The 57,671-nt window shown below is 63.3% G+C and carries 52 protein-coding genes; 36 read left to right on the plus strand and 16 right to left on the minus strand.

What is annotated here, in order from left to right; translation table 11 throughout:
* Positions 1-76: 76 nt before the first annotated feature.
* Positions 77-883 (minus strand): DNA-binding domain-containing protein, encoded by an 807-nt coding sequence (locus tag BTH42_RS32790; RefSeq protein ID WP_075305335.1) that lies wholly within the window; start codon positions 881-883, stop codon positions 77-79.
* Positions 873-1,697, minus strand: coding sequence for a DUF692 domain-containing protein (locus BTH42_RS32795; protein WP_075305336.1), 825 nt, complete (start codon positions 1,695-1,697; stop codon positions 873-875). Before BTH42_RS32795 ends, BTH42_RS32790 begins: the two co-directional genes overlap by 11 nt.
* A 536-nt stretch (positions 1,698-2,233) precedes the next feature.
* Between BTH42_RS32795 and BTH42_RS32800 the strand changes: the two genes are divergently transcribed.
* The 3 genes from BTH42_RS32800 (at position 2,234) to BTH42_RS32810 (ending at position 5,383) form a co-directional block, all read left to right on the plus strand.
* Positions 2,234-3,301, plus strand: coding sequence for a glycosyltransferase family 2 protein (locus tag BTH42_RS32800; protein ID WP_083655023.1), 1,068 nt, complete (start codon positions 2,234-2,236; stop codon positions 3,299-3,301).
* Entirely contained in the window at positions 3,294-3,701 is a 408-nt protein-coding gene (locus BTH42_RS32805) for a GtrA family protein (RefSeq protein WP_075305338.1), read from the plus strand. The genes BTH42_RS32800 and BTH42_RS32805 overlap by 8 nt, the downstream gene beginning before the upstream one ends.
* 236 nt (positions 3,702-3,937) lie before the next feature.
* Complete coding sequence (locus tag BTH42_RS32810; RefSeq protein WP_143752306.1) at positions 3,938-5,383, plus strand: glycosyltransferase family 39 protein; 1,446 nt, start codon at positions 3,938-3,940, stop codon at positions 5,381-5,383.
* A 37-nt stretch (positions 5,384-5,420) separates the two neighbouring features.
* On the opposite strand, the gene BTH42_RS32815 is transcribed toward BTH42_RS32810, so the two are convergent.
* The 6 genes from BTH42_RS32815 to BTH42_RS32840 all read right to left on the minus strand — a co-directional run bounded on the left by BTH42_RS32815 (position 5,421) and on the right by BTH42_RS32840 (position 11,848).
* Complete coding sequence (locus tag BTH42_RS32815; protein ID WP_075305340.1) at positions 5,421-6,833, minus strand: cytosine permease; 1,413 nt, start codon at positions 6,831-6,833, stop codon at positions 5,421-5,423.
* Positions 6,834-6,981: 148 nt separating this feature from the next.
* Positions 6,982-8,451, minus strand: a complete 1,470-nt coding sequence (locus BTH42_RS32820; protein ID WP_075305341.1) for an aldehyde dehydrogenase — start codon at positions 8,449-8,451, stop codon at positions 6,982-6,984.
* Positions 8,452-8,463: 12 nt separating this feature from the next.
* Complete coding sequence (locus BTH42_RS32825; protein ID WP_075305342.1) at positions 8,464-9,501, minus strand: LLM class flavin-dependent oxidoreductase; 1,038 nt, start codon at positions 9,499-9,501, stop codon at positions 8,464-8,466.
* 11 nt (positions 9,502-9,512) lie between these two features.
* Positions 9,513-10,457: a flavin reductase gene (locus tag BTH42_RS32830; protein WP_075305343.1), complete on the minus strand. Its 945-nt coding sequence runs from the start codon at positions 10,455-10,457 to the stop codon at positions 9,513-9,515.
* Between the two features lies 1 nt (position 10,458).
* Positions 10,459-11,277, minus strand: a complete 819-nt coding sequence (locus BTH42_RS32835) for an alpha/beta fold hydrolase (protein WP_075305344.1) — start codon at positions 11,275-11,277, stop codon at positions 10,459-10,461.
* On the minus strand, positions 11,246-11,848 hold the full coding sequence (locus tag BTH42_RS32840) for an amino acid synthesis family protein (protein ID WP_075305345.1): 603 nt from the start codon (positions 11,846-11,848) through the stop codon (positions 11,246-11,248). Before BTH42_RS32840 ends, BTH42_RS32835 begins: the two co-directional genes overlap by 32 nt.
* Before the next feature lie 119 nt (positions 11,849-11,967).
* Between BTH42_RS32840 and BTH42_RS32845 the strand changes: the two genes are divergently transcribed.
* Both BTH42_RS32845 and BTH42_RS32850 read left to right on the plus strand, forming a co-directional pair.
* On the plus strand, positions 11,968-12,258 hold the full coding sequence (locus BTH42_RS32845; RefSeq protein ID WP_075305346.1) for a DUF1330 domain-containing protein: 291 nt from the start codon (positions 11,968-11,970) through the stop codon (positions 12,256-12,258).
* Between the two features lie 226 nt (positions 12,259-12,484).
* On the plus strand, positions 12,485-13,588 hold the full coding sequence (locus BTH42_RS32850; protein ID WP_075305389.1) for a branched-chain amino acid ABC transporter substrate-binding protein: 1,104 nt from the start codon (positions 12,485-12,487) through the stop codon (positions 13,586-13,588).
* A gap of 64 nt (positions 13,589-13,652) precedes the next feature.
* On the opposite strand, the gene BTH42_RS32855 is transcribed toward BTH42_RS32850, so the two are convergent.
* Positions 13,653-14,549, minus strand: coding sequence for a LysR substrate-binding domain-containing protein (locus BTH42_RS32855; RefSeq protein ID WP_075305347.1), 897 nt, complete (start codon positions 14,547-14,549; stop codon positions 13,653-13,655).
* A 147-nt stretch (positions 14,550-14,696) separates the two neighbouring features.
* Between BTH42_RS32855 and BTH42_RS32860 the strand changes: the two genes are divergently transcribed.
* The 6 genes from BTH42_RS32860 to BTH42_RS32885 all read left to right on the plus strand — a co-directional run bounded on the left by BTH42_RS32860 (position 14,697) and on the right by BTH42_RS32885 (position 23,270).
* Entirely contained in the window at positions 14,697-17,747 is a 3,051-nt protein-coding gene (locus BTH42_RS32860) for an FAD-binding and (Fe-S)-binding domain-containing protein (RefSeq protein ID WP_075305348.1), read from the plus strand.
* Between the two features lie 135 nt (positions 17,748-17,882).
* A complete protein-coding gene (locus BTH42_RS32865) occupies positions 17,883-19,202 on the plus strand; it encodes an FAD-binding oxidoreductase (RefSeq protein WP_075305349.1) in 1,320 nt (439 codons plus the stop codon).
* 24 nt (positions 19,203-19,226) lie between these two features.
* A complete protein-coding gene (locus tag BTH42_RS32870; RefSeq protein ID WP_075305350.1) occupies positions 19,227-19,997 on the plus strand; it encodes an NAD(P)-binding domain-containing protein in 771 nt (256 codons plus the stop codon).
* A 338-nt stretch (positions 19,998-20,335) separates the two neighbouring features.
* Positions 20,336-21,670 carry an MFS transporter gene (locus tag BTH42_RS32875; protein ID WP_075305351.1) on the plus strand — a complete coding sequence of 445 codons (1,335 nt, stop codon included), beginning with the start codon at positions 20,336-20,338 and terminating at the stop codon, positions 21,668-21,670.
* Between the two features lie 62 nt (positions 21,671-21,732).
* A complete protein-coding gene (locus BTH42_RS32880) occupies positions 21,733-22,785 on the plus strand; it encodes a proline racemase family protein (protein WP_075305352.1) in 1,053 nt (350 codons plus the stop codon).
* Between the two features lie 134 nt (positions 22,786-22,919).
* Entirely contained in the window at positions 22,920-23,270 is a 351-nt protein-coding gene (locus BTH42_RS32885; RefSeq protein ID WP_075305353.1) for a cupin domain-containing protein, read from the plus strand.
* Between the two features lie 46 nt (positions 23,271-23,316).
* On the opposite strand, the gene BTH42_RS32890 is transcribed toward BTH42_RS32885, so the two are convergent.
* Positions 23,317-24,363: a GlxA family transcriptional regulator gene (locus BTH42_RS32890; RefSeq protein WP_075305354.1), complete on the minus strand. Its 1,047-nt coding sequence runs from the start codon at positions 24,361-24,363 to the stop codon at positions 23,317-23,319.
* 266 nt (positions 24,364-24,629) lie between these two features.
* Here BTH42_RS32890 and BTH42_RS32895 point away from each other — a divergent pair, with 266 nt between their 5' ends.
* Genes BTH42_RS32895 through BTH42_RS32905 form a run of 3 tightly spaced genes read left to right on the plus strand, consistent with a single transcriptional unit; the run spans position 24,630 to position 28,452 of the window.
* Positions 24,630-26,027 carry an FAD-binding oxidoreductase gene (locus tag BTH42_RS32895; RefSeq protein WP_075305390.1) on the plus strand — a complete coding sequence of 466 codons (1,398 nt, stop codon included), beginning with the start codon at positions 24,630-24,632 and terminating at the stop codon, positions 26,025-26,027.
* Between the two features lie 2 nt (positions 26,028-26,029).
* Complete coding sequence (locus BTH42_RS32900) at positions 26,030-27,004, plus strand: NAD(P)-dependent oxidoreductase (RefSeq protein ID WP_075305391.1); 975 nt, start codon at positions 26,030-26,032, stop codon at positions 27,002-27,004.
* Between the two features lie 8 nt (positions 27,005-27,012).
* Complete coding sequence (locus BTH42_RS32905) at positions 27,013-28,452, plus strand: aldehyde dehydrogenase family protein (RefSeq protein WP_218642034.1); 1,440 nt, start codon at positions 27,013-27,015, stop codon at positions 28,450-28,452.
* A gap of 32 nt (positions 28,453-28,484) precedes the next feature.
* Here BTH42_RS32905 and BTH42_RS32910 read toward each other — a convergent pair whose 3' ends face one another.
* Positions 28,485-29,417, minus strand: a complete 933-nt coding sequence (locus BTH42_RS32910; protein WP_075305356.1) for an ornithine cyclodeaminase family protein — start codon at positions 29,415-29,417, stop codon at positions 28,485-28,487.
* A gap of 260 nt (positions 29,418-29,677) precedes the next feature.
* On the opposite strand from BTH42_RS32910, the gene BTH42_RS32915 reads away from it, so the two are divergent.
* From BTH42_RS32915 to BTH42_RS32960, 10 genes are all read left to right on the plus strand, one after another.
* The gene (locus tag BTH42_RS32915) at positions 29,678-30,364 is read left to right on the plus strand and encodes a GntR family transcriptional regulator (protein WP_075305357.1); all 687 of its coding nucleotides are present in this window, start codon (positions 29,678-29,680) and stop codon (positions 30,362-30,364) included.
* A gap of 258 nt (positions 30,365-30,622) precedes the next feature.
* Positions 30,623-31,513: an alpha/beta fold hydrolase gene (locus BTH42_RS32920; RefSeq protein ID WP_372237304.1), complete on the plus strand. Its 891-nt coding sequence runs from the start codon at positions 30,623-30,625 to the stop codon at positions 31,511-31,513.
* Positions 31,506-32,474, plus strand: a complete 969-nt coding sequence (locus BTH42_RS32925; RefSeq protein WP_075305359.1) for a flavin reductase — start codon at positions 31,506-31,508, stop codon at positions 32,472-32,474. Before BTH42_RS32920 ends, BTH42_RS32925 begins: the two co-directional genes overlap by 8 nt.
* Positions 32,475-32,528: 54 nt before the next feature.
* Positions 32,529-33,560 (plus strand): ABC transporter substrate-binding protein, encoded by a 1,032-nt coding sequence (locus tag BTH42_RS32930; RefSeq protein ID WP_075305360.1) that lies wholly within the window; start codon positions 32,529-32,531, stop codon positions 33,558-33,560.
* 75 nt (positions 33,561-33,635) lie between these two features.
* The gene (locus BTH42_RS32935) at positions 33,636-34,520 is read left to right on the plus strand and encodes an ABC transporter permease (RefSeq protein ID WP_075305361.1); all 885 of its coding nucleotides are present in this window, start codon (positions 33,636-33,638) and stop codon (positions 34,518-34,520) included.
* A 1-nt stretch (position 34,521) separates the two neighbouring features.
* Positions 34,522-35,325, plus strand: coding sequence for an ABC transporter permease (locus BTH42_RS32940; protein ID WP_075305362.1), 804 nt, complete (start codon positions 34,522-34,524; stop codon positions 35,323-35,325).
* Between the two features lie 16 nt (positions 35,326-35,341).
* The gene (locus tag BTH42_RS32945) at positions 35,342-36,439 is read left to right on the plus strand and encodes an ABC transporter ATP-binding protein (protein WP_075305363.1); all 1,098 of its coding nucleotides are present in this window, start codon (positions 35,342-35,344) and stop codon (positions 36,437-36,439) included.
* Positions 36,440-36,450: 11 nt separating this feature from the next.
* On the plus strand, positions 36,451-37,158 hold the full coding sequence (locus BTH42_RS32950) for a GntR family transcriptional regulator (protein ID WP_075305364.1): 708 nt from the start codon (positions 36,451-36,453) through the stop codon (positions 37,156-37,158).
* 56 nt (positions 37,159-37,214) lie between these two features.
* Positions 37,215-38,675: an NAD-dependent succinate-semialdehyde dehydrogenase gene (locus tag BTH42_RS32955; protein ID WP_075305365.1), complete on the plus strand. Its 1,461-nt coding sequence runs from the start codon at positions 37,215-37,217 to the stop codon at positions 38,673-38,675.
* A 65-nt stretch (positions 38,676-38,740) separates the two neighbouring features.
* Positions 38,741-40,153, plus strand: coding sequence for an MFS transporter (locus BTH42_RS32960; RefSeq protein WP_083655025.1), 1,413 nt, complete (start codon positions 38,741-38,743; stop codon positions 40,151-40,153).
* A gap of 72 nt (positions 40,154-40,225) precedes the next feature.
* On the opposite strand, the gene BTH42_RS32965 is transcribed toward BTH42_RS32960, so the two are convergent.
* Complete coding sequence (locus tag BTH42_RS32965; RefSeq protein WP_075305366.1) at positions 40,226-41,326, minus strand: NAD(P)-dependent alcohol dehydrogenase; 1,101 nt, start codon at positions 41,324-41,326, stop codon at positions 40,226-40,228.
* Between the two features lie 173 nt (positions 41,327-41,499).
* On the opposite strand from BTH42_RS32965, the gene BTH42_RS32970 reads away from it, so the two are divergent.
* Complete coding sequence (locus BTH42_RS32970; protein WP_143752308.1) at positions 41,500-41,961, plus strand: hypothetical protein; 462 nt, start codon at positions 41,500-41,502, stop codon at positions 41,959-41,961.
* Here the strand turns inward: BTH42_RS32970 and BTH42_RS32975 are convergent.
* Both BTH42_RS32975 and BTH42_RS35235 read right to left on the minus strand, forming a co-directional pair.
* Complete coding sequence (locus BTH42_RS32975; protein WP_075305368.1) at positions 41,953-42,768, minus strand: DNA alkylation repair protein; 816 nt, start codon at positions 42,766-42,768, stop codon at positions 41,953-41,955. The genes BTH42_RS32970 and BTH42_RS32975 overlap by 9 nt on opposite strands.
* 65 nt (positions 42,769-42,833) lie before the next feature.
* On the minus strand, positions 42,834-43,112 hold the full coding sequence (locus BTH42_RS35235; RefSeq protein WP_143752309.1) for a hypothetical protein: 279 nt from the start codon (positions 43,110-43,112) through the stop codon (positions 42,834-42,836).
* A gap of 556 nt (positions 43,113-43,668) precedes the next feature.
* On the opposite strand from BTH42_RS35235, the gene BTH42_RS32980 reads away from it, so the two are divergent.
* The 10 genes from BTH42_RS32980 to BTH42_RS33025 all read left to right on the plus strand — a co-directional run bounded on the left by BTH42_RS32980 (position 43,669) and on the right by BTH42_RS33025 (position 53,860).
* Complete coding sequence (locus BTH42_RS32980; protein ID WP_075305369.1) at positions 43,669-44,190, plus strand: MarR family winged helix-turn-helix transcriptional regulator; 522 nt, start codon at positions 43,669-43,671, stop codon at positions 44,188-44,190.
* 327 nt (positions 44,191-44,517) lie between these two features.
* Positions 44,518-45,027: a MaoC family dehydratase gene (locus BTH42_RS32985; protein WP_075305370.1), complete on the plus strand. Its 510-nt coding sequence runs from the start codon at positions 44,518-44,520 to the stop codon at positions 45,025-45,027.
* 103 nt (positions 45,028-45,130) lie between these two features.
* Positions 45,131-45,349, plus strand: coding sequence for a hypothetical protein (locus BTH42_RS35740; protein ID WP_075305371.1), 219 nt, complete (start codon positions 45,131-45,133; stop codon positions 45,347-45,349).
* Entirely contained in the window at positions 45,339-46,739 is a 1,401-nt protein-coding gene (locus BTH42_RS32995; RefSeq protein ID WP_075305372.1) for an amidase, read from the plus strand. The genes BTH42_RS35740 and BTH42_RS32995 overlap by 11 nt, the downstream gene beginning before the upstream one ends.
* A 146-nt stretch (positions 46,740-46,885) precedes the next feature.
* A complete protein-coding gene (locus BTH42_RS33000; RefSeq protein WP_075305373.1) occupies positions 46,886-48,274 on the plus strand; it encodes an MFS transporter in 1,389 nt (462 codons plus the stop codon).
* A 58-nt stretch (positions 48,275-48,332) separates the two neighbouring features.
* Entirely contained in the window at positions 48,333-49,781 is a 1,449-nt protein-coding gene (locus BTH42_RS33005; RefSeq protein WP_075305374.1) for an MmgE/PrpD family protein, read from the plus strand.
* 63 nt (positions 49,782-49,844) lie between these two features.
* Positions 49,845-51,017: an acyl-CoA dehydrogenase family protein gene (locus tag BTH42_RS33010; RefSeq protein WP_075305375.1), complete on the plus strand. Its 1,173-nt coding sequence runs from the start codon at positions 49,845-49,847 to the stop codon at positions 51,015-51,017.
* On the plus strand, positions 51,014-52,204 hold the full coding sequence (locus BTH42_RS33015; protein ID WP_075305376.1) for a CaiB/BaiF CoA-transferase family protein: 1,191 nt from the start codon (positions 51,014-51,016) through the stop codon (positions 52,202-52,204). Before BTH42_RS33010 ends, BTH42_RS33015 begins: the two co-directional genes overlap by 4 nt.
* A 38-nt stretch (positions 52,205-52,242) precedes the next feature.
* A complete protein-coding gene (locus BTH42_RS33020) occupies positions 52,243-52,989 on the plus strand; it encodes a GntR family transcriptional regulator (protein WP_075305377.1) in 747 nt (248 codons plus the stop codon).
* Between the two features lie 61 nt (positions 52,990-53,050).
* Complete coding sequence (locus BTH42_RS33025) at positions 53,051-53,860, plus strand: CoA ester lyase (RefSeq protein ID WP_075305378.1); 810 nt, start codon at positions 53,051-53,053, stop codon at positions 53,858-53,860.
* An 18-nt stretch (positions 53,861-53,878) separates the two neighbouring features.
* Here the strand turns inward: BTH42_RS33025 and BTH42_RS33030 are convergent, their stop codons facing one another.
* Together BTH42_RS33030 and BTH42_RS33035 are read right to left on the minus strand one after the other, a co-directional pair.
* Positions 53,879-55,087 carry a cytochrome P450 gene (locus BTH42_RS33030; RefSeq protein ID WP_075305379.1) on the minus strand — a complete coding sequence of 403 codons (1,209 nt, stop codon included), beginning with the start codon at positions 55,085-55,087 and terminating at the stop codon, positions 53,879-53,881.
* 145 nt (positions 55,088-55,232) lie between these two features.
* Positions 55,233-56,033, minus strand: a complete 801-nt coding sequence (locus BTH42_RS33035) for a response regulator (protein WP_083655027.1) — start codon at positions 56,031-56,033, stop codon at positions 55,233-55,235.
* A 338-nt stretch (positions 56,034-56,371) separates the two neighbouring features.
* Here BTH42_RS33035 and BTH42_RS33040 point away from each other — a divergent pair, with 338 nt between their 5' ends.
* Complete coding sequence (locus BTH42_RS33040; protein WP_075305380.1) at positions 56,372-57,652, plus strand: epoxide hydrolase family protein; 1,281 nt, start codon at positions 56,372-56,374, stop codon at positions 57,650-57,652.
* The last annotated feature ends 19 nt before the right edge of the window (positions 57,653-57,671 follow it).

Consider the following 57,671-nt stretch of genomic DNA (forward strand, 5'->3'; position numbering starts at 1 on the left):
GAGTTGACTGTTCGCTTTGTGTGTTTGGCGCTGGGGGGGGTTGGTGGTTTGGCTTTTTCGCGGCGTTCCGGAGCGTTCAGGGACGTTGCGGGCGGACCAGCAGGCCGTCGGCGAGCCAGCCCTGTAATGCCGTGAGTGGGTCGAACGGTGGCGCTCCGTTTGGGGCGTCGTCGCTCGCTGGTTGCGCGATGGCGGTGGATAGCGCATCGCCGAGCGTCGCGCCGCTGGCGAGCGCGGTCAACGCAGCCCATTCCGACGCATCGAGTTCGCGCAGCGTCGGCGTCCAGCCGGCGCGATAGACGAGCGTGCGGCTCGGTGCATCGATCGATGCGGGCAGCGCGTGAGAATCCGGTTGACGATGCGCGAGCCAGATCGCGCCGATCCGCCAGGCAGACGCATGCAACGTCGCGGCGGGATGCAGGTCGAGCCGCCACGTTTCCACTTCTTCCACACGGGCCACGGCGAGATCGCCGGCGCTGAGCGGCGTCGCGTCGGCAGCCTGGTTAGCTTCGTGCAGCGACCACTCCACCCGCGCGATATCCGCGAAATACGGGTAAGCGGCGGCCGAGGGCAAGCGCGCGACGAATGACGCAAGCTGCTCGCCGAAGCGGCTGAGGTCGCCGTCGCGCGACGGATGAGCGTCGCCATATGCATGCGCGAGCGTCCGGAAGAACGCGTCGCCCACCAACTCCTGCAGAACCGGATAGACCAGCGTCAGCGAGCGCGCGTGGCTGTGGCGCAGCGACGCCTGGTAGCGCGTGAAGCGGCGCGCGGTGGCGTCGTCGTCGGCAAGCCACGGCGCGAACGTGTGCAGCGCGACAGTGTCGCGTGCGAGTTGTTCGCCGAATAGCGCCTGCAATTGCGCGAGCTGTTCAGTGGTCAACCAGAATCTCCCTGCTCAACTCGCGCGCATGGCGCGCTTCATCGACGAGCGTGTCGAGCGGCGGCAATTGCGTGTCCCATTCGATCAGCGTCGGCACCGCGCCGAAGCGGCGCAGCGCTTGCGCATACAGATCCCAAACCGGCGCGGCGACCGGCGCGCCGTGATGATCGACGACGAGTTCGCCATCGACTTCATGACCCGCGAGATGAAGCTCGCGCACCATCTCGGGCGTGAACGCATCCAGCGCGCGCCACGCGTCCTCGCCGTGGTTGCATTGGTTCACGTACAGATTGTTGATATCGAGCAGCACGCCGCAACCGGTGCGCCGGGTCAGTTCGGCCAGAAACTGCGTTTCGCCAAACGTGTCGCCGGCAAAGCGCAGGTAAGTGGAGACGTTTTCGAGCAGGATCGGGCGAGCGAGCCGCTCCTGTAGACGCTCGACGCGTTCGCACACGAGGGCGAGCGTTGTCGTGTTCAAAGGCAGTGGCAGAAGTTCGTTCAGCACCGCTTCGGCGGTGGCGCCCCAGCACAGGTGCTCGGAGATGAACAGCGGTTCGATGCGCTCGGCGAGCTTCGCGATACGTTCGACGTGAGCCATCGAAAAGCCGTGCACGGAACCGATGCCGAGCCCCACGCCGTGCAGCGCGACTGGATAGTCGGCGCGCAGCGTCTGCAACACGTGCAGGTCCCAGCCGCCGTCGGCCAGATAGTTCTCGGTGTGGACTTCGAGCCAGTCGACTGACGGGCGGGTGTCGAGCATCGCGCGATAGTGCGCGCCGCGCAGACCGATGCCGATTGGGGGAGAAGCGTTCATCGACGTTTCCCGTTGACGTTGCCGTTGATTTTTTCGTGGACGCTTGTGCGATAGCGTTGGCGCGTATTGATTAGCAATGCGGCCTGGCTCGATGCCGTGCAATCCGATGCGTTGCCGGAGTCTAGCAGTTTGCGGTGGTGATGATGCGAGTGTTGTGGATCATGTTTATGCGCCGTCGATTTGTTCGAAAGTGTGCAGGAGACGGTTTAGTGTTTTTGCGGTTACCGGTCGTTATGAATTCAGAGATATTCGAATAACAAAATCTAACAAATGCCGGCTTGAACAAGGTTCGGTAGCGAACAAACACGTATTCCACCCGCCGCATAACCTCACTACGTTCTCAAGCGCGACCACAACGCCGGCCGCGTTTCATGAGTCGTGGTGAGTGACTGTAATTGTCAAGTTCGAAGTGGTTCAAAGCCGGTTGAATTGTCGGGCCTCAATGTCATATGGACGCGGAGATAAAAGTTGCGTCAGTTATCGCAAGTGAGAATGCCCGAGCCGGATGGCGAAACGCGCATGCGGAGAGCGGGATAATGTCTGTGGTACCTGAATTAAAGCTCGACAGGTTATCTGGCGAAACCTGGCATCCGGTGTCCCACGAAACTGCGCAAGACACTCGCGAGTCCGGTGCATCGCGATCCCGGTTTACCCAATCCGGCACCGTGCTCCTTTCTCTGGTCGTTCCGTTCTACAACGAAGAAGAAACGATCGGGCATTTCTTCGCCGCGGTTACGCCCATTCTGGAAAGCATCGAGACAATCGAATTCGAAATTGTCTGTGTCAATGACGGCAGCCGTGACCAGACACTCGCGTCGCTGTTGTTCGAAGCAAGCCGGGACCGGCGGATACGGGTCATCGACCTGTCGAGAAACTTTGGCAAGGAAGCCGCGCTGACCGCGGGTCTCGATGAAGCGAGCGGCGGCATCATCATCCCGTTCGATGCGGACTTGCAGGATCCGCCCGCGGTGATCCCCGAACTGGTGAAGAAATGGCGCGAAGGCTATGACGTCGTGCTGGCGCGCCGCGCGAATCGATCGACCGATTCGTATCTGAAGCGCCAGAGCGCGAAGCTGTTCTACCGCGCGCATAACGCGGTCAGCGACATAGCGATTCCCGAAGACGTCGGCGACTTCAGGCTGTTTACCCGGGAGGTCGCAAACGCACTCAGGCAGTTGCCGGAGTCGCGCCGCTTCATGAAAGGGCTGTTCGCCTGGGTCGGGTATCGGACCGCGACGATCGATTACGTGCGCGAACCCCGCGTGGCGGGAACCTCCAAGTTCTCCGGATGGAAATTGTGGAACTTCGCGCTGGAAGGCATTACGAGCTTCAGCACGATACCGCTGCGCGTATGGACCTATATCGGCGGACTGGTTGCTGCGTCGGCCTTCTGCTATGCGCTTTTCCTGATTATCCGCACGTTGATTCGGGGTATCGACGTGCCCGGTTACGCGTCGATATTGACCGTGATGCTGATGCTCGGCGGCATGCAATTGATCGGCATCGGGATACTCGGCGAGTACATCGGGCGCATCTATTCCGAAAGCAAGAAGCGGCCGGTCTACCTGGTGCGGGCGCGTTATCAGAGAGCGTCGGATGAGTAGACGTGACACGCTGATGCGTTTCATCACGTACGCCGCGGTCGGGGCCACCGGCACGCTGGTCCAGTACTGTGTGCTGTTCGTCGCGGTGACGTCGCGCGCCGCATCGCCGGCGACCGCTTCGTCGATAGGCGCGGTGCTCGGCGCGCTGGTCAATTACTGGCTGAACTGCAAGCTGACGTTTCGCAACAGCAGCCGCCATACCGCGCAACTGCCGAGGTTCGCCGCCACCGCGTGTGCGGGCGTCGGATTGACGTGGGCGATGATGTCGCTGCTGACGGAGAGGGCTCATATCCATTTCGTGATCGCGCAACTCATCGCAACCGGCGCGTCGCTGTTGCTGACCTACGTCGTCAACGCGTGGTGGACTTTTAAGCCGATCCCGCAGCGCGACCGCACCTGACCGGACAGCACCGCCGCCCGCGATCGAAGCGATTCGGGCAATACCGGGCAATAACCGCCATTCAACGAAGCATAGGTGCGACCGTGGAAACGCCATCCGAGCATTACCCGAAAACGAACCAACCACCATTTCGTCACGGTTCGACCGGCGACTTCTCCGCGAGTCGCGAACGTCTATCCCATTCCGTTTTCTGGAGCCTGCTGCTCACAATCCTGGTGCTCGCATTTGGCGCGCGCATGATCACACTGTCCAGCCGCTCGTTCTGGACCGACGAAGGCTACAGCTTCTGGTTCGCGTCGCAAACACTGCATACGCTGTGGACCGAAGTCCCGCTATACGAAACTCATCCGCCGTTCTATTACACGCTGCTCAAAGGCTGGATGGCGCTGGCGGGCAGTAGTGAAGTCGCATTGCGGATGCCGTCGGTAATTGCCAGTCTCGCCACCGTCGTGCTGCTCGCGTGCAGCGGAAAGATCCTGCGCGCGGGACGGCTCGGCGACCAGGCCGGTGTACTCGCCGCGTTTCTGTACGCGCTCAATAAAGGCAGCATCGAGTATGCGCAACAGGCACGGCCTTACGCGCTCGAAACATTCGCCGCAGCCGCAATGACGTTGTCGTCGGTCGCGCTGGTGCTGGCACTGCAACGCTGCCGCAAGACATCTTTCTGGCGCGATCGCAGCGTGCGGACTAGCGCGTGCTTTCTCGCACTGACTGGCGCATTGACGCTCTGGCTGCACAACACGGCGATGTTCGTCGTGTTCGGCGTCTGGTCCGGACTCTTGATGACCGTCGTGCTGGATAGCGAAAAACGCGCGAAGAGGGCGGCGGTGATCGCCGTCTGCGGCTGCGCGGCGTTTCTGCTGTGGACGCCTTACCTGCCTTTCCTGCTGTACCAGAGCCGCAACGTCGCGTCGCACTTCTGGTTGCAGTTGCACTGGCAGGAATTGCCGGGCGCATGGTCGCTCGCGACCGGCGGCAAATGGGCATTCGCTCCGATGTTCTTGCTGGCCTTGCTGGGACTCGGAAAAATCGCAAGACACCGCTTTTCGCTCGCCGTCCACCTGATGTGCGTGCTGCTCGTTCCGTTCACGGTGGTGGTCACGATTAGCTATCTGCTGCGGCCGATTTTCATGGACCGGCTCTTCGCATGGATGGGGCCGCAGGTCGTCGCGCTGACCGCGGTGGGCGTATTCGTGGTGCTGAAGCGGCCCGCGTCGCGAATCGCCGCGGTCGTGCTTATCGTCGTGCTAAGCGTCGCCCAGGTCGTGAAGTTTTACCGGCATCCGAGCGAAGACTGGCGAGCGCTCGTCAGCACGATCGCGGCCGGCGCGATGCCGGGCGACATCGTGATCGTCGATCCGAATGAAGCGCAACCGGCGCTCGACTATTACGCGCGCAACCAGGCGTGGTTTCCGCCGACGCTGATCGTACCCGCGCCGTTTCCGGCGCTGCGAATGGACCGGCCTTATCCGGCCGGCAATCTCGGTGTGCCGGGTCCGACCGACGCGGACCGTCCGCTGATCGGCGACGCCTGCGCCGCGCACCGGCGGGTCTGGCTCGTGCGCCGTGGCCCGGAACTCTATGATCCGGACGGGGTGGTGAGAAGCGAAATACTGCGCTACAAACGCCCGGTGCGAAGTTTTTCCGCGGATAAGGGCACGACGGTCGAACTATTCGAATAGCACGCACTGGCGCGACCGTCGCGACCCACACCCACACTCATTCCGAAGCCCGCGCCCCCGCCGGCACCGCGCGCAGCGAGCGCGACCCATCGTTCGATCCGAACAGATAGTAGGTGACCGCGGTCGCGATCAACCCGACCATCCACGACACATCCGCGCCGCCCATGATCGATGCCCACGGACCGTGGAAGAAGCTCTCTTCCATGAACGGCACCTGAATCGCAATGCCCAGCAGATAGATCGCAATCGCTTTCACATTGAACGCGCCATACGCGCCGTTGTGAGTCCCGATGATCTCCGACACCCGGTAGCGCCGGTTGCTGATCAGATAGAAGTCGACCAGATTGATCGCGACCCACGGCGCGAGCACGATCCGCATCGCGAAGATCGCGGTCAGGAAGATCGACAGGAAATTGCTCGACGCCCACAACGCGGTGACGGTGGACGACACCAGCAGCACGCCCGACACGACGATCCGCACGTTGCGCCCCGGCACCCAGTGCGGACGAAATGTCTGCGCGGCGGTAATCAACGACAACACGCCGCCATACAGATTCATGCCGTTGTGGCCGATGATATTGACCAGAAACAGGAAGATCAGCACATAGCCGAACACGCCGGTTTGCGTGCGGATCGCTTCCATCGCATCGGTCGCGTGACCGGTGCTAACCGCCAGTACACCGAACAGAAACGCGAAGATCGTACCGAGCGACGTGCCGAAATAGGTGAACGCGAAGGTCTTCGCGAAACCGGTCGACACCGGCAGATAACGCGAGTAATCGGACGTGTAGGGCGCGAAACTGATCTGCCACACCGCGCACAGCCCGAACATCGCGAACCAGTTCGCCACGTCGAAATGACCTTGCCGGAAAATCTGCGCGTCGAGTCCGGGCGCCATCATGATCATTCCGATCAGCAGCGCGCCGCCCATGAACCACGCGCCGATCTTGTTGAAGCGGTGAATGAAGTGATAACCGATCACGCCGACCAGCGTCGCGAGAATCGCGCCGAGCACGGTGCCGACTGGAATCGGCACCGCGGGCACAGCGGTATGCAGCGTCTTGCCGGCAAGGATGATGTTCGAGACGAAGAAGCCGAGATAAATCAATGTGGTGAAGCCGACCACCAGCAGCGAACCATAGCGGCCGAATTGCGCGCGGCTCTGGATCATCTGCGGTACGCCGACGAGCGGGCCCTGCGCTGAAGTCAGCGCGTGAAAGATGGCACCGAAGAACTGGCCGGCGCAGATCGCGAGAATCGCGCTGACCACGTCGAGATGAAACACCAGCACCGAAGTCGCGCCGGAAATCACCGCCAGCGGCGCGACGTTCGTGCAGAACCACAAGGTGAACAGATCGACCGGTTTGCCGTGCCGGTCCGCGGGCGCGACGTAATCGATCGAGTTGCTTTCAATCGTCAGAACGCTGTTGTCGTTCGACTGGCTTTTCATAATGTCTCCATCTTTATTGCCTGGGCGCGGCGACGCCACGTTCGCCGAACGTGACGCGGTGCAGCCGTCCATGGCTTTGCAACGGTGCAACAGGGGAGAGCGCGCGACCCGCCGGCGACTGATCAACCAGCCAGAGCGCGCGCCCGGTTCAGCGCATCACGAACGGATCGCTGATCGGCTCATCCGAAGTACGCAGCCACACGGACTTGGTGGTCGTGTATTCGAGCGCGGCGGCCATGCCGCCTTCGCGGCCGTGGCCGGACAGGCCGAAGCCGCCGAACGGCACGAGCGGCGACACCGCGCGATACGTATTGATCCACACGATCCCCGAGCGCACCCGGCGCGATACGCGATGCGCGCGCGTCAGGTTGGTCGTGAAGATGCCGGCCGCGAGACCGTAAGCGGTGCTGTTCGCTTTCTCGATCGCTTCCTGCTCGGTCGTGAACGTATCCACCGACAACACCGGCCCGAACAGTTCCGTGGTGATGCTGTCCGCGTTGCTCACGCCGCTGCAATCGAGAATCGTCGGCGCGTAGTAGTAGCCATCGCGCTCCAACGCTTTACCGCCGGTGAGTACTTTCGCGCCCTGGCTCACCGAATTGGCGACGACCTTCTCGATGTTGCGCAATTGCCGCTCGGTGCACAGCGGCCCGTATTCGGTCGTCATTTCATTGGGCGAGCCGACCCGGATGCGCGACACGCGCTCCACCAGCAGCGCGAGAAACTGCTCTTTCACCGATGCCTCGATCAGCAGCCGCGAACCCGCCACGCAGCTCTGGCCGCTCGCCGCGAAAATCGCCGCGACCTGCGCATTCACCGCGCTCTGGATATCGGTGTCCGCGAATACGATGAATGGCGACTTGCCGCCCAGTTCCAGCGACACCTTCGCGAGATTGTTCGCGGTATTCGACACGATGTGCCGCGCGGTTTCGGGGCCGCCGGTGAACGCGACCTTATCGACGTGCGGATGGCCGCTCAGCACCGCGCCGCATTCCGGCCCGAAGCCGGTGATCACATTGACGACGCCCGGCGGAAAGCCGGCCTCGTGCACCAGCTTCGCGAATTCGAGCAGCGGGCCGGGCGCTTCCTCGGAAGCCTTCAGCACCACCGTGCAACCGGCCGCGAGCGCCGGCCCGAGCTTGACCGCCGACAGAAACAGCTGGCTGTTCCACGGCACGATCGCGGCGACCACGCCGGCCGGCTGCCGTTCGAGCCACACCTGCATGTCGGGTTTGTCGACCGGAATATGGCTGCCTTCGATCTTGTCGGCGATGCCGGCGTAATAGCGGTAGTACTCGGCGACGTACGCAATCTGGCTGGACGTCTCGCGAATGATCTTGCCGGTATCGTTCGTTTCAATTTCAGCCAGTCGCGGCGCCGCCTGTTCGACCAGCGCGGCCAGTTTGTACAGCAGCTTGCCGCGCGCGGACGCGGTGAGGCCGGCCCACGCGGCATCGGTCAGCGCGCGACTGGCCGCTTCCACCGCGCGATTGACCTGCCCGGTGCGCGCCTCGGGCATCTGCGCCCACACTTTGCCGGTGGCCGGATTGACGCTGCCGAAGCTGGCCGCGCCGGACTCGAACTGGCCGTCGATATACAGCTGAAAATGAAAGTCCATGAATACAGCCCCTTACTTGAACGCCGGCATCACGTCGTTGATCATCCGCTCGAGCGACGCCTTCTTGCGCTCGAAACTCATGCCCGTATCGATCCAGAACGAGTACTCGTCGAAGCCGAGTTGCTCGTACGCTTTCAGGCGGCCGATCACTTCTTCCGGCGTGCCGATCACGTTGTTCTTGCGCATCGCGGCCGGCGAATAGAACGGGTGAGCGGCGATTTCTTCCGGGCTCAGCGTCTTGATCATCCCGCGGCTGATCGGCCGTTCGTTCTTGAACCACGCGCCGAAGTAGTTATAGAAGACGTTCACTTCGTCGGCCGCGACCTGCGCGTCTTCCTCGTTGCTCGCCACATAGGTGTGACGCAGCAGCATGATCTGCGGACGCGGCAGGTTGCTGAACTTCTCGCACGCGGCGTTGAAATGGCCGACCAGCTTCTCGACTTCTTCGTCGCCGAAATGCAGCGGCGTGACCTGTACGTTGCAGCCGTTCGCGACCGCGAACTCGTGACTGTTCGGATCGCGCGCGGCGACCCAGATCGGCGGATGCGGGTTTTGCAGCGGCCGCGGCGAAGAAGTGGTGGACGGGAATTTCCAGAACTCGCCTTCGTGCGCGTAATCGCCTTCCCACAGTTTCTTCACGGCCGGAATCAGTTCGCGCATCCGCTGACCCGCGCCCCATGCGTCGAGTCCCGGCATCAAACGCTCGTATTCGAACGAGTACGCGCCGCGTGCAATGCCCAACTCCAGCCGGCCGTTCGAAATGATGTCGGTCATCGCCGCTTCACCGGCGAGCTTGATCGGATGCCAGAACGGCGCGACCACGGTGCCGGTGCCGAGTCGCACGTTTTTCGTTTTGTTCGCGAGGTCCGCGAGATTGATGAACGGATTCGGCGCGATCGTGAAGTCCATGCCGTGGTGCTCGCCGGTCCAGACGGCATGCATGCCGCCGCGATCGGCGATCTGGCACAGTTCGACCATTTCGTCATACAGCTGCTTCTGACTGGTCTGCTCGGAGACGCGCTCCATGTGAACGAATAGCGAAAATCGCATGATGTAACCTTTCAGGAATGAAGCGGGCGGACGGTGCCGGTGCTGTGGTCGCCGAAGTACATCCCGTAGCTCTTCAGCTCGCTTTCCTTGCGATAGCGCTGCAGCATGCTGGCCAACGCGCTGTCCGCGAATGCTTGCGGATCGAGTGCGTCGAGGCTGACGAATTCGCCGGCGCTCGCGAGTTCGTCCGGCGCGCTGCACAGGAACGAGATGTACTGGTAATGGGTTTCGGTGTTGTTGTAGACCGAATAAATGAAATTCGCCGAGGCGTCCGGCTGGTACTTCGCGAAGATCTCGGCGAGCGCTTTATCGGCGCCTTCCTTGCCGATCTGCTGCGACGGCAGCGCCCATTTGTTCTCCGCTGTTTTCACGAGCAGTACTTTGTCGTCGCGCGCAATGATCGCGCTGACGATCACTTTCGGCCCCGCGATTACTTCGGCCGATACTCTGGCCGGCGTGAAATAGCCGCCGCGGTAATAGCCGAGTCCCGCGTAGCCGGCCGAATGAAACGCCTCGACCTTGCCGACGATCAGCGCATGGTCGCCCGCGTCGATCACCGCGTGGGTGGTGCAGTCGAACCACGCGCTGACCTCTTCGATCAACGGATTGCGCTGCTCGCTCAGACGCCAGTTGACATTCGCGAAGCGATCGTCGCTCGGCCGCGCGAACGTGTTGGACAGATCTTTCTGGCCTTCCGCGAGGATGTTGATCGCGAAGTGGCCGGTGTTCGCAAAGCTCTGGTAATTGCTCGACGTCTTCGCGATGCTGACCAGCAGCAACGCGGGGTCGAGCGACACCGACGAAAACGAATTGGCGGTGAAGCCGAGCGGCTTGCCGTCGTCGCTGGCGGTGGTCACGATCGTCACGCCGGTCATGAACGCGCCGAACGCGTCGCGCAATTCGCGGGTGTTGAGCTTCGCGATTTGCTCGTTTTGCTCGCTGGTCTGTTGGCTCATTTCACACTTCCACTTCACGGTTTTCGGCCTGCGGCTCCGTTTGCAACCAGGCACGCAGCGCGCGATTGACTTCGTTGGGCGCGGTCAGGTTCACCATATGCCGCTCGTCTTCGATCACGACCGCGTGTCCTCGCTGAGCGGCTTGCGCCATCTGGCGGGCCATCTGCGGCGTCGAGTTCGGATCGTCGGAGCCGGTCAGCACGAGGGCGGGGCAGCCAATGCCGGGCCAGCCGTCCGCGTACACGTCGTCGCCGTTCGCGAAGGCCGTATAGGCGGTCGCGTAGCCGGCGAGATTCACCGACTTCAGCCACGACTCGACCCGTTGCGCGGCGACCTGCTGCGACTCTTCGGCGTTGAACCAGCGCTGCAGCGGCGTCGCCACGTCGATGTTGCCGGAGCGCAGTTCGGCCGCGCGCTGCAGTACCGCATTGCGCGCTTGCATGGTGCGCCGGTACACGCCGTTCAACACCGCGACGCGCTTGACCAGATCGGGGCGCGTGACCGCGACGCCGGCGGCGATCAGCGAACCCATCGAATGGCCGGCCAGATTCACCGGGCCGACGTCCAACGCTTCGATGAAACTCGCGGCCCACTCGACGAATTGCGGCAAGCCGGCGCCCGTTTCGAGCGGCTCGCTTTGACCGTGGCCCGGCATATCGACCGAGATCACGCGGAATTCGCCGGCGAGCGCTTCGATCTGCGGATACCACGCTTGCGCCTGCATGCCGACGCCGTGGATCAGCACCAGCGGCTCGCCGCGGCCCTGTTCCAGATAGTGCGCGACGCGCTTACTTGACAGCTGCAGGGTTCTTGACGTCATTTCCGAGCTCTGCGAGGTCTTGGTAGCGATCGCCAATGCGGTGATGCGGACGGCCACCGGTGGCGGCGCCGATCGCGATCACGATTTCGTCGGCGGCGGGCGCGTCCGGAATCGCGAACTGCAGCGTCAGGTAGTGCGAACGACGGCCTTCGTCGTTCTTGTCCATCATCGGAATCAGCAGCGGCGCGTTGGCCGGGCCGCGCGTGTTGTTGAACGCCAGATACGACTTCGCGCCGACCGCCGAGCGATAGATGTTGCCGAAGTGCAGCGTGTGGATCAGCGCGGACGCATGTTCCATTTCACCGCCGACACCGACGATCGCGCTCTTGCCGAACGCCTCGACCGCGTCACCCGAACCGGCTTCGTCGAGGATCAGCTTGGTCAGATGCTCGCTCAGTTGCGGCGCGATCTCGCGAATCTCCGGCGACAGGTCTTCCACATAGCCGCGGCCCGCCCACGGGTTCTTGATGACGGCAGCCGCGCCGATCATTTTCAGCGGCTTCGCGGCTGCCTTGTCGCCGTCGACGAAGACGTTCTCGACATGCAGGATGGATTTGCGAATCAGGCTCATGGCAACTTCCTAAGTGCGTTGAATGTGGAAATCATTGTGGTATACCATGTTACGGCATGCCATGAGTGTTAACCCGAGGCTTCGCTGGAAGCCCCGCCAGGCCTACGAAAGGAGCAAAGATGAGTGCGTATTGGATTGCCCATGTGACCGTGCTGGACCCGCAGAAGTACAAGGGCTACACGGATCTCGCGCCGCAGGCGTTCAGCAAATACGGCGCGGTGTTTCTCGCGCGCGGCGGCGCGTTCGAGGCGCTCGAAGGGGAGCGGTTCGAGCGGCACGTCGTGATTCAGTTCAAGGATTTGCAGACGGCGCTCGACTGCTACAACTCGCCGGAATACAGGGCGGCCCGCGAGAAGCGCGACGGGCATTGCCGCGCGCAGATCACGATCGTCGAGGGATTGGAGGGCTGACGGCCGGTTAGCGTAGGGAGATACCCTCGATAGCAACAAAATCACAGCAATCGTCCAGATTCTTATATGCGCGTGCGCGGTCGCGCTTCGATACTCGGCCTACCCAAGCAAGCGCAAATCACGAACGCGCAGCGAATCTGTTTCGATTGCCGGCGCGCTGGTCCGGCGGAGGGTCCAACCGATGTTCAAGCATTTCTCCACGCGGGCACTCGTGAGTGCCGCGCTCATGTCCTGTGCCGCGTTCAGCTTCGACGCCGCCGCGCAACAGGTGGTCAAAATCGGCGTGTCCGCTCCACTGACAGGGATCAACGCGCCGAACGGGAAAGACCTTGAAAACGGCGTGCGCCTCGCGGTCGAGGAGGCCAACGCGCAGCACATCAAGCTCGCCGGCCAGGAGGTCCGTTTCGAACTGGACTCGGTCGACGATCAGTCCGACCCGCGCATTGGCGTTCAGGTCGCGCAGAAGCTCGTCGACGACGGCGTGGTGGCGGTGGTCGGTTATTACAACTCCGGCGTCGCGCTGCCCGCGGTGCCGATTTACGCGCGTGCCGGCATTCCCCTGATCGATCCCGCCGCGACGAATCCCGCGATCACCCAGCAGGGCGGCAACAACGTTTTCAGAATCATTGCGACGGATACGCAAAATTCCGGCAGTGCCGGCAAATACGCGGTCAACGTGTCGAAGGCCCAGCGCATCGCGGTGATGGACGACCGCACCGCGTTCGGTCAGGGCGCGGTCGAAGAGTTCAAGAAGGCGGTGCAGGCCGCGGGCGGCAAGATCGTCGCCGCCGAATACACGAACGACAAAGCGGTCGACTTCAGCCCGCAACTGACGAACATCAAAGGCGCGAATGCCGATCTGCTTTTCTACGGCGGCGGCGATAACCAGGCAGGCCTGATCGTGAAGCGGATGAAGCAGCTCGGACTGCACACCCAGTTCGTCGGCAGCGGCGGGATCGCGGACAGTATTTTCATTTCGATCGGCGGTCCGGCGGCGGAAGGCGCGATGGCGTGGGAGTACGGTCGTCCGGTCGACTCGTTGCCGGAAGGGGTCGCGTTCGCGAAGAAATTCAAGCAGCGCTTCGGCGCGGCGCCGCTCACGTATGCACCGTTCTCTTATGACTGCGCGTGGGTCGCGATCGACGCGATGAAGCGGGCCAATTCCGCGCGTCCGGCCGACTTTATGAGCGCATTGCGCAAGGCCCAATACAAGGGTATTACCGGCGAGATCTCGTTCAATCAACACGGCGATCTGCTGAATCCGACTTCGACGCTGTATCAGGTCAAAGGCGCGAAGTGGGTGCCCGTGACCACCGTGTCCGCGCCGTGACGCATCACGGCATGGCGGCCGGCACCGGCCGCCGCGAAACTGCTTCGTTCTGCTGCGTTCTTCTTCAGGTCGATTGGCTCGCCTGCAATAGCCAGTCGCGAAATGCGATCAGCGACGGCAGGCTTTCGTTGCCGGTGGGATAGACGAAGTAGTAACTGCGCTGGCTGGTCATCGCGGTGCCGATCGAAACCAGTTCTGCGCGCTGCAACTCGTCTTCGACCAATACCTTCGGCACCAGACCGATGCCCATGCCGGCCCGCACCGCCTGAATCAGATGCGAGGTCAGTTCGAAGCTCGGGCCGATGCGCATGCGCCGATGATCGAGCGCGCAGTGCGAGAACCAGTCGGCCCACGCGTGCTGGTTGCTCGTCACGCCCAACAGCGTCTGCTTCGCGGCCCAGTCGGGTGTGAACGGCGCGCCGGATTCACGGTTCGCGTCAGGACTGGCAATTGCGATCAGAAACTCGTTATGGAGCCGGTGCGCGGTCAACCCGGGCCAATCGCCGATGCCCACGGTAATCGCCGCATCGATGTCTTCGCCGCGAAAGTCGACCGTGCCGATCCGCGAATGAATGTGGACGTTGACCCCCGGGTTCGCCGCATAGAACTCGTGCAGATGAGGCAGCAGCCATTTCGAGCCGAACGTCGGCAAGGTCGCTAGCCGCAGTGTGCCGGCGCCCGCGTGATACGACATCGCTTGCAAAGTCGCGCCGCGAATCCGGCCGAGCGCGCCGCTCAGTTCGACGAAGTAGCGGCGTCCCACTTCGGTCAGTCGCACCGAGCGCCCTTCGCGCCGGAACAGCGCTACGCCGAGCTGATCTTCGAGCGTCTGGATCTGCCGGCTGATCGCGCTCTGACTCAGCGACAGTTCTTCGGCCGCGCGGGCGTAGTTTTCGTGACGCGCGGCCGCTTCGAACACGAGCAGCAGCGACATGGACGGAGTGAGCCGACGGTAATTCATGAATATTTTGCAACGTTGGCGGCAGCAGAATTCGTTTGTTCAGGCTGGATTTTACAAAGATACTGGATTTATAGAAGCACGGAAACATGCTCAAAACTCATGTTTCCGGCACACGCGTTCCGGGTCCATTCCTTTACGGTTCATCCCATGTCAATCGCTCCATTGCTCCATCCGGCCGAGCCGCCGGCAAGCTCGTACCGGGATTTTCTGTCCGCGCTGAAGGCGGACGGATTCGCCGGTGACATCAACGTGGATTACGCGAACCGGACTGTCCAGGCCACCGACAACTCGATCTACCAGCGTCTGCCGCAAGCGGTGATCGCACCGGCGCATGCGGGGGATCTGCAGTTGCTCGCGAAGCTGCTGGCCCAGCCGCAGCACCGGGACGTGGCCGTGGCGCCGCGTGGTGGCGGCACCGGCACCAATGGGCAGTCGCTGACCAATGGCGTCGTGGTCGATCTGTCGAAGCACATGAACCGGATTCTGGAAATCAACGTCGGCGAACGCTGGGTACGCGTGCAGGCGGGGGTGGTCAAGGACCAGTTGAACGCCGCGTTGCAGCAGCATGGGCTGTTCTTCGCTCCCGAACTGTCGACGTCGAACCGCGCGACGATTGGCGGCATGATCAACACCGATGCGAGCGGCCAGGGCAGTTGCACGTACGGCAAGACCCGCGATCATGTGCTGGCGCTCGACTTCGTGTTGCCCGGCGGCGAGCCGTTGCACAGCGAGGCGCTGTCGTCCGCGGAGCTGGACGAGCGCTGTCAGCGCAAGGATCGCGTCGGCAAGGTGTACCGCACCGCGCGGCGCATCATCGATGAGCAGGCCGAGTTGATCCGCGCGAAGTTTCCGAAACTCAATCGCTGTCTGACCGGCTACGACCTCGCGCATCTGCGCGAGCCGGATGGCCGCTTCAATCTGAATAGCGTGCTGTGCGGCGCCGAGGGCTCGCTCGGCTTCGTCGTCGAAGCGAAGCTGAACGTACTGCCGATTCCTCGCTATGCGGTGCTGGTCAACGTGCGCTACGCGAGCTTCATGGACGCGCTGCGGGATGCGCGCGCGCTGACCGTGCACCGGCCGCTGTCGATCGAAACCGTCGACTCGAAAGTGCTGCTGCTGGCGATGAAGGACATCGTCTGGAGCAGCGTCGGCGAATACTTTCCGCAAGACCAGCAGCGACCGACGCTCGGCATCAACCTGGTCGAATTCAGCGGCGACGACGTGGCCGAGGTCGACGCGCAGGTACACGCGTTCATCGGGCATCTGGCGAGCGACCGCAGTGTCGAGCGGCTCGGTCACACGCTGGCCATCGGCGAGGATGCGGTCAAGCGCGTGTACGCGATGCGCAAGCGCGCGGTGGGCTTGCTCGGCAACGTGCAGGGCGAAGCGCGTCCTCAGCCGTTCGTCGAAGACACGGCGGTGCCGCCGGAAAATCTCGCGGCTTATATCGAGGAGTTTCGCGCGTTGCTCGATGGGCATGGCCTGCAATACGGGATGTTCGGCCATGTCGATGCGGGCGTGCTGCATGTGCGTCCGGCGCTGGATATGAAAGATCCGCGGCAAGCCGCGCTGGTGCGGCCGATTTCCGACGCGGTCGCCGAACTGACGCAGCGTCATGGCGGCCTGTTGTGGGGCGAGCACGGCAAGGGCGTGCGCTCGGAATACGCGCCCGCTTTTTTCGGCGAGCTGTATGCGTCGCTGCAGCAATTGAAGGCGGCCTTCGATCCGTACAACCAGTTCAATCCGGGCAAGATCGCGACGCCCGCCGATAGCCCGTTGCGGCTGCTGAAGATCGACGAAGTGCCGACCCGTGGCGAACACGACCGGCAAATCGACGAACGGGTGTGGCAGAGCTTCGGCACCGCGATGCATTGCAATGGCAATGGCGCGTGCTACAACTTCGATCCCGACGACGCGATGTGTCCGTCGTGGAAGGCGACGCGCGAGCGTGTGCAGTCGCCGAAAGGGCGCGCGTCGCTGATGCGCGAATGGTTGCGTCTGCAGGGGCAGGCGGGCGTCGATGTGGTCGCGCTGGGGCGTACGCGGCAGCCGTTTCTGCGCAATCTCGCCGAACGTTGGCGCAATAGCCGCGCGGCGCGCGACGGTGCGGCCGACTTCTCGCACGAGGTCTACGACGCAATGGCCGGCTGTCTCGCGTGCAAGTCGTGCGCGGGGCAATGCCCGGTCAAGGTCAATGTGCCGGAATTCCGCGCGCGCTTTCTGGAGTTGTATCACCGTCGCTACCTGCGGCCGTTGCGCGACTACCTGATCGGCTCGCTCGAATTCACGATGCCGTGGATGGCGCGACTGCCGGGCGTGTACAACGCTCTGATGCGCGCGACCTGGATGCGCGCGATGCTGGAGCAGCGGGTCGGCATGGTCGATAGTCCGCTGCTGAGCCGTTACGATCTCGCCGCCGTGCTGCGCCAGTGGCAGGTGCGGCCAGCGGACCCACGCTCGTTGGCGGCTCTCACGCAGCAGCAGCGCGAGCGCAGTGTCGTGATCGTTCAGGATACCTTCACGCGCTATTTCGATACCGAGCAGTTGGCCACGCTGATCGAACTGGCGGCGCGGCTGGGTTTTCAGGTCTGGTTGGCGCCGCTCGTGCCGAACGGCAAACCGCTGCAAGTGCAGGGCTTTCTCGACGCGTTCGCGAAGGTCGCCATTCGCAATGCCACACAACTGATGGAATTGGGTCAGTTTGGCATTCCGCTCGTCGGCCTCGACCCGGCAATCACACTCACGTACCGGCAGGAGTACCGGAAGGTACCGGAGCTAGCGGACGTGCCGCAAGTGTCGTTGCCGCAGGAGTGGTTGCTGAAGGTCCTGCCTGAAGGAAACACTGATAGTTCGTCGAACGTCTTCAGACTGCTGCCGCACTGTACCGAGAAGACCAACGCGCCCGAGAGCGGCAAGCAATGGGTGCAGGTGTTCGCGCGGCGCGGCCTGAGTCTCGTGATCGAAGACACCGGCTGCTGCGGGATGTCCGGCACCTACGGGCACGAAGCGCGCAATGTCGGGATGTCGCGCAAGATTTACTCGCAATCGTGGGCCGCGCATATCGACCGGCCCGTGGAACCGGGCGGCGAGGCGCTCGCGACCGGTTACTCGTGCCGCTCGCAGGTCAAACGCCTGTCCGCGAAACAGCTGCGTCATCCGCTTCAGGCTTTGCTCGATCAGTTGCGGTGTGCTCAATGACGAAGCGGGCGTCGCGCTGAGCGGCGCCGCCTGGTGGTTACCCGAAGTGGCCGCGATCTTATAACAATCGCCTCATTTCTTATATGCGCTCGTTGTGCCCGGACTCGATACTCGGAGCACGAACGGATACCGAACATGAGACGAATAGATCATTTACCCGCCGACGACCGGTCCTGTGGCTGGTTTCATCTGAGCTCGCCGCGACAGCCGAACGCACCACACATCGGAACGACGTCGGCGCGCTGGGTCGTGGTCGGTGCGGGACTCACCGGCCTCGCGGCGGCGCGACAGATTGCGCTGCACTATCCGGACGATCCGGTTGTCCTCGTGGACGCGCAGGAAGTCGGCTATGGCGCGTCCGGACGGAACTCCGGATTCGCGATCGACTTGCCGCACGATATCGGCGCGCCCGATTACATCGGCGACCCCGCGACCGCGAGGATGAACCTGAAGCTGAACCAGGCAGCGCAGCAGATCATCCGCAGACTCGTGAGCGAGCACCGCATCGACTGCGATCTGATGGCGGTCGGCAAGTACCAGGCTGCCGTCGAGCCGCGCGGAATCGCTGTGCTCGATGCGTACCGCCGCGGACTCGAGAATCTCGGCGAGGCTTGCGAAGTGATTGCCGAAGACGATCTGCCGGAGCGGATCGGCACGCGCTTCTACAAGAAGGGCTTATTCACACCGGGCACCATGCTCCTGCAACCGGCCGCGCTGGTGAAGGGACTCGCGCGAAGTCTGCCGGAGAACGTCACGCTGCATGAGTACACGCCGATCTCAAGCGTCGACTACGGCAGCAAAATTACGCTCGGGCATCAGCGCGGAAAGATCGTCGCCGACAAGCTGCTGCTGACCAACAATGCTTTCGCGTCGAGTTTCGGTTTCCTGACGGGACGGCTGCTGCCGGTCTTCACCTACGCGAGCATCACGCGGGCTCTGACCGGCGAAGAGCAGGCGCGACTCGGCGGCCTGCCGGTCTGGGGCATCATTCCGGCCGACCCGTTCGGCAGTACGTTGCGACGCACTCCGGACAATCGTCTGCTGGTGCGCAACAGCTTCAGCTTCAACGCGGACGGCCGCAGCCGGCAGCGCTGTCTGGAGCGGGCCGCGCAACGCCATCGCGCTTCGTTCGAACGGCGCTTCCCGATGTTGCCGAACGTCGGATTCGATTACACGTGGGGCGGCGCGATGTGCCTGTCGCGCAATCACATGGCGCACTTCGGTCAACTGGCGCCGAATGTCTATGGGGCACTGTGCTGCAATGGCCTGGGTATCACGCGCGGCACGATTACCGGCACGCTGCTCGCGGACTGGCTGGCCGGACAGCGCAATGAACTGATCGACTTCCTGCTGGCGTCGCCGGGACCGAACCGCAATCCACCCGACCCGTTTCTCTCCGCTGGCGTGAATCTGAACCTGATGGTCGGGCAGAGTCGCGCCGGTAAGGAAAGCTGAAACCTCGTTACGGAAAACTTCGCCATGATCAAGCTGGGAATTCTCGGTGTGGGAGATCTCACCGAAAAAATAGTGCGTGGCTTGCTGCGCGCAGCGCACGCGCCGGAAATATTGTTGTCGCCGCGCAGTCACGACAAGGCACAGGCGCTGGCGCGGAAGTGCTCGTGCCGCTTGATGCCGGATAACCAGACAGTCGTCGATCACGCGGATATCGTGCTGGTGGGCGTGCGTCCGGCCCAATTGGCCGAGCTCGCGCAAGAGCTCGTGCTCAAGCCGAAGCAGAAGCTGATATCCGTCGTCGGCGGGGTGTCGGTCGATGAATTGAAGCGTCTGTTCGGGACCACCGAATGTGTGCGCGCGATGCTCTCCTACGCGGCCGAAATCAACCGCTCGACCGTAGCGATCTATCCCGACGAAGCCGATGCGCGCGCGCTGCTCGGTCCGCTCGGCAATCTGATTGCGCTCGCCAGCGAAACCCAGTTCGAACTGGCTACCGTGGGCGCATGCATGAATGGCTGGTTCTACTTTCTACTGCACGACCTGCAGCACTGGCTGGTCGAAAAAGGCTTGCCAGCGGACAGCGCTAGAGCGCTCGTACTGAGCAGCGTAGAAGATTGTGCCGCCTATTCCAGACATCGCGGTGCGTCGTCGATGCAGGATCTCGGCCGCTCGATTGCGACGCAGGGCACCTTTACCGCACAGGGTCTCGAAATGCTGGGACTGCATCAGACCAATGCGGCATGGAACGCCGCGTGCGAGGTCGTTTTCGATGCATTGATTGCCGGCGTCGAGTAACACCTGAACGACCTGAACGGTCGTCGTCTACTTCCAGAAATAAACGCCGGGCAGGCAGGCTGACCGGCGTTCTCCATTTCCCCGCACTCGCGCACATTCCGTAAATACCCTGAGTTGCCGCAACGTCACAGCAATTGCCTCATCCGTTATATGCAGGCTCCCCGACGGGATTCGATACTCGCTACACCATGACGGTACTCGACTCTTTAACCGCGCGAATTACGGCTAAAGAGCAGGCGCTTATTGCTATGGACCCGCGCCAAGTAAAACAAAGTACCCGATTGCTTTCAAGACGTCGGATCCGTAAGTCAAATCAGGTTTGTATGAAAGGAGACATCATGTCCCAAGGCTACAAAATGTCGCTAGAGGATGCACCGCTAAATGGTTTCCATAAACGATTGACGCTGTATTCATCGGCGGCGCCGTTTCTGGATGGTTATGTGCTCAGCATTATCGGCGTCGTAATGCTGCAACTGACCGAGGCACTCAAACTGACCGCACTACAGCAAGGTCTGATTGCCGCTTCGCCGCTGATCGGTATGTTCCTCGGCGGATTCGTCGGCGGACTGTTCACCGACAAACTCGGACGGAAAGTGCTGTATCTGCTGGTGCTGGTTGCGCTCGGCCTGTTCTCGGCCACGCAGTTCTGGGTGAAGTCCGCGTGGGAGCTGGCTTTTCTGCGACTGCTGCTCGGCGTCGCGATCGGCGCCGATCATCCGTTGGCCACCTCGCTACTCGCGGAGTTTCTACCCAAACGCCAGCGCGGCTCGCTGCTGGCCAGTCTCGTGATGATGTGGTTCGTCGGCGCGGGCGCGGCGTATGTGATCGGCGAGATCGTGCTGCGGGTAGGCGGTGCGGATGCATGGCGCTGGGCGCTCGCGAGCGCTGTGGTGCCCGCGGTTCTGTTCCTCGTGATGCGCGCAGGCACGCCGGAGTCGCCGCGCTGGCTGCTCAGCAAGGGCAGAGCGGCCGAGGCCGATCACGTGATCAAGCGCGTGTACGGCGAACACTATTCGATTCAGAACCTGCCGGAAAAGCAGCCGGAAAAGACCGCGTCGGTGTGGTCGCTGTTTCACAGCGCATACGGCAAGCGCATCCTGTTCGTCAGCGTGTTCTGGACCTGCTCGATCGTGCCGCAATTCGCTGTCTATGCGTTCGCGCCGACCATTCTGCGAACCATGGGGTTGACCGGATCGTGGGCGTCGTACGGCGCAGTGGCGATCACGCTGATGTTCGTATTCGGCTGTCTGCTCGCGGTGAAACTCGTGAATTCGCTCGGTCGCCGCAAGCTGCTGATTCACAGCTTTCTATGGTCGGGTCTCGCATTGTTACTGCTCGGCGTGTTTCCAGAAGGGCCGGCCTTGCTGACTTTGCTGCTGTTCGGTGCGTATGCGCTTTTTATCGGCGGCGCGCAGGTTCTTCAGTACGTCTATCCGAACGAGTTGTTCCCGACCGAGATTCGCGGCTCGGCGGTCGGTCTCGTTACGTCGCTGTCGAGAATCGGCGCGGCGGTAGGCACCTACCTGGTGCCGATGTCGCTGACTTCGATCGGCATTGCGAATACGATGTACGTAGCGTTCGCGATTTCCGTGCTGGGTCTGTGGGTCACGCTGGCGATGGCGCCCGAGACGCGTTCGATGGATCTTCATCACGCCGGCTCGCTGAGTCATTGAGCGTAACCGTCCCGACCGCTCCATGCTGTTTTACGCAATTGCACGATATTCGAGGTGAAGAGATGGGATTCAAACGAACGATCCATGCTGTCGATACGCATGCCGGTACGCCGATGCGCGTGATTACCGGTGGCGTGCCGCACATCCCCGGCAACAGCGTGTACGAGAAGATGAAATGGCTGGAGGAGAACGACGATCAGTTGCGCAAGCTGATGCTGCGCGAGCCGCGCGGCTATCCGGCGCACTGCTGCAACATCATCGTGCCGCCGACGCATCCGGAGGCGCACGCCGGCTACATCATCATGGAGCAGATCGAATACCCGGTGATGTCGGGCGGCAACACGATTTCCGTCGTTACGGTGCTGCTCGAAATGGGCATGCTGCCGATGCACGAACCGGTCACCGAACTCGTTCTCGAAGCGCCCGCCGGTTTGATCCGTGTTAAAGCCGAATGCAAGGACGGCAAGGTCAAGAGCGTGACGTTCCGCAATGTCCCCGCGTTCGCCGCGCATCTCGATGCGGTCATCGACGTCCCGCATCTGGGCAAGGTGACGGTCGACGTGGGCTGGGGCGGGATGTTCTACGTGATTGCCGACGTTCGGCAGTTCAAGGGTCTGCAACTGATTCCGCAGCACGGCGCGGAGATCGCGCGCGTTTCCGCGATGATCCGGCAGGCCGCGATCGAACAGCTGCCGGTCGCGCATCCCGACTACCCGGGCGTCGGCATTACGATTACGCAGCTGTCCGGTCCGACCGACGACCCGAACGCGGATTGGCGCAACGTGGTGACGATGGCCTCGGGCGAATTCTCCTGGGACGATCCGACCACGTGGACCGGTGCGCTCGACCGCTGCCCGTGCGGGACCGGTACCTGCGCGAAGATGGCCGTGTTGCATGCGAAGGGCGAATTGCCGCTGAACCGGGATTTTCGTCACCAGGGAATCGTCGGCAACGTGTACACCGGCCGGCTCGTCGAAGAGACCACGATCGGCGAGAAGCGCGCGGTGGTGCCGACCGTGTCGGGAACCAGCTGGATTTATGGCCTGAATACCTACGTTCTCGACCACGACGACCCGTTCACCGAAGGCTTTACGGTCGGCGATATCTGGGCTTGATGGCGGCCAGGCATCGATCAATCCAGTTCTACGCGAGACCGGCGCTCACCATTTAACCGGTCTCGAATCCCGATTACCCATTACATGGCGCTGCCGACTTTTGGTCCAGCGCCTTTCCTTGTGAGGTTCATCTCTTGACTCAAGTCCTTACCGTTATCCGCGCGGCCGAACGCGCGGTCGTGGATACGCTGCAACCCGCCAAATTGCCGATGGGCGAACCGGTCGCGAAACAGGGCACCGCGCAGCATCAGGAAGCCGCCGATATCGGCGCGAGCGTCGGTGTGTGGGAGAGCTCACCCGGTCGATTCCGCCGCCATCTGAAGAACCGCGAATTCAGTCACATCGTCAGCGGTAGGTGCGTTTTTACGCCGGACGGCGGCGAGCCGGTCGAACTGCGTGCGGGCGATGCGGTGCTGTTTCCCGCTAACTGTGAAGGCGTTTGGGATATTCGTGAGACGCTGCGCAAGACCTACGTGCTGTTCTGATTCGCGCGTCCCGACGCGTGGCCCCGAGAAGGGATGGGCCCACGCGTCAGGTCGCCACCAACAGCCGCTCCACCTCGTGCCGGCGCTTGCGATAAACCGACGGCGTTTCTCCGTACTGCTTGCGAAACCACAGAATGAAGTGCGATGCGTCCGAGAAGCCCGCTTCCAATGCAATGGTCGTCACGTTGCGGCTGGTGTCCGCCAGTTGTTTGCGCGCGTATTCGAGGCGCAGTTTGCGCCAGTAGTTCGCGGGTGCGTCGTTGGTATTGCTCAGGAACGCGCGATGCAACTGCCGCGGGCTGGTGCCCGCATGCTCGGCGACCTCCGACAGCGTCGCGGCCGAGCCGAGATTCGCGCGCATGAACGCAATCGCTTTACGCACGATCTCGTCGTGATACACGTGCGGCTCATGATCGGCGTCGCGTTCGGCCGATTTGTCGAGCGTCGCATCGGCGAGCAGGTATTTGAGGCCCTTTTGCGCGCGGACTTCGCCGCAGTGGCGCCGGATCATGCCGGCGGCCAGATCGATCGCGGTGCCGCCCGGGCAGGTAATGATCCCTTCGTCGTCCACGAAGCTCCTGTCGATCAAGGCGGTGGCCTTCGGAAACCGCTGGGTGAACTCGTCGCGAATCGTGAAGTGGACCGCGCAGCGCCGGCCGTCGAGCAAGCCTGCTTTACCCAGCACGAAAGAGCCGGAGCACAGCGCAATGATCGGGATACCGGCCGCGTGGACCTTGCGCAACGCGTCGAGCAGCCACGCCGGTGGGTCGCGCGTTTCGCCGAGCAGGCCGCCGGCGATCACGATGTAATCGTAGAGTTCGAGTTGCGCGAGCGGTTTGGTGGGCAGGATCGGCATCCCGCAACTCGCGGTGATCGGCTGATCGTTGCAGGTCATCCAGTCCCACTGACAGTAGATTTGCCGGCTCCGGAACGACTTGTCCGCGGCAAACCTCAGCGAATCGACCAGGCCGGCGACAGGCACCAGCGTGAACTGATTCATCAGGATGAAGCCGACTCGAAGATCGGGCCGCGCGGGCGGCGTTTCTTCGGAATCGTCGGTCGTGTCTCCAGCGTATTCGTCTTGTGTATTCATCGCTCATCCTTGGAAAGATGAGAAACCGGCATGCCGTATTGACCCAGTATAGGAGTTCGCCGCTGTCTTGTATGTTGCAAAAAGACCGGAAAATATAACATCCGTGCCACGCGTGTCGACGCTGCCGATTCACCTCCAACGCTCAGGGAAAGCCCTGGTGCGTCGCTGACGGCGCATCCTGGGAATTGTCCGCGTCGTCATAGCGAGCTTTGGACGGCAACCGGAAAATCGGCCCCTATGTTGGATATTTAATGGGGCAAAACGACATGTATAGAGGTTTCTGGTACGCACAGGCGCTCGATCTCGACTGTGCGCTGGCACCGCCCCTCGAAGAGACGACGCAGGCCGACGTCTGCATCATCGGCGGCGGTTTCCTGGGGCTGTGGTCCGCGATCCGGATGAAGAAAGCCAATCCGCGTCTGGATGTGGTGATCATCGAAAAGGATCGCTGCGGCTCGGGAGCCAGTGGGCGCAACGGTGGGCTCGCCAATAACTGGTGGGCAAAATATCTGTCGCTGATGAGTATCTGCGGCGAAGCCGAAGCGCGGCGCATTTGCGAGGCGGCGCAATCCGCGATCGACGAAATCGGCAACTTCTGCCGTGAACACGGGATCGACGCGCAGTACCGCAAAGACGGCTGGCTGTGGACCGCCAGCAATCGGCGCCAACACAATTCGTGGCGGGTGCTGACCGAGAGTCTGGAGAAGTACAACGCGAACCCGTTCCGCGAGCTGTCCGCCGACGACGCGCGCCAGAAGTCCGGCTCACCGCGCACGCTATCTGGCATCTTCGATCCGAATGCGGCGACCGTGCAGCCCGCGATGCTCTCGCGCGGACTGCGCCGGGTCGCGCTCGAATTGGGCGTGCGGATCTATGAAAAGACCCCGCTCACGCGACTCGAGCGCAGCAAGCCGCCGATCGTGCACACGCCGCGCGGGCAGATCCGCGCGAAAAAAGTCGTGATTGCGATGAACGCTTGGGGCGCGCAGTTCCCCGAACTGAAGCGAATGATCGTCGTGATGTCGAGCGACATGATTGCCACCGCGCCGGTCAAGGCGCGTCTGGACGCGGCCGGCCTGAAGGACGGCGTGTGCGTGACCGATTCGCGCACCGTGCTCAACTACTGGCGCAATACGCCGGACGGCCGCATCGTGTTCGGCAAGCCGCTCGGTCAGTTCGCGTTCGCGTCGAAGATCGGCACGCTATACGACCGGCCGTGTCCGGCCGCGGACGGTATCACCAGGGAACTGCGTTCGTTCTACCCGCAACTGGCGGACGTGCCGGTCGTCAGCAGTTGGACCGGGCCACTCGACCGCGCGATGAAAGGACTACCGAACTTCGGTTATCTCGGCGGCCATCGCGACATCGTGTTCGGCATCGGCTTTTCCGGCAATGGCGTCGCCACCACCGTGTTCGCGAGCCGGATCATCAAGTCGCTGGTGCTGGAGGCCAACGACGAATGGTCGAACTGCGGGCTCGTCGAACAGAAGATGAAGCTGTTGCCGCCGGAGCCGTTCCGCTTCGTCGGCGCGCGCATGGTGCGCAATGCGCTGGTGAAAAAAGAGTCGCTGGAAGACCTCGACCGCGATGCGAATGCGCTGACCAACTTCCTCACGTCGCTCGCGCCGGCCGGTTATGTACCGAAGAAAGTCGTCAAGGGATGATCATGCCGCATCACGTTGTTTTTCTCGACAATGAGGGCATCGCGCCTTCGGTGAAAGTACCGCAACTACCGTTCGACCACACGTGGGCAAGCCACCGCTATACGACGCCGCAAGACGTCGTGGCGCGGCTGCGCGATGCGACCGTCGCGCTAACCTGTAGCGTGCCGTTGCGCGCCGCGGACTTGTGCCAGTTGCCGAAGCTGCGAATGATCTCGCTGGCGCTGACCGGCACCGACATCGTCGATCTCGATTACTGCCGCGAGCACGATATCGTCGTGACCAATGTCCCCGGCTATGCGGCGAACACCGTTGCCGAACATACGATTGCGATGATGTTCGAATTGCTGCGCAAGCCGTCCAGCTACCATCGGCTGCTGCAGAAAATCCATCGGCGCGAACAGCCGCCGCGCAACATCTATTTCGATTTCCGCATCCGCGATGTCGGCGGCAAGTCGCTCGGGATCATCGGCAACGGCGTGATCGCGCGGCGTCTCGCCGAACTGGCACGCGGTCTCGGCATGAAGGTCTGGTTCTCCGACAAGGGCGGCGAGTTCAGCGGCCCCGAGTTCTTGCCGCTGCCGCAACTGCTGGCTCGCAGCGACGTGCTGTCGCTGAACGTGCCGCTCACCGACGAAACCCGCGACATGCTAGGCGCGAAAGAACTCGGCCAGATGAAACGCGACGCGATTCTGATCAACACCGCGCGAGGCGGTGTCGTGAACGAAGCGGCGCTGATCGATGCGGTGCTGAACGGCACGATCGGCGGCGCGGCGCTCGATGTTCTCGTCAACGAACCGGTGGACCCCGACGACCCGATCTTCCGGCTCATCGATCACGACAACTTCATTCTCAATCCGCACGTTGCGTGGAGCAGTGAAGACGCGATGCAAGGTCTGATCGACAAGGCACTCGACAATATCGTCCAGTTCGCGAACGGTAAGACTCCTGAGTATTCTGTCCAGAAGGTATCCGCATGAATTCACCGATCAAGACCAGCTTTGTAGCCGGCGCGTTTGTCGACCCGGAAACCCACGCCGATCTGCTGGAAAATCGCAACCCGTCGCGCCCGTCGGAAATCGTCGACCGTTTTGCTCGCGCCGATGCTGCGCTGACCGGGCAGGCAATCGATGCGGCAAAGGCCGCGAGCCGCGAGTGGCGCAAAAGCAATCCGCAACTTCGTGCGGATATCCTCGACAGGATCGGCAGTGAAATTCTCGCGCGCCGCGAGGAGTTGGCCGGATTGCTGTCGCGCGAGGAAGGCAAAATCGTGCGCGAGGCGCTCGGCGAAGTGGATCGGGCCGGCCATTCGTTCAAGTTCTATGCGCAGGAGGCGCTGCGCGCGAATGGCGAGAAATACGATTCGGTGCGCGAAGGGGTGGGCATCGACGTCTTCACGCAGCCGGTGGGGGTGATCGGGATCATCAGTCCGTGGAACTTCCCGCTTGCGATCCCGGCGTGGAAGATCGCCCCGGCACTGGCTTACGGCAATTGCGTGGTGTTCAAGCCCGCGGAGCTGGTGCCGTCTTCCGCCTGGGCACTCGCGGAAATCATTTCCCGCTCTGGCTTGCCCTCGGGCGTGTTCAACATGCTGATCGGTCCGGGCCGGGTGGTCGGCGATGCGATTTTGCGTTCGCCGCAAGTCGATGCGATCACGTTCACCGGCTCCGAGTCCACCGGTCGCCGGGTCGCACAGATCGCGGCCGAGCGTCTGATTCGCGTGCAACTGGAAATGGGCGGCAAGAATCCGCTTGTGGTGCTGGACGACGCCGATCTGGAGGTGGCCGTCGAGGCCGCGCTGAACGGCTCGTTCTATTCGACCGGACAGCGCTGCACGGCCAGTTCCCGGCTGATCGTGACGGCGGGGATTCACGATGCGTTCGTCGCTCGGCTCGCCGAACGCACGCGGCGGCTTCGCGTCGGCGATGCGCTGAGTCCGGACACCCAGATTGGACCGGTCGTCGATTCGAGCCAGCTGGAGCAGAACCTTTCCTATGTCGAAGCCGGTGTAAAAGAAGGGGCGACGCTCGTTTGCGGCGGAGAACATTTGAATAACGATCAACGCGCGTTCCATTTTTCGCCCGCATTGTTCACGGATGTGCGGTCGCATATGCGCATCTACCGTGAGGAAATCTTCGGGCCGGTGCTGGCGGTGCTCAAGGTGGCGGACTACGAAGCGGCGCTCGCCGCGGCGGAGGACACGCCGTTCGGGCTGTCCGCCGGCATCGTCACGACGTCGTTGAAGCACGCGGAGGACTTCAAGCGCCGCTCGTCCGCCGGCATGGTGATGGTGAATTTGCCGACTGCCGGCGTGGACTATCACGTGCCGTTCGGCGGCAACCGCGGCTCGAGCCTGGGGCCGCGCGAGCAGGGGACTTACGCGCGGCAGTTCTTCACGCGGGTCAAAACCACTTACCAGCTGTCCTGACTTGCCCGGCGGCGCGCGGCCGCCGGCAAGACTCAAAGCCCCAGTTTCTTCAGCAAACGATCCGCGATCATCAGATCAAAGTGCGCGCCGCCGCCATTCTTGAATGCGGTGATCGTCTCGGGCGTGCGCGAGAGCGGCACTTGCCCGCCCACGAGGTCATACAGATCGCCGATCACGTGGTCGGACGGTATCGCGCCGGAAGCAATCGGCGCCGCGATCTCGCCGATATGGCGAGTGGTCTCGTGGCTGTCCACGTAAAGCTGCGCGGACGCGATCAACGCGTCGTCCGCCTCGCGCATCTGCGCGGTGAACGCGCCGATCAGATCGACGTGCGTACCGGGACGGATCCAGCCGCCGCGCAGCACCGGCTGTTGCGCGGGCGTCGCGCTCGACACGATATCCGCGCTCGCGAGTGCCGCCGGCAGGTCGGTCACCGGGCGGACCGCGACCGGCAGCGTGGCCAGCTTCGCGCAGAGCGCCTGTGCCTGGTCGGGCCGGCGCGCCCAGATCGAGATTCTTTCCAGCGCCGGAAAGAGTGCGCTATAGGCGTGGGCGAGGTTGGCCGCGACCGCCCCGGCGCCGACGATCACCAGTTCGCGACTGTCCGGCCGCGCCAGTAATGTCGCGCCCAGCACGGAATCGGCGGCGGTTTTGAGGTCGGTGATACAGCGGGCTTCGATGACCGCGCGCAGCACGCCCGTGTCGGCGGCGTACAGCAGCACCGCGCCATGCGTGTTCGGCAAGCCGATCGCCGCATTCGACTCGAACACAGACTCCGCCTTGACGCCGTAGCCGATCCCCTCGATCCGCGCGGCCCGCGACAGCATCACCGCGCCGGGCGGCCCGAACAGCAGATCGCGCATCTCCGCTTTCGGCAGCCGATGGCCGTCGCGCAGCGCATCCACCGCCTCGGGCCAACTTAGAACCTCGTGGGCGTCATCGTGACTGATCAGGCTGGGGCGCATCGCAAGCACTTCCTCGTTCGGTTCGGCAACGGTTTCGAAGCGGACAGTATCGAGGCGAGGCGGGCGGTTTGATAGAAGGGAAACGTCAATGATTGGGACGTGCCGGCCAGGCGGTTCGCCGGGCAAGTGGCTGGTCCGGGAAACAGGCCACGCTGATTGCGCCCCAATGTATGTAAACCGGTCCGTAAGTTAAGTCATAATATGGCATTCCACGCCCGCGCCCCGCGCACGGGCCTTCGTCCCTCTCCGAACCGCCGCTTATGCAAGACCTCAAAATCGACCGCAACGTCAAAACGCTGCGTGAGCTCACGCTCGACAAACTGCGCGCCGCGATAGTCCAGGGGTATTTCCGGCCGGGCACCCGGCTGGTCGAACGCACGTTGTGCGACGAGTTGGGCGTGAGCCGCACCGTCGTGCGCGAGGTGCTGCGGCATCTGGAAACCGAAGGGCTGGTCGAGATCGTCGCGCGGCAGGGGCCGATCGTCGCGCGTCTCGATCCGGCGCAGGTCAGCGAGATTTACGAGCTGCGCGGACTGCTCGAAGCGAACGCCGCGCGCGCGTGCGCGGAAGGCGCGACGCCCGAAGTCGTGCAGAAGCTGCGCGAGATTCGCAAGAGCATCGAAGACGCGTTCGAGAAAAACGAACTGACGCGCGTGCTCGAGCAAACCGAGCGCTTCTATGAAACGCTGTTCGAGGCCGCGAACAAGCAGGTGTCGCTGTCGGTCGTGACGACGCTCAACGCGCGCATCAACCGCTTGCGGGCGATGACCATCGGCATGCCGGGACGCGGCGGCGACTCGAACCGCGAAATGAATCTGCTGCTCGATGCGATCGAGCGACGCGACGGCGAAGCGGCGTCCAATGCGTCGTTTGCTCATATCAAACGGGTCTCCGAACTGGCGCTCGCGGTACTCGCCGAGCAGAACGAGGCAGTCGGCGACGCCTGAGCGAACGCCGACACCCCCACGCCATCAAGGCCGCCGGCACTCGCCGGCGGCCTTTTTTATCGTCTGAGCAAAGCGAACAAGGGGCGCGCTTAGCCCATAACGTGCCAGCGAAGCGCCCGCCGGCATCATGGTATTCCATAATACGAAGTGCATTGTTGCGGGCCATAAGATGGCATACCATAATCTCACCGAATGCGATCCGCGGTTTTTCTGCCGGTCCGCATCGTTTTATGGAGCCTGAAGCCGATGAAGCCCGATTTGCCGCCCGAGTCCGCCGTCCCGCACGGTCAGCGTGCCCGCACCGCGGGCACCTGCTACACGGTGTACGCGCCGCAATCGACCCGCGCGGCGAGAGGGCGCGACACAGTCGTGCTGATCCACGGCGTCGGCATGAACCAGAGCGTGTGGGCGCCGCAGATCGCTGCGCTCACCGCGTCGTTCCGGGTAGTCGTCTACGACATGCTGGGTCACGGCGACAGCGCGCTGCCGAGCGCCGAGCCCACGCTCGACGAATACGCGGCGCAGCTCGCGGCACTGCTCGACACGCTGCAGATCGAACATGCGCACGTAGTAGGGCATTCGATGGGCGCGCTGGTCGCGCTCGAATTCGCACTCGCTTACCCGCAACGCACACTGAGCGTCGTCGCGATGAACGCGGTCTACGACCGCACGCCGGCGCAGCGCGAAGCGGTGATGACGCGCGCCAACACGCTCGGCGACGTGCGCGCCGACGCCGGCGTCGACCTCACGCTGTCGCGCTGGTTCGGCGATCCGGTGCCGGCGCACCTGAGCGAAGCCGCGCGGGCCGTGCGCGCGCTGCTGCTGGCAGTCGATCCGGTCGGCTACGCACGCACCTATCGTCTTTTCGCCAGCTCCGACGACGCGCACGTGGGCCGCCTCGCGAGCCTCACGGTGCCCGCGCTGTTTCTCACCGGCGCGGGCGATCCGAATTCGAGCGCGCGGATGTCGGAGGCGATGGCGGCGGCCACGCCACGCGGCCGCGCCGAAATCCTGCCCGACGCGCGCCACATGATGAACGTCACCGACCCGCAGCGCGTCAACGCGAGCCTGCTCGCGTTCCTCGCCGAAGCATCGGCCGGCGCGACGGCAACCCACGCAGCACCCACCACCGGAGAACGTCATGGCTGAGTCGATCACCGCGCCGAGCGCCGCAAGCGCGTTCGATGCCGCCGAATTTCGTCGCGCGCTCGGCGCGTTCGTCACGGGTGTGACCGTCGTCACGACGATCCAGCCGGACGGCACGCCGCGCGGCTTCACCGCGAATTCGTTCACGTCGGTGTCGCTCGATCCGCCGCTGATTCTGGTGTGCATCGCGAAGACCGCGTCGAGCTACGCGGTGTTCTCCGACACCCAGCGCTTCGCGGTCAGCGTGCTCGCCGAAGACCAGAAGCAGGTGTCGGGTGTGTTCGCGTCGAAGGCCGCCGACAAGTTCGCGCAAGTGCCGTGGAGCGTCCGCAAAACCGGCGCGCCGGTAATGGACGGCGCGGCCGCGAGCTTCGACTGCACGACGCACGAAGTGGTGGACGCGGGCGATCACATCATCCTGATCGGCCGGGTGGTCGACTTCGTGCAGACCAGTTCGTCGCCGCTCGGCTACTGCCGCGGCGCGTACGTGAACTTCAGCCTGTCGCAGAACGCACTGGCCGCGGCCGGCGCGCGCGCGAAAGTCGGCGCGATCCTCGAACATCGCGACGGCCTCGTGCTGGTCGACACCGGCAAAGGCGTCGGCCTGCCGACCGGCATCAAGCTCGATCCGGCCAGCGACCCCGCGAGCCTGCACGGCGTGCTCAACAAACTCGGCCTGCGCGTGCATCTCGACTTCCTGTTCGCGGTGTTCGAGGACGGCAGCGACAACGAGCCCGGCGTGCATATCTACTATCGCGGCCGCGTGATTCCGAACGCGTCGCCGTGGCTCGACAGCAGCGTGCGGATCGTGCCGCTGTCGCGCATTCCGTGGGACGAAATCAGCGACCCCGCGGTGCGCTCGATGCTCGAACGCTACGAGCGCGAACGCCGCCAGGACGCATTCGGCATTTATGTCGGCGACAGCGCGGCCGGCACCGTGCAGCCGCTCGCGCTCGCGCATTGAACCCGGCGCATTGAACCCGACCAGACGAGAACCAACCCTATCCCGGAGACAGACATGAGCAGCAGAAGCATTCCCTTTATCGCGCCGCTGGCCGTTGCTTGTGCGATGACGCTCGCGGCGGCGCCGGCGTATGCCGCGGACCCGATCGTCTTCACCAGCTGGGGCGGCACCACCCAGTCCGCGCAGCAGAAGAACTGGGCGCAGCCGTTCACGCAGGCGAGCGGCATCACCGTGCTGATGGATGGCCCGACCGACTACGGCAAGCTCAAGGCGATGGTCGACAGCGGCAACGTGAGCTGGGACGTCGTCGATGTGGAGGGCGACTTCGCGTACGCCGCGCAGAAGGCCGGCCTGATCGAGCCGATCGACTACGCGGTCGTGAAGAAGGACGAACTGGACCCGCGCTTCGCGACGCCGAACGCGGTGGGCAGCTTCTATTACTCGTTCGTGCTCGGCTACAACAAGTCGAAGTACACCGGCGCGCAGCCGCAAAACTGGGCCGACCTGTTCGACACCAAGCGCTTCCCCGGCAAGCGTACGTTCTATAAATGGTCGGCACCGGGCGTGCTGGAAATCGCGCTGCTCGCCGACGGCGTGCCGCCGAACAAGCTCTATCCGCTCGATCTCGACCGCGCGTTCAAGAAGCTCGACACGATCAAGGGCGACATCGTCTGGTGGAGCGGCGGCGCGCAGTCGCAACAGCTGCTCGCGTCGGGCGAGGCGCCGATCGGGATGTTCTGGAACGGCCGCCTGCATGCGCTCGCGCAAACCGGCGTGCCGGTCGGCATGTCGTGGAACCAGAACCTGACCGCCGCCGACATGCTGGTGATTCCGAAGGGCGCCAAGCATCGCGCGGAAGCGATGAAGTACCTGGCCGCCGCGACCAGCGCGCAGGCGCAGGCGAAGTTCGCGGCCGAAACCGGTTATGCGCCGATCAACGTGAAGTCCGCCGCGCTGATGCCGCCGGCGCTCGCGAAGACGCTGCCCGACCAGTACAAGGACTCGCAGATCAATCTCGACATGAAGTACTGGGCCGACAACCGCGATGCGATTGCGAAGCGCTGGTACGCGTGGCAATCGAAGTAACGACGACGGACCGAGGCTGGCGCCGCGCGCGTTGTAGTTGAACGACGCGCGGCCGGACACCGAGCAGGAGACATCATGCCCAACGTAATGAGTACCGTCGCGCATCCCCCCGCGACGGCCGCGCGCAAGCGGCGCGACTGGCGCAGCGTATGGCTGCTGACGCCGGCGATGCTATTGCTGCTGGTTTTCTTCCTGCTGCCGGTACTGTCGCTGCTCTTGCGCAGCGTGCTCGAACCGGCGCCGGGGCTCGAAAACTATCAGCAACTGCTTGGTTCAACTACCTATCTGCGCGTGTTCGGCAATACCTTTCTGGTCGCGACGGTGGTGACGCTGGTCACGCTGCTGATCGGTTTCCCGCTGGCGTGGCTGCTCGCGATCGCGCCGCGCAAGCTCAGCTCGGTGCTGTTCGCGATCCTGTTGCTGTCGATGTGGACCAATCTGCTCGCGCGCACTTTCGCATGGATGGTGCTGTTGCAAGGCACTGGGCCGATCAATCGCGCGCTGATGGCAATGGGCGTGATTCACGAGCCGCTCGCGCTGGTCAACAACCTGACCGGCGTGACGATCGGCATGACCTACATCATGCTGCCGTTCCTCGTGATGCCGCTGCACGCGACGCTGCGCGCGATCGATCCGTCCACGCTGCGAGCCGCCGCCGTCTGCGGCGCGAGCCGCTGGCAGGCGTTCTGGCGCATCCTCGTGCCGCTCGCGATGCCGGGCGTCGCGTCCGGCGCATTGATGGTGTTCGTGATGGCGCTCGGCTACTTCGTCACGCCCGCGTTGCTGGGCGGCCCGTCCTACATGATGCTCGCGGAACTGATCGCGCAACTCGTGCAGTCGCTGCTGAACTGGGGACTCGCCGGCGCCGCCGCGTTCGTGCTGCTGACCGTGACGTTGCTGCTCTACGCGTTGCAACTGCGCTTCACCGGCAGTGCGCGCAAGCTTGAGGGAGGGCGTTGACATGTTGCTCGATTTCGACCGTCTCGGCGCGCTGCGCTGGGTGCTGATTGCGATAGGCGCGGCCGTCGCACTGTTTCTGCTGCTGCCGATCCTGTTCATCGTCGCGCTGTCGTTCGGCGACTCGCAGTGGCTGATCTTTCCGCCGCCGGGCTGGACACTGGAGTGGTACCGGCAACTATTCACCGACGCCGGCTGGATCGACTCGCTGCTGACCAGCGCGAAGCTGGCGGTGATCGTAATGGTGTTGTCGGTGCTGCTCGGTTTTCTGGCGTCGCTGGCGCTGGTGCGCGGCAAGTTTCGCGGTCGCGAGGCGGTGAAGGGCTTCTTCCTCACGCCGATGGTGTTGCCGGTGGTGGTGCTGGCCGTCGCGCTGTACGCGTTCTTTCTGCGCATCGGGCTGAACGGCACGATCACCGGTTTCGTGCTCGGCCATCTGATCATCGCGCTGCCGTTTTCGATCATCTCGATCAGCAATTCGCTGGTCAGCTTCGATCCGGCGCTCGAAGATGCCGCGCTGATTTGCGGCGCGTCGCCGCTCACCGTGAAGCTGAAAGTGACGCTGCCGGCGATCCGGCTCGGCCTGTTCGCGGCCGCGATCTTCGCGTTTCTCGCGTCGTGGGATGAGGTCGTGGTGTCGATCTTCATGTCGAGCCCGACGTTGCAAACGCTGCCCGTGCGTATCTGGTCGACGCTGCGGCAGGACCTGACGCCCGTCGTTGCGGCGGCGTCTTCACTGCTGGTCGCGTTGACGACCGTGCTGATGCTGGCCGGCGCCGTGCTGCGCCGCGCGCGCCAACCGAGCTAATCGAGGTATTCGAATCATGACTGCATTCCTGCAAATCCAGCGTCTGCGCAAAACCTACGACGATGTCGTCGCGATCGACCAGGTCTCGCTCGACGTGCGCAAAGGCGAATTCATGACCTTCCTCGGACCGTCCGGTTCGGGCAAGAGCACCACGCTGTATATCGTCGCCGGCTTCCAGGAGCCGACCGACGGCCGCGTGCTGCTCGACGGCAAACCGCTGCTGGCGGTCGCGCCGAACAAGCGCAACATCGGCATGGTGTTTCAGCGCTATACGCTGTTTCCGCATCTGACCGTCGGCGAGAACGTCGCGTTTCCGCTGCGCGTGCGGCGCCGTCCCGATGCCGAGGTCAAGGCCAAGGTCGAGCAGATGCTCAAGCTCGTGCATCTGTCCGAGTGCCGCGACCGGATGCCCGCGCAACTGTCGGGCGGCCAGCAGCAACGCGTCGCGATTGCACGCGCGCTCGCCTACGATCCGCCGGTGCTGCTGATGGACGAGCCGCTGTCCGCGCTCGATAAAAAGCTGCGCGAGGAAATCCAGCTCGAATTGCGGCGCATTCATCAGGAAACCGGCGTGACGATCCTGTACGTGACGCACGATCAGGAAGAAGCGCTGCGGCTGTCGGATCGCATCGCGGTGTTCAACAAAGGCCGCATCGAGCAGGTCGGCACTGGCGAGGAGCTGTACGCGAATCCGGCGTCGCGCTTTGTCGCGAGCTTTATCGGCAATTCGAATTTCCTGCCGGTGAAGGTCACGAAAAACAGCGACGGCCGCCTGAACGGCGTGTTCCCGAACGGCCATCAGATCGCCGCCGATGCATTGAATCCGGTGGTCAACGCGGGCGAAGACGGCACGCTGATGATCCGTCCCGAACAGATGCGCATCAGCGCGCTGCAACGCGCGAGCGGCCCGAATGGCACGAGCGGTTTGCCGGTCACCGTGCGCGACATCACCTATCTCGGCGACGCGATGCACTACGCGGTGGCGACGCCATGGCAGCAGGAGATCTCGATCCGGATGCCGGCCGCGCACCGCCACGACAGCGGCATCGCGATCGGCACCGAGGCGCTGGTCGACTGGGACGCGCGCGACGTGCGCCTGTTCGCGCAGGCATGACGGCGGCTGTGATGAACGGTCCACTGCCATCGCTGAAGGTGCAACGGCCCACCGCGACGTTGCGCGAACTCGCGCTCGAGAAGATGCGTACCGCGATTCTCGAAGCGCATTTCCATCCGGGCGAGCGGCTGGTCGAACGCACGCTGTGCGAGGTGCTCGGCGTGAGCCGCACCGTGGTGCGCGAGGTGTTGCGGCATCTGGAAACGGAAGGGCTGGTCGCGTCGATCCCGAACCAGGGGCCGATCGTCGCGGTGCTCGACTTCGCGACCGCGGCGGAGATTTACGAAATCCGCGCGCTGCTCGAAGGCGAGGCGGCGATGGCCTGCGCGCGGCATGCGGACGAGCAGACGGTCGCCGATCTGGCCGGCTGTATCGAGCGGATTCAGGCGGCCTTCGACGCGCGCGACTACCCGGCCGTCAGGGCACTCACATCGGCGTTCTACGAGCGGATGTTCATCGTCGGCAAAAAGCAGGTGGCGTGGGAAATCGTGCAGTCGCTGACCGCGCGGATCAACCGCCTGCGCGCGCTGACGATCGCGTCCGACGACCGAGGCCGCCAGGCCGTCGACGAAATGCACGCGATTCTCGCGGCGATTCAGGCTGCGGACGCGGCGCGGGCGCGCGAAGCGGCAATCGCGCACGTGCACCGGGTCGCGGAGATCGCTCGCCAGTTGCTCGAGGACGGCCACGAGCAGGCCGGCTGGCGGCAGGCGGGCTGACGCGCGCCGCAATGCTTCGCGGCACTAATTGATTTATTGCACCAGAGGAAAGTAACGTGGAATTGAAGACCCTGTTGAAGGATCCGGCGCTGCTGCGCAATCAGGCTTATATCGATGGGCAGTGGTGCGCGGCCGACTCGGGCGCGAGCTTCGACGTGCTCGATCCGGCGAGCGGCGCGAGCGTCGGCAACGTGCCTTTGATGGGCGCGGCCGAAACGGATCGCGCAATCGCGGCCGCCAATGCCGCGTGGCCCGCATGGCGCGCGCGCACCGCGAAGGAGCGCGCTGTCGTGATGCGTCGCTGGTACGAACTGATGCTCGAACACGCGGACGACCTCGCGCTGATCCTGACCGCCGAACAGGGCAAACCGCTCGCCGAGGCGAAGGGCGAAATCGCTTACGGCGCGTCGTTCCTCGAATGGTTCGCCGAGGAAGGCAAACGCGTGGCCGGCGACACGCTCGCGACGCCCGCCGCGGATAAACGGCTGGTGGTCGTCAAGGAACCGATCGGTGTGTGCGTCGCGATTACGCCGTGGAATTTCCCGACCGCGATGATTACCCGCAAGGTCGGCCCGGCACTCGCGGCGGGTTGCCCGATCGTCGTGAAACCCGCCGAGGCGACGCCGTTCTCCGCGCTCGCGCTGGCGGTGCTGGCCGAGCGCGCCGGTGTGCCGCGCGGCGTGGTGAATATCGTGACCGGCGATCCGAAGGCGATCGGCGGCGCGATGACGGGTAGTCCCATCGTTCGCAAGCTGTCGTTCACCGGTTCGACCGGCGTGGGCCGATTGCTGATGGCGCAAAGCGCGCCGACCGTGAAGAAAGTCACGCTGGAGCTGGGCGGCAACGCGCCGTTCATCGTGTTCGACGATGCCGATCTCGACGCTGCGGTCGAAGGCGCGATCGCATCGAAGTACCGCAACAACGGGCAAACCTGCGTATGCACGAATCGCTTCTATGTACACGAGCGGGTGTACGACGCGTTCGCGGCGAAGCTGGCGGACGCGGTCGGCAAGCTGAAAATCGGCCACGGAATGGAGAGCGGCGTCACGCTCGGTCCGCTGATCAACGAGGCGGCGGTCGGCAAGGTCGAAGCGCATATCGCCGATGCGCTCGGCAAAGGCGCGACGCTCGTGACCGGCGGCAAGCGCCATGCGCTCGGCCACGGCTTTTTCGAGCCGACGGTGCTGACCGGCGTGACTTCGCAGATGGCGGTCGCGACCGACGAGACCTTCGGCCCGCTCGCGCCGCTGTTCCGTTTTTCGAGCGACGAAGAAGTCGTGCGGCTCGCCAACGACACCGAGTTCGGCCTTGCCGCGTATTTCTACAGCCGCGATATCGGCCGCATCTGGCGCGTGGCCGAACAGCTCGAATACGGGATGGTCGGCATCAATACCGGGCTGATCTCGAACGAGGTCGCGCCATTCGGCGGCGTCAAGCAGTCGGGGCTGGGACGTGAGGGCTCGCACTACGGGATCGATGATTATCTGGTGATCAAGTATTTGTGCATGGCGGTTTGAGCGCCTGATACCCAGAAAAACGCAGAAAAAATTTCGCACGATAACAATAGGAGGAGCACACGGCGATGAGTACATGGTCATCAACCACAGAAGCATCACGCAACGGCACGGCGGGGCGCGTCGTCAACGAAGGCGGTCATCGCATCGACATCGGCAACGTTGAAATCCCCACGCGGGTAACGGTGCGGATCGTCGCGATCTGTCTCGCGATGATCCTCGCCGAAGGCTACGACGTCGCGATCTACGGCGCGGTGCTGCCGATGCTCACGCACGGCACCGACTGGTCGTTGTCGGCGCTGCAACTGGGCGCAATCGCCAGTTGTTCGCTGGCGGGGATGATGATCGGCGCGATGGGCGCGGGCACGCTCAGCGACATGATCGGCCGGCGCTGGATGCTGCTCGGCAGCGCGGCGCTGTTTTCCGCGATGATGGCGGCCGCCGCGCTCGCGCCGACGCCGGGCTGGTTCGTGGTTGCGCGGATCGTCGGCGGATTGGGCCTGGGTGGCGTCGTGCCGACCGCTGCGGCGCTGACCGTCGAGTACTCGCCGCCGCGACGTCGTTCGTTCAACTATGCGTTGATTTACACCGGTTATTCGTTGGGCGGCATCGTTGTCGCGCTGCTCGCGATGCACTGGCTGCCCACGCATGGTTGGCGCTGGCTGTTCGGCGTGGGCGCCGCGCCGCTGATTCTGGTGGCATTGTGTGCGCGTTATTTGCCGGAGTCGCTGGATTTTCTGCTGGCGCGTGGACGGATCGATGAAGCGCGCTCGGTTGCGCGGGGACTTGGGATTCGGCATCCGGCGCTCGATGGCGCCGCGCACGCCGGCAACGGCGCGCAAGCCGGGAAGGTCGTGAATGCCGGGAGTGCCGGGCGTGCCTCGAAAGCCGCGCCGATTCGCGCGCTGTTCGACGCATCCCACCTGCGCGCGACACTCGCTTTCTGGATCGCGATGTTCATGGGGCTGCTACTGCTCTACGGGCTCAGCACGTGGTTGCCGCAACTGATGCGCAAGGCCGGCTTTCCGCTCGGCTCGAGCCTCGCGTTGCTGGTCACGCTCAATTCGACCGCGGCGGTGGGGTCGCTGCTCGGCGGCGCGCTGGCCGACCGGATCGGCTCGAAGTCGGTGGTCAGCGTGCTGTATCTGCTGGCCGCCGCGAGTCTGTGCGCATTGCCGTTTGCGCATGGCCTTGCGCAAACGTATGTGCTGGTCGGCATCGCCGGCGTCGGCACGATCGGCAACACGATGCTGCTCGGCGCGTACATCACGCGCTACTACCCGCCGCGCAATCGCGCGACCGGAATCGGTTGGGCGCTGGGAATAGGGCGCTTCGGTGCGATCGTCGGACCGTTGATCGGCGGTGCGCTGGCCCAGGCGGGCGCGCCGTTGCCGTGGAATTTTTATGCGTTCGCGGGAGCGGGGCTGGCGGCGGCGCTTGCGGTGCTGGCGGTGCCTGGGCGGGTGGGGAGCGGGGAGTGATGCTCGCGATGTGAGCCGGCGTGGCGGAGCACCATGAAGCTCTGCCACCCGTGCCAATACTTCACCCACCGATCAATGCGGCTTGATCGCGACCTTCAGCACCCCATCGCGCTGATTCGCAAACAGCTCGTAAGCAGTCACGATGTCATCGAGCTTGTACTGATGCGTGACCAGCGCGCCGAGGTCCACACGGCCCGATTCGATCACGTTCATCAAACGCCGCATCCGCTCTTTTCCGCCGGGACACAGCGCGGTATTGATCTTGTGATCGCCGAGGCCGGCCGCGAACGCCGACAGCGGAATCGTCAGGTCGGACGAGTAGACGCCGAGACTCGATAGCGTGCCGCCCGGCTTCAGAATCCGTAGCGCCGATTCGAACGTGCCCTGAGTGCCGAGCGCCTCGATCGACGAATCCACGCCGCGGCCGCCGGTCAGCTTGAGAATCTCGTCGACCACATCGCAATTCTTGAAGTTCAGCGCGACGTCGGCGCCCATCTTGCGCGCCATGTCCAGGCGATGATCGTTACCGTCGACCGCGATGATCGTAGTCGCGCCGAGCAGCCGCGCGCCCGCGGTTGCGCACAGGCCGATCGGTCCTTGCGCGAATACCGCCACCGTGTCGCCGATCCGGATGTTCGCGTTTTCCGCGCCCTTGAAACCGGTCGACATGATGTCGGGGCACATCAGCACCTGCTCGTCGGTGAGTCCGTCGGGCACTGGCGCGAGGTTCGCCTGCGCGTCGGGCACCAGCACGTATTCGGCCTGGGTGCCGTCGATCAGATTACCGAAACGCCAGCCCGCGGTCGCCTTGTAGCCGTGGCAGCCGCACTGGCCTTTGGCGATCAGATAGCTGCCGTCCTGCGATGCGACGCCGTCCTGCGCCGCGTACGAATTGAAATTCGGGCAGATCGCGCCGGCGATCACGCGCTGGCCTTCCTCGTAGCCGCTCACCGCGCTGCCGAGTTTTTCGATCACGCCGACCGGCTCGTGGCCGACCGTCAGGCCTTTGGCGACCGGGTATTCACCTTTCAGAATATGCACGTCGGTGCCGCAGATCGTGGTGGTCGTGATGCGCACCAGCGCATCGTTCGCGCCCACGTCGGGCAACGGTTTATCCGTCAGTTCGATACGGCCGGGTTCGATGAATACGGCGGCTTTCATCATCGCGCTCATCAACATCTCCTTACGTTAAGGTCAACCGGGACTCGCAACGGGGCGTGCGCGGGTGATGCGGATGAGGCAGCGCGACGCCACTTTAAATTAGCAGATGTTTGGAGACGTGCAGATGTCCTGCGGAAAAAACGCCTGTCGAACGGCGTCCGTTTCTGGCTTGTAAGACGATATGCATGTCTTTTCCTTCGTTTCGTCAAACATTAGATTGCATCGGCGGCGTGACCGTGAACAACGTCGGTGACGCGCTCAGCAAGATCGATCAGCGCACGACGGCCAATACGGACAACATCACGAATATCCAGAACCAGATCAACGGCCCGATCGGTTTGGTGGAGCAGGGCGCGGCCACCGGTTTCATTACGGTGGGTGCTAACACGGGCGGCATGTCGATCAACATGGCAGATCAAGACGGCAACCGCGTGGTAGCGAGCGTACGCAATGGGGATATCTCTGCGAGGAGTTCGGCTGCCGTTAACGGCAGCCAACTGTTCGATCTGCAATCCGAGGTCCGCTCGATTAACAACCAGATGTCGAACCTGTCGTCGCCTAATCCGCTCTTCAACGCGAACGATGTGCCGAGCTCGTCGGACGCCGTGAGCCATGTGGCCAACCCAAGGTTGAAATATCTAACCTGAACGCTTAGCCGGACGAGCGGCATTGCCGCCTTTACGCACGGTCCTCAGCGCCCGCTCGACGATGCGATCGGTGGCGGGATTGGCGGTCGAAGTCCATTGCTCGCACAGAGCCACTACCCACGCAGGGGCTGTCTTGCTCGCGTCATTGAGCCAGTTGGCGACCGAGTCCTGGACATACCGCGCGTTATCGGCCTTGAGTGCTTCGAGCAGCGGAAGTCCCATACCCGGGTTCGTCTTGAGTTGGCCGATATGCTCGCACCACACTCCGCGTGGTCGCGTACTCTCTACCGCGAAACGGCGGATGTTCGGGTCGGGTGAGTCCGTCCAGCCCTGCAACAACGTTACGGCTGGAACCAGCTCGGCCGCGATATACGGGCGCACTGCGATCCACGCCCACTCGCGTACGCCAAAATGCGTGTCCGCAGCGAACGGCCGCACCGCTGCGAGCCGGTCACGCAGCGAAAAAGTCGGATCGGCTCGCGTCAGCGCAAAAGCGGTCCACGAGCGCACCGTATCCGACGGGTGGCTGGATAGCCGTTGCGCGATCTGTCTGGCCACGTCCTTCTTCATGCCGTGCAACGCGATGCCGATCGCCATACCAATGACGGCAATCTGATGGCTGATGCCTTTGGACGCCTGCTTGTCGAGCCGTTGGAGGACATCGGGGAGTGCTGTCGCCAGTCCAATATCCGGCAATACGGCACGCGCCAGCGCGGCCTGATCGATTGCCAGGCATTCCGACAGGTTCCTGGTGGAATGCGTGCCTCCTTCCAGGGCAGCCTTCCTGTCAGCGGACAGACGGGACATCGTGAAGCTCCATGTGTGAGTTCGCGGCGCCAGGATGCTGCGCGTAAAGGTGAAAGGGCGAGAATTTAAAACCCACGCGGATTGCGATAGCAATGCCCCGATCTACGTAGGCAACATGCATCATGCTGAAATGCTTTCTCCCGCACTTCCAACGTATCCGCCATGCAAATCGAAACACCTTTCAGTTCCGCCAAATCGACCACCAACCGTCTGGTCATGGCACGGAGATAAACGGCACCCGGGATCAGGCGATTCAACCAATGCCGCCTGCTTCTCAATTTGTCCTTCGGACTGAAAATGCGCTTTCCTGCTGTAATTTCACGCCCTTTATCAAAAACAAACACCTTGTCTCCTGACGAATAAAACTGAATCAATAGAGTTCCGATGCCTCTCGCAATAATTATCTGGAGCACTCAGCCAGAGAAAATCGACTGCATTACCTCATAAAATTCAATCGTGTAGCGTATTTATCGCTCAGACGCCAAGCGGTCGAATCAATTTAGCTGCAATGCTGGATTCGCCTAATTTCTATATCCCGATATGCGATCCACACGACATTCAAGAATTGCCTCTTCTCGTTGAGAGTCGTGTGAGATCTCCCATTCAGACACCTACGAAGTTGAACCGATCTACTTTCTGATTCAGGATTTGACTTATCAAAAAACATAATATGGCGCCTAACTATATTGGCTTCGCCGATCAAATCTGTCAAGATATTGAAAGTATTGAGATACCTGTCTGGCATAACAGGCAAATTGACGGTTGCGATAGCGCTGATTGAATGCTCCAAAGATCGGCGCAAACTTCACTGCGCAATTTGCGGAGCAAATCAATAACCGCGGCATGACTGCCAAAGCTGTGCTACATAGAATTACGCAACGGGTAATAAGGTGGTTTTCAATGAAAATGGAGCAGAAGTACACGGCCTTGCTGAAGGAAGCCGCGAGGCGTAGTGTCCCGAATCTGGATGGCATTCAGCTATGTTTTCAGGTGCTTTCACTTGCCACGGCGATCGACCGGAACTGCGCATCGCTGCTTACGCCGCATGGGTTGTCGGAGGGCCGCTTTGTCATTCTCTTTCTGCTCGATGCCGCCGGAGAGGGATTGGCGCCCGCAGTGCTAGCGGACCAGGCGGGCGTTTCACGTGCGACGGTGACCGGCCTGCTTGACGGGTTGGAAAATGATGCCCTGATTGGACGTGAAGCAGACCCTGCAGACCGGCGCGCGCTGCGTATCCGCTTGACGCGGAAAGGCAAACAGGTTGCAAAGCTCGTCTTTGAACATCACAGTCGCTGGATTGGCGGATTGTTCTCGAATCTTTCCACGCAAGAGCGAGCGTTATTCGCGCAGATGCTGACGAAGGTGGCGAGCAGCGTCGGCACGGCGGAATTGCCACCGGAACAGCGGCCCGCTCGAACTTAATAAGTACTCGTTCTCGCGGCGTCGCCCGTTGGATACGCTCATCGTGTCGAGCGCTCGGAAGTAACGCCTGCCGCTCCTTATCAGCAGGTCTCAGTTGGGCGACCTGGCGGCCACGGACGCTGAATGTGATGAGGCCGGTTGCTTTACATCGCAGACTCGACGCGCTGCGCCCACGGAGCACACAAATTCCATTCCCGCCCTCGTCGGCATAAACCCTGGCCGAAATCTCCCAAACCGCTCCTTGACAGCGGTTTTTCTTCGCCCAATACTTTGTCCGTACAAAGTGACAATGACCAAACAAAGTAGGTCGAACCGGAGACGCAAGCCATGGACGTGAAACGGGAACAGGGTGTCGAAACGCGCCGCATCCGCGCGAGTTACGGGCGCTATCTGGAAGACTTCGAAATCGGCGACATCTACGAGCATCGCCCCGGCCGCACGATTACCGAGGCCGACAACATCCATTTCTCGCTGCTGACGATGAACTTTCATCCAATGCATTGCGACGCCGCGCACGCCGCGAAAAGCGAATTCGGCCAGTTGCTGGTCAATAGCGGCCTGACTGTTGCGATCGTGCTCGGCATGACCGTCAACGACGTCAGCGGCAAGGCGATCGCGAATCTCGGCTGGAAGGAAATCAAACTGACCGCGCCGGTGTTTTGCGGCGACACCCTTTATGCGGAGTCCGAAGTGCTGGAGAAGCGCGAGTCGCGCTCGCGTCCGACGCAGGGGATCGTCACCGTGCATACGCGAGCGTTCAACCAGAACGGCGTCGCGGTGATGGACTTCGTGCGCAGCGCGCTGATTCCGAAACGCGGATATGGCGTCGGCGATTGATCGAATAAATGAAGCCTTCAGCGTGCGCGGCGCTCAGGCGTCGCGGTTTTTCCGACCGTAACCGTAACCGTAGCCGTAACGCGGCAATTGCATAGGGATTCGCATGTCGGACGATAGCTTGATCGATTGGAAAGCGGGCGCACGAGCGTGGGCGGAGCAATTCGGCTCCGCGCCGCTGAGCCTCGCACATGCGGCCGCGCTGGTCGTGGCCGCGCACGCGACCGTGCAAGCAGTGGGCACGGCAGCCGACGCGCTCGACTGGCTCGCGCCCGACACTTTCACGTCCACGCTGCAGCAACTGGAGCCGAGCCATGCGCGCTGAAACGCTCGCGCTTCCCGCGTCGACCAGTACATCACGTATCGAAGCCGCGCTGCGCGAAGCGGCGCAAGCGGGACCGCGCGGTGGTTTTGTCCGGCTGCGCGAAGAAGCCGCGTTGGCGCAAGCACACGCGGTCGATCGCCGAATCGCTCAAGGCGTGCAGAAGAATCGCCTGCAAGGCGCGCCGCTCGCGCACAAGGACATGTTCTTCCGCGCCGGCGAACTGAGCGAATGCGGTAGCCGGATTCTCGCCGGCCATCGTCCCGCGCAAACCGCCACGGTGCTGCAACGCCTCGACGCGGCCGGTGCGATCGACCTCGGCGCATTACACATGGCCGAGTTCGCGATGAGCCCGACGGGCTTCAATGCCCACCTGGGTCACGGCCGCAATGCATGGTCGGATGAGCACGTGAGCGGCGGGTCGTCGAGCGGCAGCGGTATCGCGGTGGCACGCGGGCTGGTGGCGGGCGCGCTCGGCTCCGATACCGGCGGCTCGGTGCGGATTCCGGCGGCGGTGAATGGCGTGACCGGCATCAAACCGACCCAGCACGCGATATCCGTGCGCGGCGTGATGCCGTTGTCGCCGAGTCTCGATTGCGTCGGCGTGCTCGCGCGCACCGCACAGGACGCGGCCGCGCTATTGCAAGCGATCTGGGCGGCCGATCCGACCGATCCGCAATGCCTCGCGACCGGCCCCCGCGACTTCGAAACCGCGATCGAGCGGCCATTGACCCGCGACGACACCATCGCCATTCCGGCTTTCTCCGAAGACGCGCCGGTTTCTGACGAAGTGCGCGCGGCAGTGAGGCGCGTGGCCGATGCGTTGGCATCGTGCGGCGCGACGCTGCGCGAAGTGCCGATGCCGGACCTGCGCGAAGCGGGCGCACTGGCGACGCTGGTGCTCGGCGCGGAAGCGGCGTCGATCCACGCGAAGTGGCTGCGCGAGTGCCGCGCCGAATACGGCGAGCAGGTTCTGCGCCGGCTGGAACGCGGGCTGCTGTATCCGGCTACCCGCTATGTCGACGCACTGCGCTTGCGCGCGGCGTCGATGACGCGCTTCGTCGACCAATACCTTGGCGGCGGCGCCCAGGCACTGCTGCTGCCGACGCTGCCGTATGCGGTGCCGACGATCGCGGACACGCTCGACGGCGACGCCGACGAAATCGAACGGCGCTTCGGCAACTTCTCGTACTGGACGCGCGGCATCAACTATCTGGGCTTGCCCGGCCTCAGCGTGCCGGCGGGCAAAAGCGGCAACGGCATGCCGATCGGCGTGCAGCTGATCGGCCGTCCGTGGAGCGAGGACGCATTGCTGCGTGTCGCGCACCAACTGCAACGTCATACCGACTGGCATCTGCCGTCGATCCTGCCGCAGCCCGCAAGCAGCACCTGAAAAACAAAAGCTTCGTATCAGCAGTTCAGCAACAAGCTTAGCAACAAGCTCAGCAACAGAAAGGATCACTAATCGTGTAATGCCACTCGGCACCGCATCACGCTGGCCCAGACCGGCGGATGCCGCATCGTTCAGGAGACAATCGCATGAACGCTTCGTCTGTCAACGCGGGCGCCCGGCTAGACCGGCTGCCGCTTGCGCGCTTCCATTGGAGAATTCTCGGGCTGATCAGCGGCGGCGCCGTGCTCGACGCGTTCGACGTCTATCTCGCGGCCGGCGTGCTGGCCGCGATGGTGAAGTCGGGCTTCTCGACGCTGCAAACCAATGCTGCTTTTATTTCGGCGACATTCTTCGGGATGCTGATCGGTTCGGCGCTGGCCGGCTGGGTCGGCGATCGCTTCGGCCGTCGTGCGTCGTATCAGATCAATCTCGCGGTGTTCGGAGTCGCGTCGCTGTTCGCGTGCTTCGCGCCGAACATCGAAACGCTGATCGTGTTGCGCTTTCTGATGGGTCTCGGACTCGGCGCGGAACTGGTGGTCGCCGCCGGCACGCTGTGCGAATTCGTGCCGCCCGCGTATCGCGGCCGCTGGATTTCGCTGATGGGACTCGTGATCAATTCGGGTCTGCTGATCGCGACCAGCGTCGGCTACGTGGTGATTCCGCATCTGGGCTGGCGCTGGATGTTCGCGCTGGCCGGCGCCGGCGCGATCGTGATCTGGGTCATGCGCAAACGGATGCCGGAGTCGCCGCGCTGGCTCGAATCGGTGGGGCGCACCGCCGAGGCCGAAGCGACGCTCGCCGCGATCGAGGCCGACGTCGAGCGCGAAACCGGCAAGCTGCCGCCGGTGCTCGGCGCGCAGCCGGTCACGCCGCGGCACCTGCCGCTGTCGGTGCTGTTCACGCGGCCGGTGATCGGCCGCACGATGGTCGCGGCGCTCGTCTGCATCGCGGTCAACGTGTCGGTGTACGGCTTCGTCGCGTGGCTGCCGACGTTCTTCGTCAAGGAAGGGCTCACCGTCGTGCAGTCGCTCGGCTTCGTCACGCTGATGGCGTTCGGCGCGCCCGGCGGCGCGGTGGTCGGCTATCTGCTTGGCGATCGTCTGGGACGGCAGCGCGGGCTGATCGTGTTCTCGCTCGCGACCATCGTGCTCGGCTTCATCTATCCGCAGATGCGCGATCCCGTCGCGATCTCGATCATCGGCTTCGCGCTGGTGACGTCGATCTATACGTTCGTCACGCTCGGCCTCTACGGCTATATCCCCGAACTGTTCCCGACCGCGTTCCGGTTGCGCGGCACCGGCTTCGCCGGCGTCTGCGGCCGCGCCGCGTCGATGTGCACGCCTTATGTGGCGGTCGCGCTGTTCCAGAACTTCGGCGTCAGCGGCGTGCTGGCGATGGTGATCGGCGTTCTGAGCCTGCTGATCGTCGCGCTGCTGGTGCTGCGCGTCGAGACCAGCGGACAGTCGCTCGAAGAGATCGGTACGGTGGTCGAAGACGACGTCACCGGAATGGCTACCGCGCACGCGGAACGCTGAACAACTCACTCACGCAGCAGGCGACGCGCGTCGCCTATTAAAAAATACAGGAGCACACATGAGCACCCAGGCTTTACGCAACGACGATCGGCAAGCGGACAGCACGGCGGGCGGCATCTCCGGTGAACTCGCGAAGTTCGCTCTCGAACTGAAACTCGAAGACGTTCCGCAAGCGGTGCGTGAGCGCGCGAAGCATCTGCTGCTCGATGCAATCGGTCTCGCGTATGCGGCGCATTCGACCGATTTCGCGCGCGTTGCAATGGACGGACTCTCGGTGCTCGGCAGCGGCGACGCGACCGTGATCGGTCATGGCCGCGTGCTGGGCGCGCGCGATGCGATGGTGATGAACGGCGTGCTCGCGCACGGCCTCGATTTCGACGACACCCATTCGCGCGGTGTGATCCACGCAACCGCGAGCGTGCTGCCGTGCGTGTTCGGCGTGACCGACGGCCGTCCGCTCGACGGCGCGCAAACGCTCGCCGCGTATATCGCGGGGATGGAGGCGGCCACGCGAATCGGTTCCGTGGCGAAGAGCGGCTTCCATCAGGTCGGTTTTCATCCGACCGGCGTGGTGGGGATTTTCGGCTGCGCGCTGGCGGCCGCGCGTCTGCTTGGCCTCACGCAACAGCAGGCGCGGATGGCGCAGGGCATTGCGCTGTCGATGGCGAGCGGCAGCCTCGAATTCCTGCAGGACGGCGCGTGGACCAAGCGCATGCATCCGGGCTGGGCCGCGCAATCGGCGTACACCGCGGCGGCACTCGCGTCGCGCGGCTATGTCGGCGCGTCGGCGCCGTATGAAGGGCGCTTTGGCCTCTTTGCCAGCTATCTCGGCGAGCAGCGCGGCAACGCGGACCTCGCGCTCGCGACCGCCGCGCTCGGCGACAAGTGGGAGATCGACGAAGTCGCGATCAAACCGGTGCCGGCCTGCCATTTCACGCACGCGTTCGCCGATGCGGGCACCGCGCTGCATCACGAATGGCAGCGGCGCGGTTATCAGCTAACCGAAATGATCGAGCAGGTCGGCCGGATTCGCGTGAAGGTGCCGGAGGGCGTCGTCAAGGTAGTCTGTGAGCCGGTCGCGAACAAGCGCCGTCCGGCCAATGCGTACGACGCGCAATTCAGCGTGCCGTACGTGACCGCGAGCGCGTTGCTGAAAGGGCGCTTCACGCTCGACGAACTGGAGCCCGCCGCGCTGCGCGACGACGCGGTACTCGCGCTGGCCGCGAAGGTCGACTACGAGATCGACCCGGCCAGCACGTTCCCGCGTCACTACACCGGCGAGGTCTGTCTGGAACTGGCGAACGGCGAAACGCTGTCGCATCGCGAGGCGGTGAATCGCGGCAGCGCCGACCGGCCGCTGTCGAACGACGAAATCGTCGCGAAGTACCGCGCCAATGCGGGCCGCGCGCTGCCCGAGGCGCGCATCGAGAAAATCCGTGAAACCGTGCTGTCGCTCGATACGTTGCCGCCCGGCGCGTGGCACGCGGTGCTCGGCGAAGCCGTCTGAATCTAACGAAGTGAATCGCAAGAAGTTCAGAAACCGAATCCATTCGCAGTCCGGAGAAGTGATATGTCCCAAGTGGATGACAACGTATTGGAGCAGGGCGAGGACGACACGCTGATCCTCGACATGCTCGACCGTTTCCTGAAGTCCGAAGTAAAGCCGTACGTGCATGCGCTCGAAAAGGCCGACGAATATCCGGCCCAAATCGTCGAGCAGATGAAAGAAATGGGCCTGTTCGGCTGCATGATCGATCCCGAGTACGGCGGTCTCGGTCTGTCCGCGCGCACGTATGCGCGGATCGTCGAACGGATGTCGGCGGTGTGGATGTCGCTGAGCGGCATCGTCAATTCGCACCTGATCATGGCGATGACCGTGCAGCGCAACGGCACCGACGCGCAGAAGGCCGAGTTTCTGCCGCGTTTCGCGACCGGCGAACTGCGCGGCGGCATCGGTCTGACCGAGCCCGATTGCGGCACCGACCTGCAGGCGATCCGCACCAGCGCGCGGCGCGACGGCGATCACTACGTGGTGAACGGCGCGAAAACCTGGATCACCAACAGCCTGTACGGCAACTGCCTCGTGCTGCTGGTCAAGACCGATGCCGCCGCGCAGCCGCGTCACAAAGGCATGAGTCTGCTGATCGCGGAGAAGGGGCCGGGCTTCGAGGTGAGCCGCAAGCTCGAAAAGCTCGGCTACAAGGGGATCGACACCTGCGAGCTGAATTTCGACGACTACCGCGTGCCGGCCGACCGTTTGATCGGCGGCGTCGAAGGGCGCGGTCTGCAACAGATTCTCGGCGGCCTCGAACTCGGGCGCATCAACGTCGCCGCGCGCGGGCTCGGCATCGCGGTGGCCGCGCTCGATGCATCGGTTGCGTACAGCCAGATGCGCAAGACCTTCGGTAAACCGATCTGCGAACACCAGGCGATCCAGCTGAAGCTCGGCGAAATGGCGACGCGCGTGCACGCATCGCGTCTGCTGGTCGACGCGGCCGCGCAAGCCTACGATCGCGGCGAACGCTGCGATATGGAAGCGGGCATGGCGAAGTACTTCGCGACCGAAGCGGGCGTCGAAAACGCCACCGAGGCGATGCGCATCCACGGCGCGTACGGCTATTCGAAAGAGTTCGACATCGAACGGCTGTATCGCGACGCGCCGCTGCTGGTGATCGGCGAGGGGACCAACGAATTGCAACGGATCATCATCGCCAAACAACTGATCGCAAGGAGTCCGGTATGAGCCTGCCGCTTTCGGGACTGCGCATCATCGCGGTCGAACAGTACGGCGCGGGGCCGTTCGCGACCCAGCATCTGGCCGATCTCGGCGCGGACGTGATCAAGATCGAAAACGCGAGCGATGGCGGCGACGTCGGCCGCGCGGTCGGCCCGCATTACTTCGGCCCCGGCGACAGCCACTTCTACGAGGCGTTCAACCGCAACAAGCGCAGCATCGCGCTGAATCTGAAGAGCAGCGAGGGCAAGGAAGTACTGCTGAAGCTGGTCGAGAAAGCGGATGCGGTATTCGACAATCTGCGCGGCGATCTGCCCGCGAGCCTCGGGCTCGATTACGCGGCGCTCGCGCGTGCGAATCCTGCCATCGTGTGCGCGCATCTGTCGGCCTATGGGCGCACCGGCTCGCGCAAGGCGTGGCCCGGCTACGACTATCTGATGCAGGCCGAAGCGGGTTATCTGTCGCTGACCGGGGAGCCCGACGGGCCGCCCGCGCGCTTCGGGCTGTCGATCATCGACCTGATGACCGGCACCACCGCGGCGATGGCGCTGCTCGCGGGCATCGTCGAAGCGCGCGCGAGCGGGCGCGGGCGCGACGTCGACGTGAGCCTGTTCGACGTCGCGCTGCATAACCTCGCATACGTGGCGACCTGGTATCTGAACGGCGGCCATACGACGAAACGCGAGCCGCGTTCGAGCCATCCGTCGCTGACGCCGAGCGAACTCTATCGCACCCAGGACGGCTGGATCTTCCTGATGTGCAACAAGGAGAAGTTCTGGGGCGTGCTCGCGAACGTGCTGGGCAAACCCGAATGGATCGACGACCCTGAGCTATGCAACTACGCGGCGCGTTTGAAACACCGCAACCGCGTGCGCCGCGAACTCGACGACGTGCTGATGACCGCCGACACCGCGACATGGATGGAACGCTTCGCGGGCAAGGTGCCGGCAGCTCCCGTCTATGACGTGGCCGAAGCGCTCGACAACCCGTTCGTCGCCGAGCAGCAGCGCGTGGTCGCGTTCGAGCATCCGGAGCACGGACCGATCCGCGGTGTGGCCTCGCCGGTGCGCATCGACGAAGCGTTGCCGATGCGCGCCGCGCCGAAGATGGGCGAGCACACCGACGAAGTGCTGCGCGAGGCCGGATTCCCGGACGACACGATCGCTTGGCTACGCCGGCAAGCTGTGGTGCAATGACAGCATTGCCTTCGCCGCCGGCCCTGCCGGTTCCCCGTATGACCACACCTTTGCTGAATCAGCAGCCGCGCTATCTGCAGATGGCGCAGACGCTCATCAACGAAATCCGCAGCGGGCGCTATGCGGTCGGCGCGTTCCTGCCGACCGAGTTCGATCTGTGCGAACAGTTCGGCGCGAGCCGCCACACGGTGCGCGAAGCGGTGCGGCGGCTCGTGCAGATGGGACTGGTCGACCGGCAGCCGGGCGTCGGCACGCGGGTACTGGCGCGCGAGGCGGTCAGCGGTTACCAGCAGGTGATGCGGCAACTGAACGACCTGCACCAGTACACGACCGATACCGAATTGACGCTGCTCGGCAGCGATCTGGTCGAAGTCGACGATGCGCTCGCGAAAGTACTGCGCGCGAGCCGCGGCGAAACCTGGCTGCATCTGGAGGGCGTGCGTCGGAGCGAGAACGAAGCCGAGCCGATCTGCGTGAGCGACATCTATATTCACCCGGCGTTTCGCGCGGTGGAAGTCGAAGGTCATGCGCATACGCCGATCTACTCGCTGATCGAACAGCAGTTCGGCGAGCAGATCGCGGCGGTCCAGCAGGAGATTCGCGCGACGCTGATCACCGCCGCGCAGGCGCGGCTGCTGAACACGCAGGCCCGCTCGCCGGCGCTGTGGATTTGCCGGCGTTATCTGAACCGGCGTGAGGAAGTGGTGGAAGCGGCAATCAGTATCCATCCGTCCGAGCGCTTCAGTTATCTGGAAACATTTCAGCGCGACTGGCGCACCACCTGAAGACGCGGTCCTTTGCACGGACGCTCTTTCAACGTGAAGCGCCCGCGCAAAGGACCAAAAGATGAAGGCGGCAAGCAGTTATCTGTTCGTGCCCGGCGAGCGCGCCGAGCGCTTCGACAAGGCACTCGCGAGCGGCGCGGACCGTGTGATTCTCGATCTCGAAGACGCGGTGTTGCCCGATGCGAAAACGCGGGCCCGCGACACGCTGCACGACTGGCTCGAACAGCATGGCGCGGATTCGCGTGTGCTGGTGCGGATCAATGGTGTGGATACCCCGTGGCATGAAGACGATTTGCGGCTCGCGGCGTTACCCGGCGTCGCCGGGATCATGCTGCCGAAAGCCGAACGCGCGAGCGATCTGGCTCATCTGCGCGCGTCGTTGCGCGATTCGCAAACTCTCTATGCGTTGATCGAAACCGTCGATGCGGTCGTGCGGTTGCGTGATATCGCGGCGGTGCAGGGGCTCTCGCGTCTCGCATTCGGCTCGTTCGATTTCTGCTCGGACGCCGGCATCGGCGACGACCGCGCGCCGCTCGATCCAATTCGCACGCAACTGGTGATCGAATCGCGTCACGCGCGATTGCCGGCTCCGGTCGATGGCGTGACGCTCGCTATCGACGATGAAGCCACGCTCGCTGCCGACGTGAGCCACGCGCGCCGCTTTGGGATGGGCGCGAAGCTGTGCATCCATCCGCGCCAGGTCGACACGGTCAAGCGCGGCTTTTTGCCGACCGATTCTGAATCCGCGTGGGCGCGTCGCGTGCTCGACGCGATCGCTAACGGCAGTGCGGGCGCGATCGCGGTGGACGGCAAACTGGTCGACCGGCCGGTTGTCGAGCGGGCGAGGGCGATCGTCGCGCAGTTGGGCTGAACAGTCCGCGCGGGTTGTTCAACCCGCGTTGGTCCGCACGCGCAACGACGTCACGCCGCGCAGGTTGTTGCGTCGATGCCAGCTCAAGCCATCGAGATCCACCGGACTCATCGCGGGGAAACGCGCAAGCAGCGCGCGCATCGCGACTTCGAGTTCCAGCGCGGCGAGCCGTGCGCCCAGGCAATAGTGAATCCCCGCGCCGAACGCGACCGATTGCGTACTCGCGTTGCGTGCGAAATCCAGCGTATCGGGATCGACAAACGCGGCCGGGTCGCGATTGGCCGAACCGGTCAACATGAATACGACCGAGCCGCGCGCAAGCGTCACGTCGCCCAGCGAAATGTCCTCGAACGCGGTCCGCACCAGCATCTGCACCGCGCCGTCGTAGCGCATGCACTCGGCGATCGCGCGCGGCATCAGCGCGGGATCGCACTGCAACGCCGCCATCTGCTCAGGATGGCGAAACAGCGCGATCGTCATGTTGCCGATCATGTTCGACGTCGTTTCGTGGCCGGCGATAAACAGCAGCACCGCGTTCGACACGACTTCGTCGTCGCTGAGACGCGCGCCTTCGTCCTCGACGCTCAGCATCGCGGAGATCAGATCGTCGCCCGCTTGCGCGCGACGCTGTTCGATCACGCCGTGAAAGTAACGCTCGAGCGTGAGCGCCGCTTCGTCGGCAGCCTGTAAGCCGGTTGCGTCGAGCGGCGCGAGATCGAAGGCGGCGACCAGCCGGGCGGCGGCGTCGCCCAACGCGCTCGCGTCGGCCACCGGCACGTCGAGCAGCCGGCAGATGATCCGCACCGGCAACGGCAACGCGAACTCGCTGACCAGATCGAACTCGGCGCGCGTGCCGATCTGTTCGAGCAATTCATGCGTGGTCGCCTCGACGATCGAAGTGAGTTTTTCGATCCCGCGCGCGTTGAAGGTTTTCATCAGCAGCGCGCGCAGCCGCGTATGCGTGGGCGGATTCATCATCAGCAGCGTGCGGTTCAACGACTGGAACACCGGCTGCACGGTCGCTTCCGCGCCATAGCGCGCGGCCACGCTTTGCAGATAGGTCTTGCCCATGCGCGGGTCGCGCAGCAACGCGTCGATGATCGCGAAGCGCCCGGTCACGAACGCGTTCGGACCCACCGGCAGGATCGGCCCGGCGGCACGAATCTTTTCGTAGAGCGGATAGGGATTGGCGAAGAAGGCGGGCGAGGAGAAGTCGGAAAATTGCATGTCTGTAGGGGACGGTTGGGCCGGCGCGGCGTGTTGGTGTTCTACCGCGTCTAGAAGAACGTGCGGAACATTGCGTGGGCCGGTATCGCGATGGCCGCGATCATACCGTGGCGAACCATCGCTTCGTTAAGAAAGTGGAAATAGTTCAACACCCGACCAGCGACAACGCCGCTCGCGCTCGTCTCACGTACGGCTGCTCGACGCGCTCCGTCGCCTGGCGCGGCACCGCGCTGACCGCCGCGGCAAGAATGTAGCCCTCGTTGCGCAGCGTCTTGATGTAGCGCGCCGCGCGGGCGGTGTCGTTCAGCTTCTGGCGCAGCCGGCTCACCAGCAGATCGATCGAGCGGTCGAACGGATCGGCGTGGCGGCGCTGCGTGAGATTGAGCAACTGGTCGCGCGTCAACACGCGGTGCGCGTGATTCAGAAACACCCGCAGCAAACGATATTCGGCGCCGCTGAGCGCAACGACCGTGTCGTCGGATTCGAGCAGATGGCGCGCGGTGGTGTCGAGCCGCCATTCGCCGAAGCTGAGCACCGGCGTGTCGTCGACCGGCTGCAAATCCGGCGGTAGCATCCGGGTTCGGCGCAGCACCGCGCGAATCCGCGCGAGCAGCTCGCGGGTCTGGAACGGCTTCGCGATGCAGTCGTCCGCGCCCATCTCCAGCCCGATGATGCGGTCGGTGACATCGCTGCGCGCGGTCAGCATCACGACCGGCACCGCGCGATGGGTTTCACGCAGCGCACGATACAGCGCGAGACCGTCTTCGCCGGCCAGCGCCAGGTCGAGCAGGATCAGGTCGGGCGCATGCCGGCCCAGATACCGATGCATCTCCCTTCCATTGCACGCGCTCGACACCTGCATGCCGTTGCGCTCGAGATAGCCGGTAACCAGGTCGAGGATGCCGCGGTCGTCGTCGACGACCAGTATGTGATCGATTTTTTCCATGATCGTCAGAAGCGCGACAGAAGGGCTGTCGATGCGCTGTTAGCAGATTAATCGGAAGCGGGCGATTGGGCCATTCGATTGTGGATTGAGGCGGCAGATGATTAAGGATTAGGCGCCTTATACCTTCGTATAACTCGACTCCCTACCAATAGAGAATAGGCTTCGTTCGCTCGATGCTTATACACCGCATACGAAACATTACATTACCGACAAACTGCGGATACACAGCCCGTATTAAATGAGTGGCGACAGTGCCATAAACGATTGCCGGCGCGGCAGCGCCGCGCTGGCGTGTCGTCCGGGCCGATTCGCCCATACTCATCAACAGGATGCCAAATATGTCTGCAAACGATTTCTCTCCAATGCGGCGCAATCTGCTTGCCGCTTCCGCCGCGACCGGCGCATTTGCATTGTTTCCGCAAGCGATCTATGCGGCGACACAAAGCGCGGAAATCCGCCCATTCAAGGCGAATATCCCGGATGCTTTATTGATCGATTTACGGCAGCGGCTCGCCAATACCCGTTGGCCCGCGAAGGAAACCGTCGCCGACGAATCGCAGGGCGTGCCGCTCGCGCGAATGCAGCAATTGATCCAGTACTGGGGCAACGGTTATGACTGGCGCAAGGGCGAAGCGAAACTGAATGAGTTTCCGATGTTCGTCACCGAAATCGATGGACTGGATATCCAGTTCATTCACGTGCGCTCGCGCCATGACAACGCGCTACCGATGATCATGACGCACGGCTGGCCCGGCTCGATCTTCGAGCTGACCAAGGCGATCCGGCCGCTGACCGATCCGACCGCGTTCGGCGGCAGCGCCGACGACGCGTTCCACGTGGTCGTGCCATCGCTACCCGGCTTCGGTTTCTCGGGCAAACCGACCACGCCGGGCTGGGGCTCGGATCATATCGCGCGTGCGTGGGGCGAACTGATGGCGCGACTCGGTTATACGCGCTTCGTGTCGCAGGGCGGCGATTGTGGTTCGGTCGTCTCGCACCGGATGGCGATGCAGCACGTGAAAGGGCTGATCGGGATTCACGTGAACATGCCGGCGACAGTGCCGCCTGAGATCGCGAAATCACTCGCGCTCGGCGAGCCGGCACCCGGCGGTCTGTCGGCGGACGAAAAGCGCGCATATGAAAAGCTCAATGTGTTCTATCGAGACAACTGCGGCTATTCGGCAATGATGGTCACGCGCCCCCAGACGGTCGGCTATGCGCTGGCCGATTCGCCGGTGGGTCAGGCGGCGTGGATGTACGACAAGATTTCGCAATGGACCTATAGCGGCGGCATTCCCGAGCGCTCGCTGAGCCGCGACGAAATTCTCGACGACATCTCCCTTTATTGGCTGACCAATAGCGCAACCTCGTCCGCGCAGATTTACTGGGAAGATCACTCGAATAATTTCAATGCGGTGGATATCGCGTTGCCGACCGCCATTACCGTTTTTCCGGGGGAGATCTATCAGGCGCCGCGCAGTTGGGCGGAACGCAGTTACCACAACCTCGTGTACTTCAATACGGTCGATAAAGGTGGCCATTTCGCCGCGTGGGAAGAACCGTTGTTGTTCGCGCAGGAAGTGCGTGCGGGCTTCAGGCCGATGCGCAAGCTGGCTTGAGAGTACGGCGTTTTCGCAT

It is taken from the genome of Burkholderia sp. SRS-W-2-2016, assembly GCF_001931485.1.
Taxonomy (GTDB): domain Bacteria; phylum Pseudomonadota; class Gammaproteobacteria; order Burkholderiales; family Burkholderiaceae; genus Paraburkholderia.

Bases quoted from the DNA above. Each gene is read 5' to 3' on its own strand.
- BTH42_RS32795 (WP_075305336.1), bottom strand. From the start codon at position 1,697: ATGAACGCTTCTCCCCCAATCGGCATCGGTCTGCGCGGCGCGCACTAT.
- BTH42_RS32800 (WP_083655023.1), top strand. From the start codon at position 2,234: ATGTCTGTGGTACCTGAATTAAAGCTCGACAGGTTATCTGGCGAAACC.
- BTH42_RS32805 (WP_075305338.1), top strand. From the start codon at position 3,294: ATGAGTAGACGTGACACGCTGATGCGTTTCATCACGTACGCCGCGGTC.
- BTH42_RS32810 (WP_143752306.1), top strand. From the start codon at position 3,938: ATGATCACACTGTCCAGCCGCTCGTTCTGGACCGACGAAGGCTACAGC.
- BTH42_RS32815 (WP_075305340.1), bottom strand. From the start codon at position 6,833: ATGAAAAGCCAGTCGAACGACAACAGCGTTCTGACGATTGAAAGCAAC.
- BTH42_RS32820 (WP_075305341.1), bottom strand. From the start codon at position 8,451: ATGGACTTTCATTTTCAGCTGTATATCGACGGCCAGTTCGAGTCCGGC.
- BTH42_RS32825 (WP_075305342.1), bottom strand. From the start codon at position 9,501: ATGCGATTTTCGCTATTCGTTCACATGGAGCGCGTCTCCGAGCAGACC.
- BTH42_RS32830 (WP_075305343.1), bottom strand. From the start codon at position 10,457: ATGAGCCAACAGACCAGCGAGCAAAACGAGCAAATCGCGAAGCTCAAC.
- BTH42_RS32835 (WP_075305344.1), bottom strand. From the start codon at position 11,277: ATGACGTCAAGAACCCTGCAGCTGTCAAGTAAGCGCGTCGCGCACTAT.
- BTH42_RS32840 (WP_075305345.1), bottom strand. From the start codon at position 11,848: ATGAGCCTGATTCGCAAATCCATCCTGCATGTCGAGAACGTCTTCGTC.
- BTH42_RS32845 (WP_075305346.1), top strand. From the start codon at position 11,968: ATGAGTGCGTATTGGATTGCCCATGTGACCGTGCTGGACCCGCAGAAG.
- BTH42_RS32850 (WP_075305389.1), top strand. From the start codon at position 12,485: ATGTCCTGTGCCGCGTTCAGCTTCGACGCCGCCGCGCAACAGGTGGTC.
- BTH42_RS32855 (WP_075305347.1), bottom strand. From the start codon at position 14,549: ATGAATTACCGTCGGCTCACTCCGTCCATGTCGCTGCTGCTCGTGTTC.
- BTH42_RS32860 (WP_075305348.1), top strand. From the start codon at position 14,697: ATGTCAATCGCTCCATTGCTCCATCCGGCCGAGCCGCCGGCAAGCTCG.
- BTH42_RS32865 (WP_075305349.1), top strand. From the start codon at position 17,883: ATGAGACGAATAGATCATTTACCCGCCGACGACCGGTCCTGTGGCTGG.
- BTH42_RS32870 (WP_075305350.1), top strand. From the start codon at position 19,227: ATGATCAAGCTGGGAATTCTCGGTGTGGGAGATCTCACCGAAAAAATA.
- BTH42_RS32875 (WP_075305351.1), top strand. From the start codon at position 20,336: ATGTCCCAAGGCTACAAAATGTCGCTAGAGGATGCACCGCTAAATGGT.
- BTH42_RS32880 (WP_075305352.1), top strand. From the start codon at position 21,733: ATGGGATTCAAACGAACGATCCATGCTGTCGATACGCATGCCGGTACG.
- BTH42_RS32890 (WP_075305354.1), bottom strand. From the start codon at position 24,363: ATGAATACACAAGACGAATACGCTGGAGACACGACCGACGATTCCGAA.
- BTH42_RS32895 (WP_075305390.1), top strand. From the start codon at position 24,630: ATGTATAGAGGTTTCTGGTACGCACAGGCGCTCGATCTCGACTGTGCG.
- BTH42_RS32900 (WP_075305391.1), top strand. From the start codon at position 26,030: ATGCCGCATCACGTTGTTTTTCTCGACAATGAGGGCATCGCGCCTTCG.
- BTH42_RS32910 (WP_075305356.1), bottom strand. From the start codon at position 29,417: ATGCGCCCCAGCCTGATCAGTCACGATGACGCCCACGAGGTTCTAAGT.
- BTH42_RS32915 (WP_075305357.1), top strand. From the start codon at position 29,678: ATGCAAGACCTCAAAATCGACCGCAACGTCAAAACGCTGCGTGAGCTC.
- BTH42_RS32925 (WP_075305359.1), top strand. From the start codon at position 31,506: ATGGCTGAGTCGATCACCGCGCCGAGCGCCGCAAGCGCGTTCGATGCC.
- BTH42_RS32930 (WP_075305360.1), top strand. From the start codon at position 32,529: ATGAGCAGCAGAAGCATTCCCTTTATCGCGCCGCTGGCCGTTGCTTGT.
- BTH42_RS32935 (WP_075305361.1), top strand. From the start codon at position 33,636: ATGCCCAACGTAATGAGTACCGTCGCGCATCCCCCCGCGACGGCCGCG.
- BTH42_RS32940 (WP_075305362.1), top strand. From the start codon at position 34,522: ATGTTGCTCGATTTCGACCGTCTCGGCGCGCTGCGCTGGGTGCTGATT.
- BTH42_RS32945 (WP_075305363.1), top strand. From the start codon at position 35,342: ATGACTGCATTCCTGCAAATCCAGCGTCTGCGCAAAACCTACGACGAT.
- BTH42_RS32950 (WP_075305364.1), top strand. From the start codon at position 36,451: ATGAACGGTCCACTGCCATCGCTGAAGGTGCAACGGCCCACCGCGACG.
- BTH42_RS32960 (WP_083655025.1), top strand. From the start codon at position 38,741: ATGAGTACATGGTCATCAACCACAGAAGCATCACGCAACGGCACGGCG.
- BTH42_RS32965 (WP_075305366.1), bottom strand. From the start codon at position 41,326: ATGAGCGCGATGATGAAAGCCGCCGTATTCATCGAACCCGGCCGTATC.
- BTH42_RS32970 (WP_143752308.1), top strand. From the start codon at position 41,500: ATGTCTTTTCCTTCGTTTCGTCAAACATTAGATTGCATCGGCGGCGTG.
- BTH42_RS32975 (WP_075305368.1), bottom strand. From the start codon at position 42,768: ATGTCCCGTCTGTCCGCTGACAGGAAGGCTGCCCTGGAAGGAGGCACG.
- BTH42_RS32980 (WP_075305369.1), top strand. From the start codon at position 43,669: ATGAAAATGGAGCAGAAGTACACGGCCTTGCTGAAGGAAGCCGCGAGG.
- BTH42_RS32985 (WP_075305370.1), top strand. From the start codon at position 44,518: ATGGACGTGAAACGGGAACAGGGTGTCGAAACGCGCCGCATCCGCGCG.
- BTH42_RS35740 (WP_075305371.1), top strand. From the start codon at position 45,131: ATGTCGGACGATAGCTTGATCGATTGGAAAGCGGGCGCACGAGCGTGG.
- BTH42_RS32995 (WP_075305372.1), top strand. From the start codon at position 45,339: ATGCGCGCTGAAACGCTCGCGCTTCCCGCGTCGACCAGTACATCACGT.
- BTH42_RS33000 (WP_075305373.1), top strand. From the start codon at position 46,886: ATGAACGCTTCGTCTGTCAACGCGGGCGCCCGGCTAGACCGGCTGCCG.
- BTH42_RS33005 (WP_075305374.1), top strand. From the start codon at position 48,333: ATGAGCACCCAGGCTTTACGCAACGACGATCGGCAAGCGGACAGCACG.
- BTH42_RS33010 (WP_075305375.1), top strand. From the start codon at position 49,845: ATGTCCCAAGTGGATGACAACGTATTGGAGCAGGGCGAGGACGACACG.
- BTH42_RS33015 (WP_075305376.1), top strand. From the start codon at position 51,014: ATGAGCCTGCCGCTTTCGGGACTGCGCATCATCGCGGTCGAACAGTAC.
- BTH42_RS33020 (WP_075305377.1), top strand. From the start codon at position 52,243: ATGACCACACCTTTGCTGAATCAGCAGCCGCGCTATCTGCAGATGGCG.
- BTH42_RS33025 (WP_075305378.1), top strand. From the start codon at position 53,051: ATGAAGGCGGCAAGCAGTTATCTGTTCGTGCCCGGCGAGCGCGCCGAG.
- BTH42_RS33030 (WP_075305379.1), bottom strand. From the start codon at position 55,087: ATGCAATTTTCCGACTTCTCCTCGCCCGCCTTCTTCGCCAATCCCTAT.
- BTH42_RS33035 (WP_083655027.1), bottom strand. From the start codon at position 56,033: ATGGAAAAAATCGATCACATACTGGTCGTCGACGACGACCGCGGCATC.
- BTH42_RS33040 (WP_075305380.1), top strand. From the start codon at position 56,372: ATGTCTGCAAACGATTTCTCTCCAATGCGGCGCAATCTGCTTGCCGCT.